Genomic DNA, 56743 nt, shown 5'->3' on the forward strand with positions numbered 1-56743 from the left:
GGCGGCATCGACTTCCGGCAGATAGGTGGACAGCGCGATCAGGCCGGCCAGCGGCTCGCGGCGGGTCAGGCCGGTGGCCAGGGTGATGGCGCCACCCTGCGAGAACCCGGCCAGCAGGATGCGCGTGAGCGGAATGCCTCGCGCCTGCTCGCGCGCGATCAGCTCCTCGACCTGCGCCACCGATTCGGCCACGCCGGCGGCATCGGCACGACTGCGGAAATCCATGCTGACGATGTCGTACCAGGCACGCATCGGCATGCCGCCGTTGATGCTGACCGGGCGCTTGGGCGCATGCGGGAACACGAAGCGGATCGCCGGCCAGTGCGGGCGCACCAGTTCCGGCACGATCGGCGCGAAGTCATGGCCGTCGGCGCCGAGGCCGTGCAGCCAGATCACCGACCATTCCGGCACCGCGCCGGTTTGCTGCTCCACCGTTTCCAGCATTTCCACCACTCCCAAAGACAGGCCGCCATTATGCCTGCCCGGGCAATGCGGCTCAGTCCGGCAACGGCTCGCGCATGGCCGCGGCCCTCAGCTCGGCCGCACGCAGCAGCACCGGCGGCGGTGCGCTCTCTTCGGGAATGGACAGCAGCCGGTGCCGGCGCAACCAGTCTCCCCAGCCACGCGAGGAGGTCAACGCCACCACCGGCACCGCCAACGCCATGCCGATCACCACCGGTGCCATCCATGCGGCCAGCGGTGGCGAGACCGCATAGGCCATCGCCCCGACCAGCAGCCCGAATACGCTCAGGCCACCATAACGGCGCAGCAGTTCGGCCCATGACACGCTGCCGTCATCGCGCTGCTGCGCATCCCAGCCGGAGTCCTTGCCGGCCAGCACCTCGGCCACGCCACGCGACTGCACATACATCACCACCGGCGCCATCAACGCCGCCAACAGGGTTTCCAGCAGCACCGAGAGCAGCGCGCGCAACGCACCACCGCAGCCCACGCGCTCGCCGCGCACGGTCAGCATCGCCACATAACCCATCGCCTTGGGCGCCAGCAGCACCGCCATGGTGACCACGAACACCCAGATCACCCCGTCCTGGTCCAGCCCGCGCCAGTAATGGCCGGGCGACAGCTGCAGGTGCAGTTCCTGGGCCAGATCGATGCCACCGCGCACCAGCGGAATCGCCACGCCGATCAGCATCAGCATCGCCCACATCGGTGCGGTGAAGTAGTGGCCGATGCCGATCAGCATGTGCACGCGGCTGATCCAGTGCAGGCCACGTGCGCCCACCACCTTGGAATGCTGCAGGTTGCCCTGGCACCAGCGGCGGTCGCGGATCAGCAGGTCGGTCAGCGTCGGCGGGCCTTCCTCGTAGCTGCCCTGCAGGTACGGCACCATGTGACAGGCCCAACCGCCGCGGCGGATCAGAGCGGCTTCGACAAAATCGTGGCTGAGCACATGGCCGCCGAACGGCTTGCGGCCGGGCAGCTCGGGCAGGCCGGCTTCCTCGGCGAAGGCGCGGGTGCGGATCACCGCGTTGTGGCCCCAGTAATTGCTCTCGGCGCCATGCCACCAGGCCACGCCATAGGCCATCACCGGGCCATAGACGCGGCCGCCGAACTGCTGCATGCGGGCGAACGCGGTGCGGCCGTTGACCACCGCCGGCAGCGACTGGATCAGGCCGACGGTGGGATGGCTCTCCATCGCCGATACCAGCCGCACGATCACCTCGCCGGTCATCAGGCTGTCGGCATCGAGGATCAGCATCTGCGGGTAATCACCACCGAAACGGCGCACCCAGTCGGCGATGTTGCCGGCCTTGCGGCCGACGTTGCTGGCACGGCGGCGATAGAACAGCCGTCCGGCGCCGCCGGTTGCCTCGATCAGGCGCGCGAACACCTGCTCCTCGGCGCGGCCGGTCGCCTCGCGGGTGGTGTCGCTGAGCACGAAGAAATCGAAATGGTCCAGCTGCCCGGTGGCCGCGACCGATTCATAGATCGCCTGCAGCCCGGCCATCATCCGCCGCGGGTCCTCGTTGTAGGTCGGCATCAGCAGCGCGGTGCGGGTGCCCAGCACCGGCAACGGCGCGGCCGGATCGATACCGAGCTTGCGCCGGCCGCGCAGCAGCGCCTGCAGGCCGGCCAGGCTGCCGACGAAGGACAGTGCGATCCACGCAAACAGCAGCACGAACAACACCAGCAGGCAGGCCTCCAGCACGTTGATGCCACCGTTGGCCAGCACCCGCGCCATCATCCAGGTCGCCGCCGCCGTCATCAGCGCGGTGGCGCCGAACACATACAGCCGCCGCAGCAGGATATTGCGCGGCGCGGTGCCCTGCCGCGGCACCTGCAGGCGACCGGTGCGCAGGGACTGCTCGGGCATCGGCAACGGATGTTCGTCCGGCAGGATGGCGATGCCGGCATCGCGGCACGGCGTGGCATCAGCCACCGGCGTCACCGACAACGCTCCACCGCCGCGACGGCGGGACAACAGCGGGCCGGGCGACAACCCCGGTCCGGACAGGCATGAGCGCTATTTCCGTGATGCACCGGCTTACCTCTGTGTGACGACGTGGGAGTACGGAAGCTAGAGGGCGCACCATAAACAGGGCGCGAACAGACCATCCGCAGCGCGACAAGGCCACTGCTGGGCACCGCACAGATCCCGTGTTGGACGGGGAGTGACGGCGTGTCATGGCCCTCTGGCCGCCGCCTTGGGGCGTTGCGGCGGCGGGGAATTATCCTGCAAACAAAACAGCCTGGAAGTATTTCCCGCAGGTTGTCCCGTCCGCGGCCCGCACTGCCAGAAAGCAGTCCGGCACCGGTCAGAGATGGTCACGCCAGGACATTACCGCATGCGCCACCACGCCGGGCCGCGACGCAGCGCGCCTGCATCCATTGCGGGAATGCGCCCGGCTTTTCCTACCAAAACCCTCACCGCCACCGGCCAGTCATACCGGCCATATCCAGCGGCTGCAGTGGAAGCACCGGCGTTTTCAACTGGCCCGGTACTTTGCGCCGCTCAGGCCGGACGATCGGACAGCAGGCCGATACGGCGGAACCACATTTCCACCGGCACGGTCACCAGCGGCGGCATCGCCGCCAGCAGCGCCACCAGCACCGCCCACAGCGGCCACTTCAACTTGCCCCATGCATACAGGCTCACCGCCACGTAGAACAGGAACGCCAGCCCATGCAGGCGACCGAACAGCCACACCCCCAGATCGGTGGTCTGCGTGCCGTATTTCAGCAGCATGCCGATCAACAGCCCCGCCCAGGTCACAGCTTCGACAAAGGCGGCGATGGCGAACAGCCGTCCGGCGGGAGACAGGGATTTCACGGGCATGGGGATGCGGTTCCAGCAATTTGAAGAGCGGCGATTGTAGGCGAGCCGCTGCCGCAGCGACGCTTGCAGGCGTCCGCACTCCTAACGCCTATCAACCCGGCCCATGGCCCGGGCATCGACCTGCGACTGGAAGCCTTCCGGCCGCTACCGCCCGCTCAACCGAAGAAATGCAGGAATCCCAGCGGGTCGTGCATGCGTGCAATTGCATACACCATCGCGAACACCAGCAGTGCCGCCGCATAGAACCCGGCCTTCACCGCCCGCGTCCGGCCGCGCCGCAGCGCGAACACCCCCAGCACGATATAGATCACCAGCAGCACCAGCTTCACCGTCAGCCAGCCATTGGCGAACATCGCGCCCGGCAATATCGTCAGCAGCATCAGCGCCGCGGTCAGCAGCGCGGTGTCGATGCTGTAGCTGAACCAGCGCACCACCAGCCAATGCGGCCAACGCATACCGGCCAGCACACCGGCACCACGCAGCGCGAAAATCAGGCCGCTGCACAGGGCCATCGCGATATGGACGGCTTTGATCTGCGGGTAGAACTCGATCATCGATAGACCTCGAAGGACGTCACTGGCGATGGCGGCCACCACTGCCGTGGCCGGTGCCGCCTGATGGCCACATTCTGGCCGAAGCGGTACGACACCATCTTGACCTGCATCAGCCGGCCGGCCTGTGAGCCGTTGCCGCCGGCACTGGTGATGCCATGCCCGCAACGACAAAGGGCGGCCGAAGCCGCCCCTTGCCTTTCACACCATCACGCGGGGATCAGCGCGTGTTGTTGCCGGACTGCGTGACCTTGCCGGGGCTCAGCCACAGCGCCGCCACGAACAGTCCCACCAGCAGTGCACCGACCGCGAAGATCGTGTCGCCCGGTACACGCAGCCACACCAGCAGGTCGATGATCGAGCGGTTCATGAACTCCGCCGAACGTGCATACCAGTAGCCGTGCTCCAGGTTGGCTTCCAGCTGCAGCACGCCCATCGGCAGCAGTGTCAGGATGGCCATCAGCGCCAGGCCGATGTTCATCGCCCAGAAGCCGCCGCGCAGCAGACCGGTCTTCCACACCGCATCCGGGCGCAGGCCACGCAGGCAGTACAGCATCAGGCCGATGCCGAGCATGCCGTACACACCGAACAGCGCCGTGTGGCCGTGGGCCGCGGTCAGGTTGGTACCCTGCATGTAGAACAGCGCCAGCGGGGTGTTGATCAGGAAGCCCAGCAGGCCGGCGCCCACCAGATTCCAGAAGCTCACCGCCAGGAAGAACATGATCGGCCAGCGGTAGCGCTCCATCCACGGCGTGGCGCGGCTGTTGCTCCAGGTCTCATAGGCTTCCAGCCCGATCAGCGCCAGCGGTACCACCTCCAGCGCGGATATACCCGCACCGACCGCGATCACCCCGGTGGTGACACCGGCGAAGTACAGGTGGTGGAACATGCCCAGCACACCGCCGGCCATGAACACGATGGTGGCGAACAGCACGTTGATCGTCGCCGAGCGGCCACGCACCAGCCCCAGCTTGACGAAGATGAAGCTGATCACCGCGACCGCGAACACCTCGAAGAAGCCTTCCACCCACAGGTGCACGATCCAGAAGCGCCAGTAGGTGATGATCGAGATGTGGGTGTGTTCCTTCCACATCAGGCCGGCGGCATACAGCAGGCCGATCGCCACCGTGGACAGGAACAGCAGTCCGGCGATATGGCGGGCTTCATGGGTCTTGCTGCGCAGGGCCGGCCACAGCGCGCGGCCCACCAGCACCAGCCACAGCATCAGGCCGATGAACAGGTACACCTGCCAGAAGCGGCCGATGTCGGTGTATTCCCAGCCCTGGTGGCCGAACCAGAAGTTCTTGTCCAGACCCAGCTTCTGCATCACCGCCAGCCACTGCCCGGCGAACGAGCCGACCACGATGACGATCAGGCTGATGAACAGGAAGTTCACCCCCAGCCGCTGGTACTTGGGTTCATGACCGGAAATCGCCGGCCCCAGGTACAGGCCGGTGGCCAGCCACGCGGTGGCGATCCACAGGATGGCCAGCTGCGTGTGCCAGCTGCGCGTCACCGCGTAGGGCAGGTAGTTGGCCAGCTGGAAACCGTAGGCCTCCTGGCCTTCGATCTGGTAGTGCGCGGTGGTTGCACCCAGCAGGATCTGCACCAGGAACAGCGCCATCACCACCCAGAAATACTTGGCGGTGGCACGCATCGACGGCGTCACCGTGATGCTCAGCGACGGATCGGTGGACGGCGGCACCAGCGGCTTTTCCTTGCCGTGGTAGACCGCGTAATGCCAGGCCAGCAAGGCGATGCCGGCAATCATGAAAAGAATGGAGAACATCGACCACATGAAGCTGCTGGAGGTGGGCGTATTGCCGACCAGCGGTTCGTGCGGGAAGTTGTTGGTGTACGACTTCACATCACCCGGGCGATTGGTCACCGTCGCCCACGACGCCCAGAAGAAGAAGGCGTTCATCTTGGCGCGATGCTCGGCGTCGGGCACCGGGTTCTCGCGCAGGGCATAGGCCTCGCGCAATTCGGCGGTAGCCGCATCGTCGGAGAACACGCTGGAGTAATGCGTGCCCACCTGCGCGATGGCCTGCGCACGTTCGTCGGAAATGACGATCGTTCCGGTGGCCGGATCGTAGGTATTGCGACGGATTTCAGGCTTGATCTCGGCCTGCAGCTTGGCCTGCTCGCTCGAATCCAGCGCCTCGTACGCTTTCCCGAACTCGGCCTGCGCGCGCAGGTCCAGCATCGCCAGCACCTCGCGGTGCAGCCATTCGGCCGACCAGTCAGGTGCGATCAACGCACCATGGCCCCAGATCGAACCGTTCTGGTGACCACCGATGCTCTGCCATACCTGCCGCCCGACCTGGATGTCGTCACGGGTGTAGACCACCTGCCCGCTCTCGGTGACGACCTTCTCCGGCATCGGCGGCGCGGTCTGGTAAAGATCCTTGCCCAGCCAAAGCATGATGCCGAAGCTGATGATCAGCAGGGCGCCTAAACCCACCCATAGCTGTCTGGTTATTTTTACGCTCTTTGGTTCCACAGCTTGCCCCTTCTATCCGGAAGACAGCGCCATATTCCCCAGTTACGCACAACCGTATGTTGACTTTGGTCAAGTGCAGCCCCATGAAGCCCGCCACGCGGGCCGCAGGGATCACTTGCCACACTGCACTTTCCCACCGCTGTGCGACCACCCCGCACCCCTGCGACCGGTTTGCCCCGCCTCCAGGCCCATGACTGCAACAAAGCCCAGGCAGCATGCAAACCGTTTGGACAGGCGGCTGGAACTCCCAGGCCACCTGCCCTGCCCCAAGCGTGCCGGGCCATCTTCCGCCTATGTGGCGGGATTTACCATTGCGAGGCCGCAGCGGATCACGCCACCCGCGAACCTGCGGAAACTGTTGCAATCGAAACCATGCGCTGATGACCTGCCCATCTGTCACCGGCCCCGCGCAGATTGGAATGGCAGAGGCAGCCCCGGAATCGCACCGCCCTGCCGCCGGCCCGGTGTTCTTGTGGCCTTTCCGATTTCAGGCGGCCTTATTCGCCGCCTTCGTCCATGCCCGCAGGCCCATCACCGCCAGGGCGATGAACAGCACATACAGCCCGGCGGTCAGGTTGAGCGACTTGACCGCGTACATGCCCACGTACACCACGTCGACCACGATCCACAGCCACCATGCGGCGACATGACGGCGGGCCTGCCACCATTGCGCGACCAGGCTGAGCGCGGCCAGCATCGCATCCAGCCACGGCAGCGCGGCATCGGTAAAGTGGTGCATGGCCGCGCCGAGGGCGAGGCCGAACAGCACGCCCAACCCCAGATCACGCCACAGATGCGCCCCCGGCAGCGCGGCGATGGTCACGCGTCCGTCGCCTTGCACCCGCCGCCGCCAGTTGAACCAGCCGTACAGCAGGAACGCGGCGAACGCGCCCTGCAGCAGCATGTCCGAATACAGCCGGGCGTCGGCGAACACCAGCGCGTACAGGCCGACCGACACCAGCCCGACCGGCCATGCCAGCATCCGCCGCTGCGCCATCAGCCAGACGCCGAGGATGCTGAAGCCGACCGCCGACCATTCCAGCAATACCGGGTTCACAGCGCGATGCTGACCGACAGGCGCGCCTGGCGCGGCGCACCGGGGAACAGGTAGTAGTCACCCGAGCTGCTGCCGGTATCGCGCCAGTAGAAGCGGTTGAACACGTTGTCCACCGACAGGTTCCAGTTCAGCGCATGTCCGTGCAGCCGGTGCTGGAAGCACAGGCCGGCATCGGCGACGTTGTAGCCGGGCGCACGCACGCGGCCATCGGCGGTGGCCACATTCGAGGACGCATAGCGCCAGCCGCCGGTGACGCTCAGGCCCGGCACGAACGGCAGCTGGTAGTCCACGTGCAGGGTGGCACGCGTGCGCGGCACGTTGATCAGCTGATGGCCTTCATACGCCGGCGTGCCGGTGTCGCGTGCACGGGCCTGCAGCACGCTGGCGCTGGCGGTCAGCTGCAGACGCTCGCTGATACGACCCTGCGCACTCAGCTCCAGCCCGGTATGGGCCTGCTGGCCTTGCTGCACGAAGGTATGACCATAGGCGCTGTCGTCAGGCATGGCGTACTGGAACGGCCGGGTGGTGCGGAACAGCGCCGCGCCCAGCGTCAGCGCATCGGCGTGGGTGTACTTGGCGCCCACTTCGATCTGGCGCGAGCGTACGGCGGGCAGGTAGGTGCCTTCGTTCGTCGTCCAGAACGGCGCTTCCTGGCCGAGCGAGATGCCCTGCGCATAGCTGGCGTAGAGATTGAGGGCGTCATTCGCATTCCAGATCAGTGCGGTCTGCGGCAGGAAGCGCGACAGCCGGCTGGCGCGTTCGGGATTGCCGCGCTTGTCCCACGCGCGCTCATCCAGATGCACGAAACGGCCACCGGCCAGCCACTGCCAATCCCCGGCGATGCGGATACGATCGAGCACGAACAGCGCCTTCTGCGCGCTGTCCAGCCGCCGTACATGGGCGCCGGGCTGCAGCGGCGAAGGGCTGAACTGCGGCACCTCCGGATCGTGGATATTGCCGGTGCCGACGTAGTCGTTGACGTTGCGGCGCCGGTCCACGGTGCGGTCGAAGTAGTCGGCGCCCAGCGTCAGCTGGTGCTCGATGTCGCCGGTCGTGAAGCGGCCACGCAGTTCGGCGCGCAGCTGCCGGTTGCGGCGGGTGTCGTCCGGGCTGCGGTAGTCGTAGATGTCGTAGTCGCCATTGGGCGCGAAAAAGTTGCCCGGCACGCTGCCGTCGGCACATTCGGTGGCGTAGTAGCAGCCATAGGCGAAGGCGACGTTGTCATCGATGATCGAGCGGCTGTAGCTGGCCACCACCCGCGACTGCCAGGCCGGGCTGAAATCGTAGGTGTGCAGTGCGCTGAGGTTGGTGCTGTCGATGCCCACCGGCTGCTGCCAGGCCTGGTAGCCGAGCATGTGTTTGGGATCCACCTCATCGGGCAGTGCCACCGCGCCGAGCAGCTGGTAGCCGGAGGCCGAACGCTGCGCGCTGGTCTGGTAGTTGGCATCCAGCTGCAGCTTGCCGCGCTCACCGATCAGCCAGTCGGTGGCCAGCGCGTAGAAATTGCGACGGCCATCACCATGCTCGATGTAGGAGCCGCTGTCATCCCATGCCGCGTTGAAGCGCACGCCGATACGCGGGGTGATCCAGTGGCCTACGTCCATGGCGGCATAGCGGGTGCCTTCGGCATCGGTGGCGAGGGTGATGCTGCGCACCTCGGCCGGGCGCTTGCCCACATAGTTGATGACGCCACCGGGCGCGATAACGCCCGCCGCCAGCCCGGCCTCGCCCTTGAGAATTTCCACCTGCTGCACGTTCTCCAGCGCCAGCCGCTGTTCACCGGCAACACTCAGGCCGTTGAAGCGGTAGCCGGTGGCGGTATCCAGCGCGAAGCCGCGGATGGCGATGTTCTGGTAGTAGCCCACCGGCGCGTAGCTGTCGCCGAGCGAGGCATCGTTGTGGGCCAGTTCGGAGAGGCTGCGGACGTGGCGGCTGTCGAGCAGCTCACGGTCCAGCACGTTGATCGAGGCCGGGGTGTTCTTCCAGTCGCCGGGGCCGAAGCTGTTGGACTGCGTGTCCTTCGCACCGGGTTGCTCGGCCTGCACGCGCACGGTCGCCAGTTCGGTGGCGGTGCGTTCCTGCGCCTCGGCTTCAAGGGGGCTGGCGTGCAGCGGCAGTGCCGCGCCCAGCGCAGCGCTCAACAACGTGATTCGGTAGCAGCGGTTCATTCGTTCGTCATCAGCCGGATGGGGGAGACGAAGCGAAGGCGCGCAGGCCATCCAACCCTGAAGGTGGTGTGCCTGCTGCTCAAAGCTCCCTACGCCGGTGCAAGCCGGATCAGGTTCCAAGGGACTCTCTCAGCCTGCGATAACCAGGCACCCCCGCTTCAGTCGCGTATTGGACCACAAACGGTACGGTTTTTCCTGTGCTGGTGTTCAGGCAGCCGCGCGCAACGCGTCCAGCAGCGCCTGTCCGTCGCGCGTGCCGAACCAGCGTGCATGGCCGAGCAGGAAGTCATGCCAGGCCACATCGGCATTGGCGGTGGAGCCGGTGGCACCGTGGAAGTACTCCACCTCCGACAGGGCGAAGTCGAAATGCACCACCGGCAACAGGTCGGCCAGCAGCTGCACCTGTCGCGCGGACAGCGGCCGCTGCTGCCGGTAGCCCTCCAGCAGCGCCAGCGCGGTGGCCACATGCACCGCCTCCATGCCGCGCTCCAGCTGCAGCCACGCCACCGCGTTGCGCTCGATCGCCGTGGCCAGATCGAACAGCGCACTGGTCGGCGAGGCCAGGCCGAAATCGAACACGCTCGCCACCACCGTGGCATCGCCCTCGCGTTTCCACAGCAGGTTGGAGACATGCCAGTCGTTGTGCGCCCACAGCCGCGGCTCGGCCTGCAGACGTGCAGCCAGACCCGCGTGCCACGGCAGCACCCCCTGTTCGAGCGACTGCCGCCAGGGCTTGTGTGACAGGTAGTCGGCCAGTGCCGGGCGCTGGCGGAAGTCGCGTTCCAGCATCGCGATCGGATCGTCGCTGCGCAGCAGGTCATCGCGCGCGACCAGCATGTGCGTGCTGCGCTGTGGCGCGTGGTACCCGGCCGACGCCTGATGCAAGCGGGCAAGCATCCGGCCGGCTTCATGCGCCTGGTCCAGAACGGTCAGCGGCGTCCACGAAGGTGCATCGCGATACAGGTCCTCGCCCTCGGCGACAGCATGCACCTCGTAGGTCCAGTCGCCCTGCTCGAGCGCGGTGACACCGTCGCGATCCTGCAGCACCTTCACCACCGGCACGCCGGCAGCGCCCAGATGCGCGATGAAGCGATGCTCCTCGCCCAGCGTCACCGCCGTGCGGACATGGCGGTGATGACGCTTGATGAAGTAGCGGCCGGACGTGCCACCGACGATGGCCGCCGCCGACATCGGCCGCGGACTGTGCCACTGCACCGTGCCGGCACCTTGCAGCTGCGCAAAGCGCTCGCGCAGCCAAGCCACCTCGGCTTCGCTGATCGCAGGCCAGTCGGCAGGCACCTCGTCGTTGTTGAGGCCCTGGACGCGGTGGTCGATGGTGTTCATGCAAGAAAAAACCGGGGTCAGAGTCGAATTCTGCCTGTTTTCCCGCTGCCGGGTTGGTGAGGCCAGGCCGGCGTCGCCTCCAATCCTGTCTGCTGCGGTCACTTGCCTGTCCCCGCACGGCTTGCTGCAATGCGCTCCACCTTGAGGGAGCGGCACATGCAGGAAATCGGGGAATGGCTGCTGGTGAACCCGGCGCGGATCATGGTGCTGGTGTCACTGGTTTTCAGCACCTTCATCCTGTGGGGCGAATATGGCGGGCGCCGCAGCGGCGGCAGTGGTTGGCTGACGCTGGCACGTGTCGGCATCGGCTCGATTTTCAGCGTGGTCACCGCCATCGTCGCCGCATTCTTCGGCGGCGTGGGCGCGTTCTTCGGCTATCTGCTGGTGCAGATCCTGGTCTGCGTGGTGCTGCCGCTGGTACTGGTCGACAGGATCTGACGCAGGGACGCGACAACCGGGAAAAACGGCAAAAATGGGGGCAAATCCCGGGACATCCCACTCCATCCGCTGTTTTCCCAAGCCAGGTGATGCTCTCTATTCAAGCCGCGGGCCATCCTGATCGATGACCACTTCGCCATCTTCCTTGGCGAATGGACGGGTGACCGTCGGCAGAATGTCGAGCACAACCTCGGATGGCCGGCACAAACGCGTGCCCAGCGAAGTGACCACAAATGGCCGATTGATCAGGATCGGATCGGCCAGCATCGCATCGATCAACTGCTCGTCCGTCATCGTCGGATCGTCCAACCCGAGAGCTTCGTACGGCGTGCCTTTCTTCCGCAGGGCATCGCGCACGCCCAGGCCGGCCGCGGCGATCAATTCGACCAGACGATCACGCGTCGGCGGCTCATGCAGATAGTCGATGACGGTCGGCTCGATGCCGGCATGGCGGATCAGCGCCAGCGTGTTGCGCGAAGTGCCGCAGGCGGGGTTGTGATAGATCGTGGCGTCCATGGTGGCGTCCTTAGGTGCTGGCCGATGAAGTCCCGCAGCATTCGCTGCGTGCGGGCCGGGAGACTTCTGCATTGGCGACATCGGCAGAAGCTGCAGGAACGATCGCGGTGAGCGGCGGCAACGTCACCGCGCCGGAGGCGGCGGCCAGCTTCGCTGCGGCCAAATCGCCTTTGCGTTCGCTGTAGCGGTCGGTGAGATAGTCGCTGCGGTCGCGAACCAGCAGGGTGAATTTGACCAGCTCCTCCATTACATCCACCACGCGGTCGTAGTACGGGGACGGCTTCATCCGCCCGTCGTCGTTGAACTCCTGCCAGGCCTTCGGCACCGAGGACTGGTTGGGGATGGTGACCATGCGCATCCAGCGGCCCAGCTGGCGCAGGGCGTTGACGACATTGAACGACTGCGAGCCGCCGCACACCTGCATTACCGCCAGGGTCCGACCCTGGGCCGGGCGCACACCGCCGTCTTCCAGCGGCAGCCAGTCGATCTGGTTCTTGAACACCGCCGTCAGGGTGCCATGTCGTTCCGGGCTCACCCAGACCTGGCCTTCCGACCACTGTGACCATTCGCGCAGCTGCCGGACCTTGGGATGGTCCGGGCTCACGCTGTCCAGCATCGGCAGCTCACTTGGATCAAACACCCGGGTTTCAGCGCCGAAGTGGCGCAACAGCCGTTCGGCTTCCAGCGCGAGCTTGCGACTGAAGGACTGCGGGCGCAGCGAGCCGTACAGGATCAGGATTCGCGGGGGATGTGCCGAGCCCGATACGCCCAGCTTGTCCTGCGTGGGGATGTCCAGCACCTCCGGTGCCAGATTGGCCATCTCGGGAATCGTCATGTCGATTGCACGCCATCTTTAATTTCCATTATTCTAGAATTATGAAACTTGACGAAGCAACCATCGCCCTTGCGGCGCTCGGACAGGCGACCCGGCTCTCGGTCTTCCGCCTGCTGGTCGAGGCCGGTCCGTGCGGCCGGATGCCCGGCGAGATTGCCGAGGCCTTGTCGCTGCCCGGCGCGACCTTATCCTTCCACCTCAAGGAGCTTGCCGCCGCGGGGCTGGTCCATAAAGAGCCGCGTGGCCGCAACATCTGCTACCGGGCCGACTTCGACGCCATGAATGCTCTGATCGGGTTCCTTACCGACAACTGCTGCGGCGACAGAGCCCGGTGTCTTCCGGCCTCCGGCACCTCCCGCAAGGGCACACAGGAAGCGGACAAGGACTGATCCATGCTGACTGCACTGCTGATATTCATCGCCACTATTGCCCTGGTCATCTGGCAGCCCAAAGGCCTAGGGGTGGGATGGAGCGCCATGCTGGGCGCTGTATTGGCCTTGTTGACCGGGGTGGTGGCGCTGGCGGACATCACGACGGTCTGGGGTTTTGTCTGGAACGCCACCTTCACTTTTGTCGCGGTGATCATCATCAGCCTGCTGCTGGATGAAGCCGGGTTCTTCGAGTGGGCGGCGCTGCATGTGGCGCGCTGGGGCAAGGGCAGCGGACGCCGGCTGTTCACCTTCCTCGTATTGCTCGGTGCGGCCGTGGCGGCGTTGTTCGCCAATGATGGCGCTGCACTGATCCTGACGCCGATTGTGATCGCCATGCTTCTGGCGTTGAGGTTCAGCCCGGCGGCCACGCTGGCGTTCGTGATGGCCGCTGGATTCATCGCAGACACGGCCAGCCTGCCGCTGGTCGTTTCCAACCTGGTCAACATCGTCTCGGCGGATTACTTCGATATCGGCTTCGCCGAATATGCCTCGGTGATGATCCCGGTCAACCTCGTCTCGGTCGCGGCGACGCTTGGCATGCTGCTGTGGTTTTTCCGCCGCGACATTCCCGCCAGCTATGACGTGGCCCAGCTGAAGGATCCGCGTTCGGCCATCATCGATCGCACCACCTTCAAGGCAGGCTGGGCAGTGCTGGCGTTGTTGCTGGTCGGCTTTTTCGGGCTGGAGCGGATCGGCGTGCCGATCAGCGCGGTGGCAGGCGCCGGTGCACTCGTCCTGCTGGGCGTGGCGGCAAAGGGCCACGTGATATCGACCCGCAAAGTCATTCGGGAAGCGCCGTGGCAGATCGTGGTTTTCTCGCTCGGCATGTACCTGGTGGTCTACGGCCTGCGCAACCAGGGTCTGACGGGCCATCTGGCCAGACTGCTGGATCTTTTCGCCAGTTACGGCTTGTGGGCGGCGACGATCGGGACCGGCCTGCTGATCGCCTTCCTGTCGTCGATCATGAACAACATGCCCACCGTGCTGGTCGGCGCACTGTCCATTGACGCCAGCCAGGCCGCAGGAACCGTGCGCGAGGCGATGATCTACGCCAACGTCATCGGCAGCGACCTGGGGCCGAAATTCACCCCGATCGGCAGCCTGGCCACGTTGCTCTGGCTGCATGTGCTGGCACGCAAGAAAATCAGGATCACCTGGAGCTACTACTTCAAGATCGGCCTCGTGCTGACGCTTCCGGTATTGCTTGTGACTCTGGTGGCGCTGGTGCTGCGGCTGAGCCTTGTGTAGCCGGCTTGGGAAACCGGGGTCAGAGTGGAATTCCGGCATTTCACGAGGCAACTTCCGATACGCGAGCTTGCCACCACCCCGTAGCGTGGGCTGCTCCAACAACGGAGCAAGCCCATGGCAAGGAAGCCGAGGATCGATCTGGCCGGCGTCGCCCAACATGTCATCCAGCGTGGCAACGACCGCCAACCCTGCTTCTTCCGCGCTATCGACTACCAGCGCTACGTACAGGATCTGCGGGAAATCACACTGGCCCGCGACTGCAACGTGCACGCCTATGTATTGATGACCAACCACGTGCACCTGCTGATGACGCCAACGCGCGTGGGCGCCATCAGCAGCGTGATGCAGGCACTGGGGCGGCGTTATGTGCGCTACATCAACGACACCTATGGCCGCACCGGCACCTTGTGGGAGAGACGTTACAAATCCCACCTGGTCGCCAATGACGAGCACCTGCTGCGCTGCTACCGCTATATCGAACTCAACCCGCGCGCGCATGGTCGCCACCGCGGACCAGTACCGCTGGTCCAGCCATGCAGGTAACGCAAAGGGCCTGCCCGACCCGCTGCTGCATCCCCATGACTGCTATCTGCACCTGGGAACCACGCCATCGGACCGGCAACAGGCCTACCGTGAACTGGTGCAACAGGCCGTCGCCGAGGATGCCGCACGTTTCGCCCACCACCTGCATCACCAGCAACCTATGGGCAACGACCGCTTCCGCGCCGCCATCGAAGCCCAGCTGGGGCGCAGCGTTACCCCACGAAAAGTGGGGAGGCCCAGAAAGCAGACCCAAGAAACATCAGTACCAGACAGCCCCAGCCAGAAGCAGATTTAATTCACTCTGACCCCTGTTTTGTTCCTGTTTTTCTCCTTAAAACCGCTCCATCCCGCGCCCCCAGTCGATCGAGGAAATCTCGCCACGGGGACTAAAGGACAAGACAATTAAAAGCTCACTCCACATCTTGCTCTTGGCCTATCTGCAAATAAACCAGTATCGCCAGAAAAATGAAACCAACGCCATAGAGCGGCATTAATGCCATGGAAGCGAAAGCCATCAACACACGCTGCCCACTACTCGTGGACTGATACCATTCACTGAGAGATTTCCTCCGACCACCATTATTGATACTAGCCTTTATACTTATATCAGCCCGACTTACAGGGGTCGCCGGATAAGCACTTTCCTCACGACTTAAGCGGTAATCCCCCCGCTTTTAGCGGTCTCCAAAAGTGGAGCTAAGCGGCAAGTGCCAGTTTCTGCATGGGCGTGATGCCGCCGAGCGCCATGTTCGGGCGCTCGTGGTTGTAAGTCCAGAGCCAACGGGTGGCTTTGTCCTGTACCTGCTCGATCGAGTCGAACAGGGTTCGGGCCAGCCAGGCGTAACGTACGGTTCGGTTGTAGCGTTCGACATAGGCGTTCTGCTGTGGTTTGCCGGGCTGGATGTGCTCGATGCGGATACCTTGTTGCTCGGCCCATGCCAGCAGCACGCCACTGATGTATTCAGGGCCGTTGTCGCAACGGATCACCCGCGGCCTGCCCCGCCATTCGATGATCTGCTCCAGTGCACGGATGACTCGGGCCGACGGCAGTGACAGATCCACCTCGATGCCCAGCCCTTCGCGATTGAAGTCGTCCAGCACGTTGAACAGGCGGAAGCTGCGTCCGTCGCTGAGCTGGTCGTGCATGAAGTCCATTGACCAGACCTGGTTGATCGCCTCCGGCACCGCCAGTGGCTCCGGGCGTTCGCGTACCAGGCGCTTCTTCGGCTTGATCCGCAGGTTCAACTCCAGCTCCCGGTAGATGCGATAGACCCGCTTGTGGTTCCAGCCAAAGCCTTTGACGTTGCGCAGATGCAGGAAGCACAGGCCGAAACCCCAGTCGCGATAGGCAGTCGTCAATCGCACCAGCCAGTCGGCGATCCGAGCATTCTCCTCGCTCGCCTTGGCCTGGTAGCGGTAGCAGGTCTGGCTCACCGCGAAAGTCTGGCAGGCGTGCCGGATGCTCGATCGCCCACTGTCCACCGCCCATCGGGCCATCTCCCGGCGTTGAGATGGCCTCACCATTTTTTTGACATCGCTTCCTTCAGCAGGTCGGCGCTGAGCTGGGCCTCGGCATACATCTTCTTCAGGCGCCGGTTCTCGTCCTGCAGCTCCTTGAGCTGGGACATCAGCGATGCGTCCATGCCGCCGAACTTGCTGCGCCACTTGTAGAAGGTGGCGCAGCTGATGCCGTGCTCGCGGCACAACTCCGGAACGGGCGTGCCGGCCTCGGCCTGCTTGAGCACGGCGATGATCTGGCTATCGGTGAAGCGGGACTTCTTCATGGAACCTCCTCGGGAAAGCGTACGAGAAAATTCCACTTCTGGCGTCAGCTAACCTGCGGGGGGATTACCAAGCGGTTCCCGCAACTTTCACAAAATTTGGCAAAATCTGATGTTTTACAACCACATTGCTCGCAGTACATATTAACCCCCATCCAGCCGTTGAGCGTCGCATTCCAAAAAAACCACTCTCACCAAGGCTATCACAGAAAAGCGTAATGGTAACGCACATGAAAGCCAACAGGACGGCACCAATAAAAACCACAGTCCGGAGCCGATGCATCTACCGTACTCATACTGCCTCCATGTAATTATCAAACCCTGCCGGGATACGAGCAATTTCGGAGAGCCATTGGAGCACGGCACGGAAGCAAGTCGGCACACAGCAAATACGCCTCCGCCACCAGTCGGAGCACATAATTAATAATGTCGATCGAATCTTCCATACAGGTCATAAGTAGAGAACCTACGCGGTAGCCACATTCCGAATAATCAGCAACCCCTTCGATTACTGCGTATAGATTCCAATCCACGCTAGGGAATGTTGGCGATTAAATATCGCTGCACCCAAAGCCGTAACTACCGCTTACTCAGCATCCGTACGAATGATCTGGCAAGCCAGTGAACCTGAGAGAACAGCTCATAATGACCCAAGAAGAATTCGATTTACAAACACTAGATTACTAGCTCGACGACAGTGCCGATCTACCCATCGAAGACCTACCATTTCAGGTACTTGAGGTAACCGGATGGAAAAGGATCGAAACACTCTGCTACCTAGGCAAAGCCTTTCTCTCCTCTTTCTTCTGAGTGTGGTCATCGAATCAGGCATTCTGGCTAGGCTTGGCGTATTGACTCCGCTGCCACTATGCGCGCCGCACATAAAAAAGAGCGGCCACCAGACCGCTCTTTTCAATCACACCGCAGGAAGAATCAAACCCCCACAGGGTTCGCCTTCTCCGGATCAATCCCGTACTGCTTGATCGCCCGGGCCACATCCTTCGCGGTCATCTTGCCATCCTTCGCCAATGCTGCAATTGCGGCGTGGGCGATGTAGTAGCGGTCCACTTCGAAGAAACGACGCAGGTTGGCGCGGGTGTCGGAGCGGCCGAAGCCGTCGGTGCCCAGGACCGAGTAGGTGCCCGGCACGAAGGCGCGGATCTGGTCGGCGAAGGCGCGGACGTAGTCGGTGGCGGCGATGACCGGGCCCTGGCGACCTTCCAGCAGCTCGGTGACGTACGGCTTGCGCTGTTCGGCTTCCGGATGCAGGCGGTTCCAGCGTTCGGCGTCGAAACCGTCGCGACGCAGTTCGTTGAAGCTCGGGCAGGACCAGATGTCGGCGGTGACGCCGAAATCCTTGTCCAGCAGCTCGGCCGCGGCGATGGCCTCGCGCAGGATGGTGCCGCTGCCCAGCAGCTGCACGCGCAGCTCGTTCTTCTTCGGCTTGCCGGCATCGGTGAGCAGGTACATGCCCTTGATGATGCCGTCGGCCGCACCTTCCGGCATGGCCGGGTGGGTGTAGTTCTCGTTCATCAGGGTGATGTAGTAGTACTCGTCGATCTGGTCTTCCATCATGGCCTTGGTGCCGTGCTGGACGATGACGGTGACTTCGTAGCCGAAGGTCGGGTCGTAGCTGCGCACGTTGGGAATGCCGCCGGCGACGATGTGGCTGAAGCCGTCTTCGTGCTGCAGGCCTTCACCGTTGAGCGTGGTGCGGCCGGCGGTGCCGCCGAGCAGGAAGCCGCGGGTGCGCATGTCCGCCGCCATCCACGCCAGGTCGCCCACGCGCTGGAAGCCGAACATCGAGTAGTAGATGTAGAACGGCAGCATCGGCACGTTGGACACCGAGTAGCTGGTGCCGGCGGCCATCCACGAGGCGATGGCGCCCGGCTCGCTGATGCCCTGCTGCAGCACCTGGCCGGACTGGTCCTCGCGGTAGTACATCAGCTGGTCGGCATCGACCGGCTTGTACTTCTGCCCGTACGGGGCGTAGATGCCGATCTGGCGGAACAGGCCTTCCATGCCGAAGGTGCGCGCCTCGTCGGCGACGATCGGCACCAGGTGCGGGCCCAGCTCCTTGTCGCGCAGGCTGATGTTGAGCGTCTGCACGAAGGCCATGGTGGTGGAGTAGCTGCGCTCGCCCGAATCCTTGAGCAGGCGCTCGTAGGTTTCCAGCTTCGGCGCGGTGAAGGACTTGCTGGCCTTCTGCCGGCGCTGCGGCAGGTGGCCGCCGAGTGCGGCGCGACACTCCTGCAGGTACTTCACTTCCGGCGAATCCGGACCCGGGTGGTAGAACGGCACCTGGCCGTCGGCCAGCTGCGCGTCGGTGACCGGGATGTTGAAGCGGTCGCGGAAATGCTTGACCGAATCGTCGTCCAGCTTCTTGGTCTGGTGGGTCGGGTTGAGCGACTCCCCGGCGCTGCCCATGCCATAGCCCTTCACCGTCTTGGCCAGGATCACGGTCGGCATGCCGGTGGTGTTCACCGCCTGGTGGTAGGCGGCGTAGACCTTGTGCGGATCGTGGCCGCCACGGTTCAGGCGCCAGATGTCGTCGTCGGACAGGCCGGCGACCATCGCCGCGGTTTCCGGATACTTGCCGAAGAAATGCTCACGCGTGTACGCGCCGCCGAAGGCCTTGCAGTTCTGGTATTCGCCGTCGACGGTTTCCATCATCAGCTTCTTCAGGACGCCGTTGGTGTCCTTGGCCAGCAGGGCATCCCAGTAACCGCCCCACAGCAGCTTGATGACGTTCCAGCCGCCGCCACGGAACACGCCTTCCAGTTCCTGGATGATCTTGCCGTTGCCACGCACCGGGCCGTCCAGACGCTGCAGGTTGCAGTTGACCACGAAGATCAGGTTGTCCAGGCCTTCGCGGCCGGCCAGAGCGATGGCGCCCAGGGTTTCCGGCTCGTCCGACTCGCCGTCGCCGATGAAGCACCACACCTTGCGGTCGGACTTCTCTATCAGGCCACGGTTCTCCAGGTACTTCATGAACTGCGCCTGGTAGATCGCCGCCAGCGGGCCCAGGCCCATCGACACGGTCGGGGTCTGCCAGAAGTCCGGCATCAGCCACGGGTGCGGGTAAGAGGACAGGCCGCCGCCGTCCACTTCCATGCGGAACTTGTCCAGCTGCTGCTCGCTGATGCGGCCTTCAAGAAAGGCGCGGGCGTAGATGCCCGGCGAGCTGTGGCCCTGGATGAACAGCAGGTCGCCCGGGTGGTTCTCGCTCGGGGCGCGCCAGAAGTGGTTGAAGCCCACGTCGTACAGCGTGGCACCGGAGGCGAAGGAGGCGATGTGGCCGCCCAGGTCGCCCGGCTTGCGGTTGGTGCGGACCACGGTGGCCATCGCGTTCCAGCGGATGATGGAGCGGATGCGCCATTCCAGGTCGGCATCACCGGGGCTCTTGGCCTCCAGCTGCGGGGCGATGGTGTTGACGTACTCGGTGGTGGGAGAGAACGGCAGGTAGGCGCCCGAACGGCGGCTCAGTTCTACCATTCCTTCCAGCAGCTGATGCGCGCGCGCGGGGCCCTCGACATCGATAACGGCCTTCAACGACTCGATCCACTCCTGTGTTTCCAGGGGGTTCGGATCGTTGTTCAGCACTTCATTCAACCAGTTCATTGGCGCTCCCAGTTACTGCGCGCTTGCGTGCGCTCGTTTTTAATTTTGAGCTCGGAAGTGTAGCGCAACCGTTGCCCTTCAAAGGGGGCTACGCCCGCGTATGGCAAGGGAAAAGCCGCTGTCCGGCAGACAAATGACGACAACGCGATGACCGGCAACTGGACACGACAGGACAGCCATCTGCGGCTCCCGCATCACCATGCCGGCAACCGTGGCGACCTGCGGACTGGCCGATGACGGGACGCTGGCGACAATGCTGCCCTGCAACATCGATTGCCACCGTGCCAATGGGCAGTGACCTGGGTGCCGGCAACACAGCGTTGCAGCGGGTAATTTGCCGCCCGGAGGTTTCCGATATATCGTTTTGTGCATTCCGATATATCGAAAACATTCGGATGACCGTCTCCCGATCCCGCTCCCAAAGTGCGTCCCGTCCACTGGGCCGTGGCGACCTGCGCCTGCTGCTGCTGTCGCTGCTCGGCCAGGCGCCGCGGCACGGTTATGAGCTGATCCAGCAGGTCGGCGAGATGTTCCTGCGTGTGTATACGCCCAGCCCCGGCTCGGTGTATCCGCTGCTGGCCGATTTCGAGAACCTGCGCTGGGTGCGCGCCGAGGAGGACGGCGGACGCAAGCGCTACCACCTCACCGCCCTCGGCCGTGCGCAGCTGAAGCTGCAGCAGGCACAGATCGACGACGCGCTGCTGCGCACGCGCCACAGCGCGCGCACGATCACCAAGGCCAACCTGCCGCCAGCGGTCCGCGAGGCGATGCAGCAGCTGACCCGGGCGATGATGCTGCGCCACGGCCGCTGGCAGGACGCCGATATCGAACGCCTCACCACGTTGCTGGATGCGGCCACCGCGCTGGTGCAAGAGGCGCATCCCGAATGAACCGCCCTTTCCCCGTACCGACCCAGCCAGAGCGATCCAGCCAGGTCACCCCGGCCACCGCCGCCATTGACCCCAGGTAACGCCATGACATCGCATGCCTCCACGCAGATCCGCCTCGTCCCCCACTTCCGTTCGCTGCAGGTGCTGCGCAGCCAGCGCCTGACCCCGAACATGCAACGCATCGTCGTCGGCGGCGAGGCGCTGCAGGGCTTCGACAGCCGCGCCGCGGACGACCACGTCAAGCTGTTCTTCCCCAACAGCGAGGGCACCTTCGTGCTGCCGGAGCTGACCGAACACGGCCCGCGCTATCCGCAAGGCCAGCCACCCTCCCCGGCCCGCGACTACACACCGCGCCACTACGACGCGCAGGCCGGCGAGCTGGTGCTGGATTTCGTGCTGCACGGCGACGGTGCCGCCAGCCGCTGGGCGACCAAGGCGCAGCCCGGCGATGAACTGGTGGTGGCCGGCCCGCGCGGCTCGCACCTGATTGCTGATGATTTCGACTGCTATGTGCTGATCGGCGATGAAACCGCCTTGCCGGCGATCGCACGCCGGCTGGAGGAACTGCCGGACGACGCAGTGGCCGAGGTGTTCATCGAGATTCCCGAAGAGGGTGATCGCCAGCCGCTGCACAGCGATGCGCAGGTGACGGTGTCATGGTTCGAGCGCAACGGCTTCGATGCGTCCAGCAGCACCCTGCTGGAGGACGCGCTGGTGGATTTCGAGCAGCCCGACGGCGACACGCACTACTGGATCGCCACCGAGTCCAGCCGCGCGCGGATGATGCGCAAATTCATCGAGGGCCACCTGCAGGTGCCGAAGGAATGGATCCGCGCCACCGGCTACTGGAAGGCCGATCAGGACGCGGCCGGATGACCTTTTTCCGCCTACCGGCGGCTGCATCGGCGCTGCTATGCTCGGCCCCTCCCGCCGCGCCCGGAACATGCCCATGATCCCCTCACGCCCCCGCTTCCCCGCCATCGGCACCGCGCTGGCGGCCGCCCTGCTGGCCACCGCCCTGGGCGCCTGCCAGAGCACGCCGCCGCCCGCCGCTTCGACAGCGGCGCCGGCACCGCTGCCGGGCCTGTGCAACGACACCTCGCTGCAATGGGCGATCGGCAAGGTCAACGATGAAGCCACCGTGCGCCGGCTCAAGCAGGAAAGTGGCGCCGGCCTGGTCAATCCGATCGGCCCGGCCACCATCACCACCCGCGACATCCGCCGCGACCGCCTGCGCGTGTACGTGGATGCCGGCAATGTGATCACCGCCGCACGCTGCGAATAACGCGGCCGGTCGCACTCCGGCCAAATGCAAAGGCCCGCCAGTGATGGCGGGCCTTTGTTGTTGCAGCCGCTGAGCGCTGCGACCAGCGCGGGCCGGTTACTCGGCCTTGGCTTCCTCGGCCTTCGGAATCGAGGCTTCGGTGGTGATGCGGATCTTGACCTCGTCACCGACGTTCGGCGCATAGGCACCGACGCCGAAGTCGCTGCGCTTGATCGTGGTGCTGGCATCGAAGCCGACCGACGGCACCTTCAGCATCGGGTGCTCGCCGCCACCGTTGACGGTGACATCCAGCACCACCGGCTTGGTGATGTCCTTGATGGTCAGGTCGCCGGTCACGGTGAGCTTGTTGGTGCCGGCCACTTCCACCTTGGTGCTCTTGAAGGTGGCGACCGGGAACTTGGCGGCGTCGAAGAAATCGGCGCTGCGCAGGTGCTCGTCGAACTTGGCGGTGAAGCTGTTCAGGCCGGACAGCGGCAGGGTCACTTCCACGCTCGACTTGCCGATATCGGCGGCGTCGTACACCAGCGTGCCCTCGGCTTTGCCGAAGTGCGCGCTCGGGTTGGAGAAGCCGAAGTGGCTCCACTGCGCCAGCACGTCGGTGTGGGTCGGGTCGAGGGTGTAGGTGCCGGACGCCACTTCGATCGCGGCCACTTCCGGGGCGGCTTCGGCCGGCGCGGTAGCGGTTGCAGCAGGAGCGGCTTCCGGCGCGGTGGTCTCGGCCGGCTTGGAGCAGGCGGTGACGGCGGCGGCCAGGGCCAGCGGGAGCAGCAGCTTGGAAACAGTGTTCATGGGATTCTCCGGAAAGGACGGGAAAGGGTTGTGTTCGGTTGCAGGCACCGGCAGCGGACAGCGGCCGCCGGCAGTGGAGTTATTCGATGCGTGCCGCTTCATCGAACGACAGCCGCGGCAGGCGCGGGAACACCCCGGCCGGATCGCCATAGCCGAGGTTGACGAGGAAGTTGGACTTGATCGCGGTGCCGGCAAAGAACGCCGCATCGACCTTGGCGTTGTCGAAGCCCGACATCGGGCCGGCATCCAGTCCCAGCGCACGCGCGGCCAGGATCAGGTAGGCGCCCTGCAAGGTGCCGTTGCGGAACGCGGCCTCGTGGCGGCCTTCGCGCGGGCCGTCGAACCAGGCCTTGGCATCGGTGTGCGGGAACAGATACGGAAGCTTCTCGTGGAAATCCTGGTCGAAACCGACGATCACCGTGACCGGTGCGGCCATCGTCTTGGCCAGGTTGCCCTCCGACAGCGCCGGCGCCAGCTTCTGCTTGGCGTCGGCCGATTTGACGAACACGAAGCGCGCCGGGCTGTTGTTGGCCGAGGTCGGTCCCCACTTCAGCAGGTCGTACAGCGCGCGCAGCTGGCTGTCTTCCACCGGGCGGTCCTGGAAGGCGTTCTGGGTGCGGGCGGTGCGGAACAGCTGGTCGAGCGCGGCATCGGTGAAGACGTCGGACATGGAAACTCCGTGGTGAATTGGCTACGGTCGTGGTCTTGTGCCGGAAAGCGCCGGACAATGGCACGACGACGAGTGGCAACAGTGTAGGGCGCCACGACTGTTGCAACACCCAGCCACGATGAAACGAATTAATGCCACACGCGAAACGATCGATGCTTCCCTGGACGATCACCGACGGCCGCGCCGGAAATGTCCGCCAGGCCGTCGCGTTGGCATCGGCATTGCAGCTGGGCGGCCAGCACCGGCTGCGGTTGCAGCCCAAGGCGCCGTGGCGCTGGTTCGCCCCGCGGCTGCTGCCCGGGGCGATGCAGGGGTTCGGCGACGACTTCCTGCGCATGGCCGGCGCCTCCCCGGGGCTGGCCATCGGCTGTGGCCGGCAGGCGGCCGGTGCGCTGCGGCTGCTGCGCCGGCAGGGCACGCGCACGGTGCAGATTCTTGATCCGCGCATCAACCCCCGCCACTGGGACCTGGTGGTGGCCCCGGCCCACGACCGCCTGCACGGCGGCAACGTGCTCACCCTGCTGGGCAGCCTGAACCCGGTATCGGACGAGTGGCTGGCCTGTGGCCGCGCCGCGTTTTCCAGTTTCGAACAGTTGCCCGGGCCGCGTACCGCCGTGCTGGTCGGCGGCCCCACCGACCACGCCCCGTGGCAGCTGGAGGAGATCGTGCCGCTGTTCCGGCAGCTGGCCGCGCAGGTCCGCGGCGAAGGCGGCAGCATCCTGGCGACCACCTCGCGACGCACCCCGCGCGCGGTAACGCAGGCACTGCTGCAGGCCTTCGACGATGTACCCGGGGTGATCTGGAGCGATGGCGGCGACGGCTCCAATCCCTACGCCGGCCTGCTCGGCTGGGCCCACCGCATTGTCTGCACGCCCGATTCGGTGAACCTGCTTTCCGAAGCCTGCGCCACCCGGGTGCCGGTCAGCGTGATGCTCGGCCACCGCGCACAGGCACGGCTGCGTCATTTCCAGAGCGCGCTGATCGAACGCGGCCGCCTGCTGGAAGCGCTCGCGGCCCTGGACGCCGATCCGTCACAGCCGGTCGAACCGCTGCGCGAGACCCCGCGCATCGCCGCCGAGGTGAAGGCCCGGCTGGGGCTGTAAGTACGGCGCGACGGGCCCGGCACGCGCGACATCCAGCGCATCCCGGTGAAGCGCCATACAGCGCGGCTGCTTACAATGGCCGCCCCCCTTTCCCGAACTGCCGCGCCGTCCCCGGCGTTGCTGCCTGCTGTCGCCATGTCGTTGAACGCCTCCATCCGCTTCGCCCCGCTCACCCTGCCTGCGCTGCTGCTGGCGGTGCTGGCGATGGGTGCGGTGGTGCTGGGCTCGAACGTGCTGGTGCAGTACCCGATCAACGACTGGCTGACCTGGGGGGCGTTCAGCTATCCGGTCGCGTTCCTGGTCAGCAACCTGATCAACCGCCGCTTCGGCCCACGCGCGGCCCGGCAGGTGGCGTGGGTGGGCTTCGCCATCGCCGTGCTGCTGTCGATCTGGATCGCCACCCCACGTATCGCCGTGGCCTCCTGCACCGCCTTCATCGTCGCCCAGCTGCTGGACATCACCGTGTTCGACCGCCTGCGCACCGGCAGCTGGTGGCGTGCACCGATGGTCGCCACCACCTGCAGCGCCACCGTGGACACGGCGATCTTCTGGTCGATCGCCTTTGCCGGTTCGACGCTGCCATGGGTCACCTGGGCGCTGGGCGATCTGGCGGTGAAGCTGGCCATCGGCGTGTGCCTGCTGGCGCCGTTCCGCGCCCTGCTGTGGAAGATGGCGCCGGCGCGTTCGTAAGCCGGCGCGTGAGGATTCCTTCTCCTGTGCGGGAAGGTGGCGCGAAGCGCCGGAGAGGCCAGGAACGAAGCCGCATGCTGGCGGTTATCGCCGGGCTTCGCCCGTACCCTGCCCCCTCTCCCGGCTCTCAGGCTCCCGGTTCGAACGGCAGTCCCTGCGCGACGGCGGCGGCGGTGATCACCGCGCAGGCGGCCTCGATCTCCTCCGTCGGCGTGGTGATGCGCGGACGCCGGTCCAGCGTGCAATGCAGGCCGGCATCCAGCAGCGTGGCGTGGGCGGCATGCAGGGCGTGCGCGGTATCGGCCGGCAGCCACGCCGTCGCCCGCAGCGCATCGATCAGCGCCGGGGTTTCGCGCGGCACGCACAGCGCCACATCACCCGCGGCCCCGGCCAGCACCCCGGCCTGCAGCACGAATTCCAGATCGACCAGTCCGCCGGCACCCTGTTTCAGGTCCAGCCGTGCCGCATCGCTGCGGTCCAGCTCTGCGCGCATGCGTGCGCGCATCTTCAGCACGTCATCGAACAGGCTGGCCGCCTCACGCGGGCGGCACAGCGTGGCCGTGCGCACCTGTTCGAAATCGGCCAGCAGCGAAGGCTCGCCGGCAATCGCACGGGCGCGCACCAGCGCCTGGTGTTCCCAGGTCCAGGCACGCTCGCGCTGGTACTCGGCATAGCTGGCCAGCGAGGACACCAGCGCGCCCTTGCCGCCATCGGGCCGCAGCCGCACATCGATGTCGTACAGGCGCCCGGCAGCGGTGACCGCGGCCAGCAGCGCCATCACCTTCTGCGCCAGCCGTGCAAACCAGCGGCTGCTCTCCAGCGGACGTGGACCGTCGCTTTCCCCGGCGCCGGCCGGGTGGTCGTACAGGAACACCAGGTCCAGATCCGAGCCGAAACCCAGTTCCAGCCCGCCCAGGCTGCCGTAGCCGATGATCGCAAAGCGCCCGCCGGGTACCTCGCCGTGGGCGCTGCGCATGTCGCGCGTGGCCATTTCCAGCACCGTCACCACCACCGCATCGGCCAGCTGCGCCAGCTGCCGGGTGCACTCCACCGCTCCCTGCCGCCCGTCGTGGAAGGCCAGCGCCATGCGGAAGCTCAGCGCCAGCCGCACTTCGTTGAGCAGGCGCAATGCCGCCTCCGGGTCATCGATATCCAGCGCCGTGGCACAGCCCTCATGCATATCCGCCACCTCCGGCAGCGGCCCGCCGACGCGGGTGTCCAGCAGCTCATCCAGCAGCAGCGGAAACCCCACCAGCCGCTCGGACAACAGCGCGCTGCGCGCCAGCACGTTGACCAGCCGGGTCAGCGCACTGGGCTGCTCGTCCAGCAGCGCCAGATAGCTGGTGCGGCGCAGGATCGCCTGCAGCAGGCCGAGCACGCGCCGCAGCGCGGCATCGGGCTGCGGTGAACAGGCCGCCGCATGCAGCAGCGCCGGCAACACCCGGTCCAGCCGCGCGCGGGCGACATCCGACAGCGACTTCACCCCCAGCGACTGCGCGAATTCGCGCAACGACTGGTCGGCACCGCCGGCATCGGCGAAACCGGCCTCGGCCAGTACCTCGGCACTGCCCCCCCCGGGCAGCACCCGCCAGTAGCTGGACAGCACATCCGGCGCCGCCTGTCCCCTGCGTGGCGCCAGCAGCGCATCGAACTCGCGGCTGACCCGCTGCCGCTGCTGCTCCAGCGCCGCCAGCAGGGCATCGCTGCTGGCATAGCCCATCGTCAGCGCGATGCGCTCGCGCTCCAGCGGGTCACCCGGCAGCAGGTGGGTCTGCGCGTCACGCAGCATCTGCAGGCGGTTTTCCAGCCGTCGCAGGAAACGGTAGGCGGCGATCAGGTCCTCGCCATCACTGGCGGCCATCTGCCCGGCCTCGACCAGCGCGCGCAGCGCCGGCAGCAGCCGCCGCTCGCGCAGCGCCGGCTCACGGCCGCCGCGGATCAGCTGCAGCGCCTGCGCCAGGAATTCGATCTCGCGGATGCCGCCGGGGCCGCGCTTGATGTCGTCCAGCCGGTCCTTGCGTGCGACTTCGGCGGTGATCGCCGCCTTCATCTCACGCAGGCCGTCGAGCGCGGTGAAATCCAGATAGCGGCGGTAGACGAACGGCCGCAGGGTTTCCAGCCATGCCTGCCCGGCGGCGATATCGCCGGCCACCGCGCGCGCCTTGATCCATGCATAGCGTTCCCAGTCGCGGCCCTCGCGCTGGAAGTACTGGTCCATCGCCGCGAACGACAGTGCCAGACGCCCGGCACTGCCGAACGGGCGCAGGCGCAGGTCGACGCGGTGGCAGAAGCCATCGGCGGTGGTTTCATCCAGCAGCCGCGCCAGCTGCTGGCCGAGCCGGGCGAAATATTCCTCCGCCGCCAGCGGCCGCGCGCCATCGGACTCGCCCGCATGCGGGTAGGCATAGACCAGATCGATATCCGAGGAGAAATTCAGCTCGCCGCCGCCCAGCTTGCCCAGCCCGAACACCACCAGCCGCTGCACGCTGCCATCGGCCGCGCGCACCACGCCATGGCGACTGGCGAACTCCTGCTCCAGCGCCGCCAGCGCCAGCTGCAGGCAGTCCTCGGCCAACGTGGTGGCGCCGGCCAGCGTGGCGTCGACGTCATCGAGCCCGTGCAGGTCGCGCCACACCAGCCGGGTCGAGGCCGCGGCACGGTAGCGGCGCAGCTGGCCGGCCCAGGCGCTGGGCTGCAGCGGATCGAGCATCGGCAAGGGCAGCGGCGGCGGATCGGCCTGGTCCAGCAACGTCAACAGCTCCGGCTGCCGGCACAGGGTGTCGATGGCGAAGTCGCTGGCCACGGCCAGTTGCCGCAGGCCGGCCTCCAGGCGCGCCGATGGCGGCCATTGCGCCGGGTCGGCGGCAGCCAGTTTCAGGCGGGCCAGCGCCCGTTCGATGACCGGCTGCAGGGATTCGGGAAACTCGGGGACGGACGGATTCATCCGTGGATTCTGGCATCGACACCGGCAACCGTCGCGATGTTCAGCGAAAAGTCATAAAAAAAGCCCGCTGACAGCGAACTGTCAGCGGGCTTTGCTCCCTCCCCCACGTCGGGATGCAGGGCGATCGTGCGGGCTGCGCGCGCAAGTTGCACGCTGCAGTGCAAAACAATACTGCACAGTACAAGAGCGGGCCGGCGGAAAAACCATCCCACCAAGGTCGGACAACATCCGCGTGCCCGATCGCCGATAATCGCCGGTCCCCACAAGAATTCGCTGCTGTCATGTCTGTCGAACGCATCCTGAACGCGCATCTGCGCGAACGCATCGTTTCCGCCGAGCAAGCCGCGGCCCTCATCCAGCCGGGCGAGACCGTCGCCATGAGCGGTTTCACCGGTTCTGGCTATCCCAAGGCGGTGCCGATGGCGCTGGCCCAGCGCATCGAACAGGTGCAGGCCGAAGGCCGCCCGTTCCAGATCCAGCTGCTGACCGGTGCCTCCACCGCGCCGGAACTGGACGGCGCACTGGCCAAGGCCAACGGTATCGCCATGCGCATGCCGTTCCAGAGTGATCCGGATGCGCGCAACCGCATCAACAACGGCACCCTGGACTACATCGACATCCACCTGTCGCACGTCGCCCAGCACGTCTGGTTCGGCTTCTACGGCGAGATCGACACCGCGGTGATCGAGGTGTCGGCGATCCGCGAGGACGGCGCGCTGGTGCCCTCCACCTCGATCGGCAACAACAAGACCTGGCTGGACCTGGCCAGGAAAGTCATCATCGAGGTCAACGAGTGGCAGCCCGACGGCATCGAGGGCATGCACGACATCTATTACGGCACCGCGCTGCCGCCGCACCGCAAGCCGATCCCGCTGGTCAGCGCCAACGACCGCATCGGCCAGACCACGCTCAAGGTCGATCCGGACAAGATCGTGGCGGTGGTGCGCACCAATGGCCCGGACCGCAACAGCCCGTTCAAGCCGATCGACGAGGACAGCAAGCTCATCGCCGGCCACCTGATCGAGTTCTTCAAGCATGAAGTGGCCAAGGGCCGCCTGCCGGCCAACCTGCTGCCGCTGCAGTCGGGTGTGGGCAACATCCCCAACGCGGTGCTGGCCGGCCTGGCCGAAAGCGGCCTGCGTGGCCTGACCGCCTTCACCGAGGTGATCCAGGACGGCATGCTCGACCTGCTCAAGTCCGGCGTGCTGGACTACGCCTCGTGCACCGGCTTCGCGCTGAGCCCGGAGGCGAACGAGGAGTTCAAGCGCAATATCGCCTTCTATCGCGAGCGCATCATCATGCGCACGCAGGAGATGTCCAACCATCCGGAGCTGGTACGGCGGCTGGGCTGCATCGGCATGAACGGCATGATCGAGGTGGACCTGTACGGCAACGTCAACTCCACCCACGTGATGGGCAGCCGCATCATGAACGGCATCGGCGGCTCGGGCGACTTCACCCGCAACGGCTTCCTGTCCACCTTCCTGAGCCCGTCCACGGTCAAGGGCGGCAGCATCTCCTCGATCGTGCCGATGGTCAGCCACGTCGACCACACCGAGCATGACGTGTCGATCATCGTCACCGAGCAGGGCCTGGCCGACCTGCGCGGCCTGCCGCCGCGTGCCCGTGCCCGCAAGGTGATCGACAACTGTGCCCATCCGCACTACCGCGACCAGCTCAACGACTATTTCGATCGCGCCTGCCGTGACAGCTATGGCAAGCACACCCCGCACCTGCTGCCCGAAGCGCTGTCCTGGCACCAGCGCTATATCGACACCGGCAGCATGAAGGGCTGAGCCCTGCATCCACCGCAACAGAAAAGCTCGGCAATGCCGGGCTTTTCTGTCTGGGCCACTCTCTGGATCGCGCTCAGGCCGCCGTCTTGTCCTTGACCGTGGTGCTGGAGCCATTGGCCTTGACGCTGGTGATGCCCGCCTCGCGCGCCGCCTGCGAGGCATACAGCTGGCTGCTGCCGATCACCTGGTGGTTGGCGGCCTTGAGATTGAAGTGGTGACGCCCGTCACTGGCCGTCTTGCGCTCGTATCGCGCCTCCTCGCCGCTGTTTTTCTGCACCGAGGCGATGCCGTTCTCGGCCGCCGCGCGTGTGGTGTAGCGCTCGCTGGTGAGGATCACCTCGGCGTTGCCCGCCTTGAGCACGAAATAGAACTGGCCATCACTGCTGTGGTCCAACTCGTACCAACCTGCCATCGCAATTCCCCCAGGTTTCAGGATGATGCCGGCACACCACCGCCCTGCCGCTGCGGCCGCATGCCCGGCCATGGGCCCGGACAACCGGACGCGGCGGCGATCAGACACCGCCACCGCATGACCGACTCTACCTCAATCGGCCGCCTGCTCCAGCCAGGCCAGCTTGCGATCGCGCGGCAGCTGCTTGATCTGCCATTCCGCGCGTGATGCCGCCGAACGGTCGGCATAGGCACGCCAGCCGAGAATCCGCAGGGGCGGGTGCGCGCGGGTATAACGCGCGCCCTTGCCGGCGACGTGCGCCTGGAAGCGCGCCTGCACATCGGTGCTGATGCCGGCGTAGTAACTGCCATCACGGCATTCCAGCAGATACAGGAACCAGCGGTGCACGCCCGCGCTCACCCCGCTGCCCGGCTCACAGGCTGGCGGCATCGGCGATCTTGCACATGCCCGCGCCGACGGCCTTGTTGGACGTCATCTGCCCGCCCTTGATGCTGAAACGCACTTCCACGCGGATGCTGCCGTCGTCCTGGCGGCGCACCGTGGTACGCAACGGCACGGTGGCGCCACCACCGCCGGTCACCGGATTTTCCGCGGCGATATAGCCGGTGCGCTCGTTCGGATAGATGCCGACCATGCCTTCGGCCTCGATCGCGGCCACGGTCTTGCGGAAAGCCTCGGCGTAACTGATGTCTTCATGGTCGGTCGAGGCCAGGAACTGCTTGCCGGACGTGAAGCCGCCACTCACCGACAGGTTCTGCAGGCAGCCACTGCCCGAGTCCACCACTTCCTTCTTGGCCAGCGCCACGCCCGGCACCAGCAGCATGACCAGCACCATGCCGCACATACGGTTACGCATCATTTTCTCCTTGGTAATGATTCAACAGGCTTCCTGCCACGTGGCACCCTGGCCCCCGTGACCACAGCAAACGGGAGGCTTGCGCCTCCCGTCGCCCAAATTAACCGGGCGTCATGGCCACTGCCAGTGCAGCGGTCACGCTTGGCTCAGGCCGCCGCTTCCAGCTGCACGCGGCGGCGCACGCGCACCGCCTCGGCCAGCTGCTCCAGCACCTGCACCGTGCTGTCCCAGCCGATGCAGCCATCGGTGATGCTCTGCCCGTAGGTCAACGGCTGGCCCTCGACCAGATCCTGGCGACCGGCCACCAGATGGCTTTCGATCATCACCCCGACGATGCGCTGCTCGCCGGCCTGCAGCTGGGTGGCGATATCGGCGATCACCTGCGGCTGGTTCTCCGGCTTCTTGCTGCTGTTGGCATGGCTGGCATCGATCATCAGCCGCGCCGGCAGCTGCGCCTTTTCCAGCACCTCGCTGGCCGCCTGCACGTTGCTGGCGTCGTAATTGGGCGTCTTGCCGCCGCGCAGGATCACGTGGCAATCCGGATTGCCGGCGGTGGAGACGATGGCGGTGCCACCCTCCTTGGTCACCGACAGGAAATGGTGCGGGTGCGAGGCCGCGCCGACCGCATCGGCGGCGATCTTCACATCACCCCCGGTGCCGTTCTTGAAGCCGACCGGGCACGACAGCCCGGAGGCCAGCTCACGATGCACCTGGCTTTCGGTGGTGCGCGCACCGATCGCGCCCCACGCCACCAGGTCGGCGATGTACTGCGGCGAGATCACATCAAGGAATTCCACGCCGGCCGGCAGGCCCAGCTTGTTGATGTCACGCAGCAGGCCACGGGCCACGCTCAGGCCCTTGTTGATGTTGAAGCTGCCGTCCAGGTCCGGATCGTTGATCAGGCCCTTCCAGCCCACCGTGGTGCGCGGCTTCTCGAAGTACACGCGCATCACGATTTCCAGTTCGCCGTCCAGCGCCTCGCGCAACGGCTGCAGGCGCCGGGCATAGTCCATCGCCGCGACCGGGTCGTGGATCGAGCATGGCCCCACCACAACGGCAAGACGGTCATCCTCACCATGCAGGATGCGATGCAGCGCCGCGCGCGAATCGGCCACGGTCTGCGAGGCGTCATCGTCGCAGGGCAGCAATGCGAGCAACTGCGCCGGCGAGGTCAGCGGCTCGAGCTTGCGGATACGAAGGTCATCGGTGTGCGGGGGCATTGCGGGGACTCCAGTCAGAACGTGAATGGTTTGCCCCAGCGCTGGCGGCATGAAAAAAGCCGCCAGGTTCGCTGGCGGCTTTCGGGAATGCGTCTGAAAGTTTCTTCAGGATGAGCGCAGTCCTTCCTCCGCCAGCGGCTTCGGAAAGTAGTACCAGAAATAAAAGCTGGCGCGGGCTGCGTTCATGGGTTGCATTGATAACACGGTTTTTTGTGCAGTGCGACAGTTTCAGCTGCAACGTGGAACCGGCACGTCATGGAACAGCCACCTCTGCGAGATTGCCCGTGGCCAGCGGGGTTGCTACCGTCGCCGCGAAAGCTCAGGGAGGGGAACCGTGGCCGATACCGACATCACCACACTGCTGGCGCGGGCCCGCGACGGTGCCCCCGGGCAACTGGGCGCGGTGTTCGAGGCGCTGTATCCGGAGCTGCTGCGCCTGGCCAATTCGCGCATGTATGGCAACGAAGCCACGTTCACCCCGACCGTGCTGGTGCATGAGCTGTACCTGCGCATCAGCCAGGGTGCGCCGCTGCCGCTGGCCGACCGCAACCATTTCTTCGCCGCTTCGGCCAAGGCGATGCGCTGGATCCTGATCGAACGCGCGCGCCGGCGGGCCGCCGGGAAACACGGCGGTGGCCAGGTGATGGTCCATCTGGATGACCGTATCCCGGACAACGCCGTGGTCGCGATGACCACCGCGCTGGCGCTGGACAAGGGGCTGGAGGCGCTGGAGGCGATCAGCCCGCAACGGCGCAAGATCGTCGAGCTGCGCTATTTCGGCGGCATGGAGTTCGGCGAGATCGCGCGCCTGCTGGAGGTATCCGAGCGCACCGTGTACCGGGAATGGGAGCGTGCCCGCGCGTTCCTGCAGGCCATGCTGGACGAGGGCGGCGATGGACGCTGAGAACATCGCCCACTGGCAGGCGGCCGATGCCGCCTTCGACCAGTGGCTGGATCTGCCCGAGGAGCGACGTGCGGCATGGCTGGCGGCGCTGGCGCTGCCCGATCCGGTGCGCACGCGGCTGCAACAGCTGATCGCCGCGCACCAGCGCCCGCACGCCGCGCTGGACCCGGCAGGCGGCAATTTGCGTGGCAGCCGGCTCGGTGACTGGACCCTCGAGGAGGAACTGGGGCGTGGCGGCATGGCGGTGGTCTATCGCGGCTGGCGCGAGCAGGGCATGGCGCGGCAGCAGGCGGCGATCAAGATCCTGACCCTGGGCGCGCTGGGCGCGGGCGGACCGGACCGCTTCCGCCGCGAGGCGGCGATCCTGGCGCGCCTGAACCATCCCAATGTCACCGCCCTGGTCGATTCGGATGTGGCCGACGACGGCACCTGCTGGCTGGCGATGCCGCTGGTGGAGGGTGAGCGCATCGACCGCTGGTGCGAGACGCAGGCGCCCGACGCCCGCGCGGTGGTGCGGCTGTACCTGCAGGTCTGCGACGCGGTCGCCTACGCGCACCGCAACCTGGTGATCCACCGTGACCTCAAGCCCTCCAACGTGCTGGTCGATGGCAGCGGCCAGGTGCGCCTGCTCGATTTCGGCATCGGCCAGTTCGCCGACAGCCAGGACGAGCGCACGCAGACGCTGTGGCGCGCACTCACCCCCGGCTACGCCGCGCCCGAGCAGCTGCAGGGCGCCCCGCCGAGCACCGCGGTCGACGTCTACGGGCTGGGCGCGCTGCTGCACCGGCTGCTGACCGGGCGCACCCCGCAGGCGGTGACCGCAGGCAGCGAGACCACCCGCCCCTCGCTGCTGGTGCGCGACGCCGGCGACGCCTACCACCGCCATTACGTGCCGCTGCGCAACGACCTGGACCGGGTGCTGCTCAAAGCCCTGGCCGAGGAGCCGGGGCAGCGCTACCCCACCGCCGAAGCGCTGGCCGACGACCTGCGCCGCTGGCTCGACGGCCGCCCGGTGCTCGCGCAGAAACCGCGGCTGGGCTACCGGCTGCGCAAGTTCATCGCACGCAACAAACTGGGCGTGGCGGCGGCAGCCCTGCTGCTGCTGACCATGGCCGGCGGCATCGGCGCCACCCTGTGGCAGGCCGGCGAAGCCCGGCGCGAGGCCGCCAACGCGCGCGCGCAGGCGCAGCGGGCGGTGCTGGTGCGTGACTTCCTGCAGCGCGTGTTCGCCTCCACCGAACCGGCGTCCGGCGGCGTGCCGACCGCGCTGGAGTTGCTGGACGAAGGCGCCCGCCGCGCACGCAGCGACGTGTCGGCCAGCGATCCACTGGCCGCCGCCGACATCCTGATGCTGACCGGCAACGCCCGCTCCAGCCTCAGCGAATACGCCGCCGCACAGGCCGATCTGCAGGCCGCCTTGGCCCTGCTGCAACGCCATGCGCCGGACGCGTCGCGCGACCGCATGCAAGTGCACATGAGCCTGTCGGCGCTGTCCGCGGCCACCGGTGATGCCGCTGCCGCGCTCGAACAGGCGCGTACCGCCATCGCCCAGGGGGAACGCTTCGATGCCGCACCCGAGGATCGGCTGCGCGCGCGCAAGGCCTTCGCCGAGGCCTTGGCGTTCACCGCGCCGGAGAAGGCCGAGGCGGAACTGCGCGCCATCCTCGACGAGATTCCGGCTGTCGGCCTGGCACAGACCCGCCTGCACGCCGAGGTCCTGGGCGTACTCAGCGGTGCGATGCTCCAGGCCAACCGCGACCGCGACGAGGTGCTGCAACTGCTCGAACAGGAGCTGCAGCTGTGGCGCGGCATCCTGGGCGAAGACAGCGGCACCTACGCGCACATGCTGGCCAGCAATGGCGGGGTCTTCCTCGCGTCCGGCCAGACGGACCGTGCCGGCGAGATGATCCAGCAGGCCGCCGCCATCGCCGACCGTATCTACGAAAAGCCCCACCACGCGAGTGCGGTGATCCACTGCCATCTCGGCGCCTGGTTCCATGCCGGCGGCAGGCTGGACGAGACGACGCGCAGTTACGGCCGCGCACTGGATATCGATGCCGCCACCGGCCGCCAGAACGTGCAGTCGTCCGAATGCAGCCGCTACCGCGCCATCGCCCATGCCAGTCTGGGGCGCTACGACGAGGCCCTGCGCGACCTCGACCGCAGCCAGTCGCTGCGCCAGCTCAACCAGGTGCTGGACAGCCGCACTACCCGCGGCATCTGCGGCCTGCGCGCCTCCGTCCACCTGCGGCAGCGCGACGTCGCCGCCGCGACGCGGGCACTCGATGGCTGCCCCGTGAGCGCACAAACCGGCACCTCGTTCTGGTATTCGATGGCGCAGGTGGAACTGGAACTGGCCCGCGGCAATCGCGGCCGGGCAGTTGAACTGGTGACGCCGATCCGCGAGCAGCCACAGAACGCCCCGGGCGGCGCCGACCGCAGCTGGATGCGGCCATGGATGCTGTCACTGCTGCTGGCACACGAAACGGGCGATGCCACGGCAAGGGCGGCGCTGGTCGCCGGACTCGGGGAGTTCGCACAGCAGCAGCCGCTGGCGCAGTGCCTTGCCACACCTGACCGGACAAACTGCCTCACACTTCTGTAGCCGAGCCACCGCAGGCCGGCCACGGCGAGCCTGCGATCACGGCCGCTGTCAGTCCAGGCCGCCGGATTGCGTGGATGGGATATGCGGGTCTGCCGACACAGCACGACCCGTCCCATTTCCACGCCGCCGAGGCTCCGATCCCATGAAACCGCTCACCACGCCACACTCGCCTGACCGCCATCCCGCCATTCGCGCCGCAGCGCGCCTGCCCGTCACGGTTCTGTTGACGCTGCTCGTCGCCTGCGACGGGCACGCCCCCGTGGCTCCATCATCGCAATCGCAACTGGCCGAACCGCTGGAGACGGCCTACCGGCAACTCAGTGATCCGCCCGCCATCGCGCAGGAACAATCCTGCGACAGTGCGCCCGCCCTCGGCCAAGCGCTGGAAGGCTGGATCGCGGCGGTGGATGCGACCGGACTGCACTCCCGTTTCGCTGCCGAAACCGCTGATGCCAGGCGTCGCATGGCAACCATCCATGCCCGCTGTGCCGCCAGTCCTGCCGAGCCCATGCCCCTCTCCCGGAATCGTCTCGCCACGTCCAGCCACACACCCGACGAGGAAACCCGACCCGCCATCACCGTCGCCACGCTGGACGCCTACGTCCGCGGCCAGGAGGCAGAGATCGCCCTGATGCGCGCCAACGGCACCCACTTCGTATCCCTTTCCAAATATGGCGATGAAGGTCGACGGGTGGCGGCCAAGGCCGGATTGCCACTGCCGGCGTATCGGGTACTGCGCACCGACATGCACAGGATGCTCCACGAAGTGATGATGCATGAGCGCTATGCCGGCCCCGCGGGCCAAGCGCGGCTGGCCGGGCTGGAACCGCACAAACGCGCATACGCCGTGGAGGTTTTGGCCCGCGATCCCTACGCCTCGTTGTCGGCCGTCGAACGCGACCAAGTGCAGGCGCAGTTGCCCCTGCTGCGCCCGCAGTACGACGCCTACGTGGATCTGGCCGCCATCGCCGACTGAAGCCCGCGCGGCATTGAATCGCGCAGCTGTCAGTTTTCGCCACCGGATCGCGTGGATGGAATACCCGGACCACCGTCCGGCCTTTCTTTGCGCAAGGGCACGCTCATGCAGATTCGCTTCATTCCCTACACATCCGCCGCATGGCCCGGGCCGGCCGCCATGAAGACCCTGCTGAAGAGGCTTTCCCAAGCAGCGGGAGTCATCGCCACAACAACGTTGATCGCAGTCCTGCTGGGGGCTTGCACCCCCGGAGGTGACACCAGCGCCGGCGGCGCGGCCCCGGTCGAACTCGGCAACTACGAGAATGCGATCAAGGTCTCACCAACACTCGACGAGGGACGCGCCGCCACCCAGGTCATCGGATTCGATGGCGGCACGATCAGTGCCACCGCCGCCGACGGCACCGTGTTCACGCTCACCGTTCCGCCCGATTCGGTGCGCCAGCGCACGTCGATCACCCTGACCCCGGTGAGCAAGCTCGAAGGCCTGCCCTTCGGCAACGGCACCGACGTCACCGTCGACCTGCAGCCGTCCGGGCTGGTGTTCGACGTGCCGGCCACGCTGCGCATCGAACCGGCCACGCCCATTCCGGCCGGCGAGCAGATCCTGTACGGCTATTCGGACAACCGGCTGCTGCTGGCCGAACCGGTGCTCAAGGCCCAGGGCATCGCGATCGTGGTGCCGCACTTCAGCGGCTACGGCGTGGCCAAGGGACTGATGGGCGACGTCGAGGAGGCGCGAAAGCGCATCGGCGGCTCCGCGGAGGAGCGGATCGCCAGTCAGATGCGGGCGGTCATGCAGGAGTGGTCACAGCAGGTCGGGCCAAACGAACTCGGGCAGGACATCACCCAACGGCTCGAACCGTACTTCGAACAACTCGACCGCGAAGTGATCCAGCCGCGCCTGGCAGCCGCCGGCCAGAGCTGCGCGGCCGGGCGTTCGGCCATCCTGACCGTGCTCGGCTACGCACGCCAGCGCGAACTGCTCGGATACGAGGACCCGCCAGGCACCCTCGACGAAGTCGCCGACCTGATGGAGAACACCGTCGGGCCCAGGTGCATGGACGAGGAATACCAGATGTGCGTGAACGAGCACATCGTCCATCGCATCGCGGTGGCCTATCTGGGGTTCAAGAGACAACTTGCCTTGTTGGGCATCGAGAACTCACCGGTATTCGAGAAGATGAAGAGCCAGGTCGAGGGCTGCCTGCACTTCGACCTGGACTTCAAGGTCGACACGCGGTTCGAACTGGATACGCGATCCCTCAACGGCAGCTATCTGTCGTTCGCCGAAAGCAGCGAATTGTCCACGGAAGTCGCGTTCAGCCTCGACGGTACGTTGAGCAGCAACACGTCGTACTTCGAACCGTCCAGCGGGCCGATGGAGTCGCTCAAACAGGTGTACACGCAGAAAGCCCCCGGATGCATCCCTGGCACCGTGTCGAGTTGGAGCGACACCGGGCATTTCCTGGCGATGGATCTCGATTTTGACCCGGTCGATCTCTACAACGGCGGCGGTGGCGTCAAATCGATCGAAGTCGAGCTCGGCCTGCCCTCGCCTCAGGTGCTGATTTCCGGCATGACCTGCGGTGGGGTCACCTCACCCCCGATGGCCGATCTGGCCGGCGCACCGGCGCTCTATCTGGTCAACCATGGCGACGGCTTTATCCGCGACTGGAAGATCCAGGGCAAACAAACACCGGCAGGCCAGTCATTCGTCACCGCCACCTCCGAGTGGTCAGTCATGAACGGGATCTCGGCGATGGCATCAATGGAGGACAGAGGCATCGCCACGCTGCGCCATACGCCACGCTGACCCGTCCGGCCGCCGGCGTCCCGTTGTTATGGCATCAGGACGCTGGGGCTACCTCCCGCGGACGTCGTGATCCACTTTCCGCTGTCTGCTGTCAGTTCCCGAGCGGTCCTCTCGTTGATGAGGTACCCGGTATAGCCGGGTCCGGCCCGGCCGCCGTTCGGCCTGTCTCTCCGCAAGGGCACGATCATGCATGTTTCTTTCATTCCCGCCGCCTCGGCATTGGCACTCGCCCTGTCCGCCCTCCTCTCCGCCGATGCGCGGGCGGCACAGGCCGAGCTCTACCTCGACGTAGCCACCCACAGCATGCCCGGCGCCCCCGGCATGGGCGCAATCGGCCGCCTGGCGGGCGCCATGGGCGGTGACCGCGCCAGCTACGGCATGGCCCGTCATCCCGGCATGCCGGGCAAATACCTGGATGTGGCCCTGCACAACCGCCGCCAGCCCGGCGCACCGGCTGACCAGGCCGTGCCCAAGGGGCTGGGGCTCGGCGAGCAGATCCGTTTGCAAGCACCCGAAAGCAGCTCCTCCAGCGGTGGCAGCACAAGCGAGCACGATGCCTCGGGCCCGCAGCAGGATGGCAGCTACAAGATCCGCTACTACTGGGGCTGCGGTGAGCAGGTCGGTGCCGGGCAACCGCTCGAGTTCTCCATGACCGTGCGCAATGGCAAACCGGTGACCAGCGGCCGCCAGATGCAGCCACGCAATGTGCCGGCGAACACCATCGATGCCGGCCCGCAGTATGTGCTGTGGCCCAATCCGGCCGCGCGCAAGGCCGTCGGCAATCAGGCGTCGCTGATCGGCGCCCACCATGTCACCGGCAACGCGGTGCCCGAATCGATGCGTTTTGAACTCGGCAGCGAGCACGACTTCCTGCCCGAGCTCAAGCTCCGGCGCGAAGGTGATGCCGGCAAGGGCATCGCCCTGGCCTGGGATCAGGTGCCTGGCGCGCGCGCCTACTTCGCACAGGCCACCGCCATGGATGGCGACACCATCGTGATGTGGAGCAGTTCCGAAGACGGTTATGCCGGCCAGGAGATGATCACCTTCCTGCCCGAATCACTGGTCACACAATGGATCGGCAAGCGCACCCTGATGGGTGGCGACGCACGCCAGTGCCGCATCCCGCCGGGTGTCTTCGGCGACGCCGCGCAGAACACCGCGATGGTGCAGATGATCGCCTACGGCAACGAGCGCCACCTCGCCGAGCCGCGCCCGGCCAATGCACCGCGCGACTGGCAACCGGCATGGAACGTGCGCGTGCGCAACAAGTCCACCGCGATGCTGATGCCGGGCGTCGCCGCCATCAGTGGTGAAGCCGCCAAACCGGCCGCGCGCGAAGCGGTGAAGGATGCGGCCAAGGGCATGCTGCGCGGCCTGTTCGGACGCTGACCGCCTATACGGCGCACCACTCCTCGACAGCGGACAACGGGAAGCCCGGATGAACGGGCTTCCCTGTTCCTACACAAGAATGTGCTGAGCGGTGACGACATTCCCTGCATTCTCTGCTCTCCTGTCCGCCGCCCTGATCGCCCTGGCCCTGTGCGCCTGCGACACGCGCGCCACCAACGACGCAACCGCAGCTGCATGCCGGCAATCGCGATGATGTGCGCGCGTCCTGCACCGGTCCGGCGTTGATGCAGGCACCGCCCGAAACACGGAAAGCGGAGCCGGCCGCTGCGGCCGTGTGCGCCCCACACCGGGCATGCACGATGAGAAGTTCACCGCGGCGGCGGCATACTGCAACACCGCTGACTGCTTTCCCGACCGTTGCGATGAACAATGAGACCGCCGAACTGCTGCAGATCGCCTGCCCGCATTGCCATGCCATCAACCGCGTACCAACCGCGCGACTGGAACAGGCGCCGGCCTGCGGGCGCTGCCATCAGCCGCTGTTCACCGCCACGCCACTGGAATTGAACGCCGCCGCGTTCGAGGCCCACGCCAGCCGCTCGCAGATTCCACTGCTGGTGGATTTCTGGGCGGCATGGTGCGGACCCTGCCGGCAGATGGCGCCGGAGTTCGCCAAGGCCGCCGCCGCGCTGGAGCCGCACATGCGCCTGGGCAAGCTCGATACCGAGGCCGAACCCGCCATCGCCACCCGCTTCGGCATCCGCAGCATCCCGACGATGGTGCTGATCCTGGGTGGGCGCGAGATCGCCCGCCAATCCGGTGCAATGCCGGCCAGCCGCATCGTGCAATGGGCCAGCGCCCAGCTGCGCGGCTGACGCGCCGGCAACATCGCCTTCCGGCGTACAGACAAAACAAAACCCCGCCTCGCGGCGGGGTTTTGCGTACATCAGCAGCGGGAAAGCTGCGGCGGACTTAGAAGTCCATGCCGCCCATGCCACCCATACCGCCCATGCCACCGGCGCCGCCCATGGCCGGCTCGTCCTTCTTCGGAGCCTCGGCCACCATCGCTTCGGTGGTGATCATCAGGCCGGCGATCGAGGCGGCGTTCTGCAGCGCCGAACGGGTCACCTTGGTCGGGTCCAGGATGCCGAAGTCCAGCATGTCGCCGAACTCGCCGGTCGCGGCGTTGTAGCCGAAGCTGCCGGTGCCTTCCTTGACCTTGTTCAGGATCACCGACGGCTCTTCGCCGGCGTTGGCGACGATCTCGCGCAGCGGCGCTTCCATCGCGCGCAGGGCGATCTGGATGCCGTGGTTCTGGTCTTCGTTGATGCCCTTCAGGCCAGCCAGCGCAGTCACCGCACGGATCAGGGCAACGCCGCCGCCCGGAACAACGCCTTCTTCAACCGCTGCACGGGTAGCGTGCAGGGCGTCGTCGACGCGGTCCTTCTTTTCCTTCATTTCGATCTCGGTCGAGGCACCGACCTTGATCACGGCAACGCCACCGGCCAGCTTGGCCACGCGCTCCTGCAGCTTCTCACGATCGTAGTCCGAGGTGGTCTCTTCGATCTGGGTCTTGATCTGCTTGACGCGCGACTCGATGCCAGCGGCTTCGCCGGCGCCGTCGATGATGGTGGTGTTCTCCTTGGAGACCTGCACCTTCTTGGCGCGGCCCAGGTCCTTGATGGTGGCCTTTTCCAGCGACAGGCCCACTTCCTCGGAGATCACGGTGCCGCCGGTCAGCACGGCCATGTCTTCCAGCATCGCCTTGCGACGGTCGCCGAAGCCAGGTGCCTTGACGGCCACGACCTTGACGATGCCACGGATGGTGTTGACCACCAGGGTGGCCAGCGCCTCACCTTCGATGTCTTCGGCGATGATCAGCAGCGGCTTGCCGGCCTTGGCGACGCCTTCCAGCACCGGCAGCAGGTCACGCACGTTGGAGATCTTCTTGTCGTGCAGCAGGATGAACGGGTCATCCAGGTCGGCGGTCTGCGACTGCTGGTTGTTGATGAAGTACGGCGACAGGTAGCCGCGGTCGAACTGCATGCCCTCGACCACGTCCAGCTCGTTTTCCAGGCCCGAACCTTCCTCGACGGTGATCACGCCTTCCTTGCCGACCTTCTTCATCGCTTCGGCAATGATGTTGCCGATCGACTCGTCCGAGTTGGCCGAGATGGTGCCGACCTGGGCGATGGCCTTGTCGTCGGCGGTGGGCTTGGAGATGTTCTTCAGCTCGGCGACGGCGGCGATCACAGCCTTGTCGATACCGCGTTTGAGGTCCATCGGGTTCATGCCGGCGGCAACAGCCTTGGCGCCTTCGCGGATCAGCGCCTGGGCCAGCACGGTGGCGGTGGTGGTGCCGTCACCGGCGTTGTCGTTGGTCTTGGAAGCGACTTCCTTGACCATCTGCGCGCCCATGTTCTCGAACTTGTCGGCCAGTTCGATTTCCTTGGCGACAGACACGCCGTCCTTGGTGATGGTCGGAGCGCCGAAGCTCTTCTCGAGCACGACGTTGCGGCCCTTCGGGCCCAGCGTCGCCTTCACGGCATTGGCGAGAACGTTGACACCACGCACCATCTTGGTACGGGCGTCTTCACCGAAACGAATATCCTTGGCAGCCATTGCAATTACCTCTGGTAGAGCCGGGCCAGGCCCGGCCGCTTTTATCGGGAAAGGGGAGTGACAGGAGCAGGTGACGCGTCAGCTCAGCCGATAACGGCGAGTACGTCGTCCTCGCGCAGCACCTTGTACTCGACGCCGTCGGCCTTGTAGGTGGAGCCGGCGTACTGGCCGTAGATGACCTTGTCACCGACCTTCAGCGCCGGCGCACGCACCGAGCCGTTGTCCAGCGGCTTGCCCGGACCGACGGCCACGACTTCACCCTTGGTGGACTTTTCCTTGGCCGAATCGGGAATGAGGATACCGCCGGCGGAAATCTCGTCGGCTTCGATCGGCTTGACCACAACGCGGTCGTGAAGCGGCTTGATGCTCATGAAAGACCTCTTAAGTTATTGATTGGCCTGAAAACTTCGGCAACACCCGATCCCTTGCAGGCGATACGGACGTTACGCGTAAAAACGCCCGCGAACGGGCATGACAGCGAGATGGGGCCCGTCACGGAGCTTTCAAGGGGCGGGGTCGACATCCCTGAAAAAAAATCCGGATGGGCCGGCCCTCGCCACGGCCTGTCACGGGCGGCCGTTTGATACCTCGACCTGTAGGAATGAAAAAGGCATGCCCCTTGTCGAGGCATGCCCGGTGTTCCCCTGCAGAGTTCGCCCGAAAACACGGGTCCCAAGCGAACTCGCAGATGCCAAAGAAGGCCGAAATCTCTACTGGCTGATGGCCCGGGATTCGGGGGTGGGTCAGGCACCTGCCGTCACCGGTGCCACGGTACGGACGGTATAGGTGCTGCCTTCATGCACCGCATCGATGGCGACTTCAGGCGGCATGATCCCGGAAAAACTCGATGCCCCCAGCGTCACCGACTGCGACACTCCTGCACCGCATCCGGATGCGCCAAGCTTCAGGGTGACGCCCTCCTTCAAACCCTCCGGCAGGCCATTCAGGTTTTCCAGCGGCGCATCATCACCACACAGGTCCACCCCGTTGATCTGCAGCACATTGCGCATCTCATTGACCAGCACCGCGCCAACGGCCGCATCGTGCTGGCTGTTGAGCACACGGGCGGTGACGCCGGCCAGTCCGGCACCGATGAGGCTGGTGATCAACACACCAACCAGCGCCTCCAGCAGCACATCGCCGCGCTGGTGGCGGGCGGAGTTAGAGCAAGTCGACATACATCGGCTCCTGGGTGCGCACGCCAATGGCGATGCGGGTGTCGGTCGTGCTGATCACACCATTGCAGGCGGCATCCACGCGCTGGCCGCGGTTGTTGAATGCCAGGCAGCTGAATCCGGCGCTGCTGGCCTTCAACGCGGCGGCATCGGCGAAAGGCGTCGCCGAGGTGCGCTTGAGCAGCGGACTGCCGGCCACGGTGGCCTGCCAGATCACGCTGCCATCGTTGTCACTGACTTGCAGCCGGCTACTGCCGTCAAAGTCCAAGCGGGCGGCCAGCACATTGCCGCCGACCACCTTGTCCGGGTTGCGCAACGCGACCGAGCGCGCCTGCGCCACCGCCTCCCACAACTGGTTGCGCACCTGCATCTGCCGGTTGCCGTCCACCCAGTCGCGGGTGAAAGGCATGGCCGCCAGCAACAGCAGCGCCATGATGGCCACGGTGACCATCAGCTCGACCGGACTGAAACCACGCTGCGATGCCATGGCCTCACCACTTCCCGCTGCCGTCAACCGCACCCCAGCAGTTTCCGCTGCTGGAAGCGACGTTGCCGGCAGTCAAACTCAGATTGCAGCCACTAACCGACCCTGCCCCGTTGCGGCAAGGGTGTAACCGCCTGCAGAGGTGATACCGAAGGTGAAATCCACCGACTTGGACGCGGCGCTCCAGCTGCCGGGAATGGCGGCGGGATAGGAGAGGGTCCGTTGCCGCGCGTTTTCCATCGCGGCCGACGCCGCGCGCAGATCCGCCTGGGCGGTGCGCACCTTGCTGCGTTTGACGTAATTGCCATACGCCGGCAGCGCGATAGCCGCGAGGATGGCGATGATCGCCACCACGATCATGAGTTCAATCAGGGTGAAACCCCGGATCTTGCCTTGTTGCACAGAACCGCCCCCCGTTGCGTGCCGCCGGCATCCCGTTGCGCGCAACCCCGGACTGCGGGTCGCTCGACTACGGCGTGAAATTCACGTGATAACTGTGATGAGGCGCAATATACCTGCGGTGACAACGATGTCAACAGATGACAAAAAGCAGTGCCCCGGAGGCTTCTGCGACAATGCCGCGATGGATACCCGACTGGTCTTCTGCACCTTCCCCGACACCACGACTGCGCAAACTCTGGCCCGCCAACTGGTGGAACAGCGATTGGCAGCGTGCGTGAACTTGTTGCCGCCGATGCTGTCTGTGTACCGCTGGCAGGGGCAGGTCGAGCAGGCCCAGGAGGTTCAGGTGCTGATCAAGACCTGCGCCGACCGGCTGGACGCACTGACGACCGCGATCGTGCGGCTGCATCCTTACGAATTACCGGAGATCATCGCGATCTCTCCCAGCGCCGGGCTGCCGGCATACCTGGACTGGATCCGGGCCCAGACCCGCGAGGAAACCTGATTGAAAACGCTGTTCCAACGCTTGGCCGCCCTGTTCCTGCTTTCCGCCAGCGCCCTGCCAGCGCTGGCCCTCAACGAGAAGGACCTGCTCCCGGTTGACCAGGCTTTCGCGCTGCAGGCCGAAGCGCCTACCCGCGACCGCATCGAGCTGCGCTGGGATATCGCCCCCGGCTATTACCTGTACCGCCACCGCACCAGCGTCAAGGCCGTGTCCGGGTTCACCGCTGGCACGTTGCAGATACCGGACGGGAAAAAGCACCACGACCAGTTCTTCGGCGATGTGGAGACCTACCACCGCCAGCTGCGCACGCGCCTGCCCGGCGTCGCCGCGGAAGCCGCCACGCAGGTCACGCTGGAAGTCCAGTACCAGGGCTGTGCCGACGCCGGCGTGTGCTATCCGCCGCAGAAGCGCACGCTGCAGGTGGCACTGCCCGTCGCCGCGGCACCCGCCCTACCCGCAACCTCAGGCAACGGCGGTGCGCCGCTGTTCAATCCACTGGCACGCACCGATGCCGGCAGCCTCAAGCTGCCCGGCACCGCCGCCGTCCAGAACCTGCCGCTGCCCTCGGAGCAGGCCTTCGGCTTTGAGGCCATCGTCGACGATGGCAACCGCCTGCTGCTGCGGTTCACGCCGGCCCCCGGCTATTACCTGTATCGCGACCGCACCTCGCTGGCCCTGGAAGGTGCGCCCGGCATCCGCACCGGCAAGCCGCAGTGGCCGGCCGGCAAGCCCTACCAGGACGAATACTTCGGCAATGTCGTGGTCTATTTCGACCAGGTCGACGTGCCGCTGCCGTTGCGCCGCGAGCAGGTGGAAGCCAGCGATGCCACCCTGGTCGCCACGTTCCAGGGGTGCCAGACCGATGGCATCTGCTATCCGCCGATGACCCGCCGGGTGCGGCTGGAGCTGCCCGCCGGCAAGCTGTCGCACACCACCGAAGCGGCCGTGGCGAGCCTGGTGATCCCGCCATTGCCCAGCGGGAAGAAGAACACCGCATCCGTGACCACCCGTCCGGAACCGGAGCCCGAGCCGGCACCGCAGCCGCTGGTGATCCGCCCCAACAGTGAGCCGGCCGCCAGCACTTCGGCGGTCGATGCCTCGGCCGACAACAGCCAGCGCAGCCAGCCGCCGGGCACGCCCGAACCGGCCTCCCTGCTGTGGATCCTGCTGCTGGCGCTGGCCGGCGGCCTGATCCTGAACCTGATGCCCTGCGTGCTGCCGGTGCTGTCGCTGAAGGTGCTGGGCCTGGCGCAAAGCGGCGTCAGCCGGCGACACGCACGCCTTCATGCGCTCTGGTACACGCTGGGCGTGCTGGTCGCCTTCACCGCGATCGGCGCGCTGGTACTGAGCCTGCGCGCCGCCGGCCAGGCTGCCGGCTGGGGCTTCCAACTGCAGCAGCCGTGGTTCATTGCCGCACTGGCCTACCTGATGTTCGCCGTCGGCCTGAGCCTGTCGGGCGTGTTCACGCTGGGCGGCAACCTTGGCGGCGTCGGCCAGTCTTTGGCCAGTCGCCAGGGAGCGGCCGGCGACTTCTTCACCGGCATGCTGGCCTGCGTGGTCGCCAGCCCGTGCATCGCACCGTTCATGGGTCCGGCACTGGCCTATGCATTCACCGCGCCGCCATTGCAGGCAATGCTGGTATTCCTGATGCTGGGGCTGGGACTGGCACTGCCGTTCCTGCTGATCGGCTTTGTGCCGGCACTGGCCCGCCGCCTGCCCAAGCCGGGCGCCTGGATGGAAACCTTCAAGCAGGTGATGGCCTACCCGATGTACCTCACCGCGATCTGGCTGCTGTGGGTGCTGGGCAAGCAGCGCGGCATCGATGCCGTCGCCCTGCTGCTCGCCGGTGCCGCGGTGCTGGCGCTGGGCCTGTGGTGGTTCGAGCGCAGCCGCTGGCACAGCCGCACGCCCGGCATGACGCTGGGCGTGATCATCATCGTGCTGGCCCTGACGCCCGTCTGGGCGGTGACCCGGCTGGCACCGCCGGCAGCCGGCGTCGCCCACGAGGGCTCGGTGGCCTACTCGCCGGAGATGCTCGATCGCCTGCGCGCCGACAACCGCGTGGTGTTCGTCAACATGACCGCCGACTGGTGCGTCACCTGCAAGGCCAACGAGCGCAACGTGCTCGACCGCGACAGCTTCCGTGACACGCTCAAGCGGGTGGATGCGGTGTACATGCGCGGTGACTGGACCAATGTCGACCCGCAGATCAGCGCCTTCCTCGAACAGCACAAGGCGGTCGGCGTGCCGCTGTACGTGGTGTACGGCCCGGGTTCGCCGCCACGCGTGCTGCCGACGGTGCTGACCCAGGCCATCGCCGAAGACGCCCTGCTGCGGGCGGCCCGCTGATGCGGCGCGCGGCCTGGTGGGCAATTGGCATCGCCGCGGCGGCGGGACTGTCCGCCGGCGCATGGCTGAGCAATCCCGCCACGCCGCTGCCGTCGATGGAAAGTTCCGCCCCGACACGACCGCCACAGGTGCCAGTCGCCGCGGTCGGTGAGCCGCTGCCGGCCTTCACCCTGCCCGGCCTGGATGGACTGCCGGTCGCGTTCCCGGACCGGTTCATCGGCCGGCCGCTGCTGATCAATGTCTGGGCCAGCTGGTGCGGCCCCTGCGTCGAGGAAATGCCCGAACTGGCGCGCTTTGCCGCCCGGCATGCCGACAACGGCCCCCAGGTGGTCGGCCTGGCGCTGGATACGCCGCAGGCGGTGCACGATTTCCTCGGCAACGTGCCGGTGTACTACCCCATCGTCATCGAAACCCCGGGGCCGGCCGATGCCAGCGTCCGGCTCGGCAACACCCGCGGACTGCTGCCCTACAGCGTGCTGGTCGACGCCGAGGGTCGCATCGTCAAACAGAAGCTGGGGCCGTTCGAAGCCGGCGAAATCGAGGACTGGGCGCAGCTGCCTTGAGTTGCACCGGCATTCCCCGGCGATTGTCGGCGAACCGGCAGGCTTCACGCACGCAACGCAGCCCGGCAGCACACGCTGCCACGCGCGCAACCCGCACCGGCTCGGACGCGCCGTACCCCGTGCAAAATTCAAACATTCGATTAAAACGCGGCTAATTTCGTCGAACTGGACAGCATCGCCAGCTTCGCTCACACTGCCGGCCTTTCCTTCCGACCGCTGGCACATGGCGAAACTGCTGGTCCTCCACGGCCCCAACCTCAACCTGCTGGGCACCCGCGAGCCCGAGGTCTACGGCCACACCACGCTGGCCCAGATCGATGCCGCGCTGGCAGCGCAGGCACGGCAGGGCGGACATGTGAGCGAGCACCTGCAGTCCAACGCCGAGCACGTGCTGGTGGACCGGGTGCAGGCCGCACGCACCGATGGCACCGCCTTCATCCTGGTCAACCCGGCCGCCTTCACCCACACATCGGTGGCGCTGCGCGATGCGCTGGCGGCCGTGGCGATCCCGTTCATCGAGATCCACCTGTCCAACCCGCACGCCCGCGAACCGTTCCGCCAGCACAGCTATCTCAGTGACAAGGCGGTGGGGGTGATCTGCGGCTTCGGCGCCGACAGCTACCGTTACGCCATGGATGCCGCGCTGCTGCGGCTGGCGGCTGCGGCGTGAAAGTCCTGCCGCACCTGTCGCTGGGCATGGCACTGGCCGGCCTGCCGCTGGCTGCTGCCCATGCGCAGCACCTGGATCGCGCCGCCGAAGGCATCGACTGCGCCACCGCGGCCAGCACGATGGAACGCGACCTGTGCGCATCCGACCGCGCCAGCGACGCCGATGCGCTGCTGAACACCACTTACAGGCAGCCCCACCGCCAGCTGCGGCAACAGGCCGCCGATGGCAGCTGCACGCACTGCGCCGACGCCGTGCAGCAGCTGATCGTCGCGCAACGCGCCTGGATCACCCTGCGTGACCAGGACTGCGACGCGGTCTACGCCTTCAATGCCGATGGCACCTCGCGCAATGGCGCGAAGATGCATTGCCTCACCACCCACACGCAGGACCGCACCCGGCAACTGCGCGATTTCTACGAACTTTGACCCGGCGCACCGCGCCCCCACCTACCGATACAACAGAACGAAAGAGGCCCTCATGGATCTGCGCAAAATCAAAAAACTGATCGACCTGCTGGAAGAGTCCAACCTGGCCGAGATCGAGATCAAGGAAGGGGAAGAGTCCGTGCGCCTGTCGCGCACCCCGGTCGGCGGTTATGCCGCACCGGCGCCGGCCCCGACCTACGTCGCCGCCCCGCCGGCAGCCGCCATGCCGATGAGCTCGCCGGTGGAAGCCGCCACCGGTGGCACGCCCAAGCCGGGCAACGCCCTGCCCGATGGCCACGTGCAGCGCGCACCGATGGTCGGCACCTTCTACGCCTCCTCGGCGCCGGACAAGCCGGCCTTCGTCAGCGTCGGCCAGCAGGTCAAGGCCGGCGAGACCCTGGCCATCATCGAGGCGATGAAGATGTTCAACCCGATCGAGGCCGAAGTGGCCGGCACCGTGGTTGCCATCCTTGGCGAGAACGGCCAGCCGGTCGAATTCGACCAGCCGCTGTTCGTGATCGCCTGAGGCGCCGGTCATGCTCGACAAGGTCGTTATCGCCAACCGCGGTGAGATCGCGCTGCGCATCCTGCGCGCGTGCCACACCCTCGGCATCCGCACGGTCGCGGTGCACTCCACCGTCGACCGCAACCTCAAACACGTGGCCATGGCCGATGAATCGGTGTGCATCGGTCCGGCGCCCTCATCGGACAGCTACCTCAACATCCCGGCGATCATCGCCGCGGCCGAGGTCACCGATGCCCAGGCCATCCACCCCGGCTACGGCTTCCTCGCCGAAAACGCCGACTTCGCCGAGCGCGTGGAGGAATCGGGCTTCATTTTCATCGGCCCGAAGGCCGACACCATCCGCCTGATGGGTGACAAGGTCGAGGCGATCCGCGCGATGAAGGCCGCCGGCGTGCCGTGCGTTCCCGGCTCGGGCGGCCCGCTGGGCGAGGATGCGGCCACCAACATCAAGATCGCCCGCGAGATCGGCTACCCGGTCATCGTCAAGGCCGCCGGCGGCGGTGGCGGTCGCGGCATGCGCGTGGTCCACACCGAAGGCGCGCTGGTCAACGCCGTGGCCACCACCAAGCAGGAGGCCAAGGCCGCCTTCGGCAACGACATGGTCTACATGGAGAAGTTCCTGGAGAACCCGCGCCACGTGGAGATCCAGGTGCTGGCCGACGGCCAGGGCAATGCCATCCACCTGGGGGAACGCGACTGCTCGATGCAGCGCCGCCACCAGAAAGTGGTGGAAGAAGCCCCGGCACCGGGCATCACCCCGGAACTGCGCGAGGAGATCGGCAAGGTCTGCGTGGAAGCCTGCATCCGCATCGGCTACCGCGGCGCCGGCACCTTCGAATTCCTGTTCGAGAACGGCCGCTTCTACTTCATCGAGATGAACACCCGCATCCAGGTGGAGCACCCGGTGACCGAGCTGATCACCGGCATCGACCTGATCGCCGAACAGCTGAGGATCGCCGCCGGGCACAAGCTGACGATCAAGCAGAGCGACATCAAGATCAACGGCCATGCCATCGAGTGCCGCATCAACGCCGAGGACCCGGAAACCTTCCTGCCCTCGCCGGGCACCATCACCGGCTTCTACCCGCCGGGCGGCCCGGGCGTGCGCGTGGACACCCACATCTACGGCGGCTACCGCGTGCCGGCCAACTACGATTCGATGATCGGCAAGCTGATCGTGCACGGCCCGGACCGCGACACCGCCATCGCCCGCATGCGGGTGGCGCTGAGCGAGATGGTGGTGGACGGCATCAAGACCAACGTCGCCCTGCAGCAGCGCATCATGCGCGACAAGGGCTTCCAGGCCGGTGGACAGAACATCCACTATCTGGAAAAGCGTCTGGCCGAGCGCAAGAACCAGTCGATCGCACTGACCTGATGCCGCACAACCGGTAGCCGGTGAAGAAGGCGGGGAAACCCGCCTTCTTCGTTTTCAGCCACTGCTCATTGCCACGCGTGCGCGCATTCGCCGGCCGCCTCGTCTAGGATGCCCGCTTCCGTTCCGCTGTCGCCGTGCTCCCATGCCTTTCCTCGAACTCACCCTGCGCTGCACCGAAGCCACCCAACCCCGCTACGAGAACGCCCTCGACGATGTCGGCGCGCTGGCGGTGACCCTGCTCGATGCCGACGCCGACACCAGCAACGAGCGCGCCATCCTCGAACCGGGCGTGGGCGAGACGCCGCTGTGGAACGACCTGGTGCTGAGCGCGCTGTTCCCGGCCGAGACCAACGCACTGGCGCTGCTGGCGGCACTGGAAGCCTTCGATGCCGGGCTGGACTGGAGCAACGCCAGCTTCCGCGCGGTGCAGGACGAGGACTGGGAGCGCGCCTGGCTGGACCAGTTCCAGCCCATGCAGTTCGGCCAGCGCACCTGGATCGTCCCGTGGAACCATGAACTGCCCGAAGCCGCGCAGCGCGCCGATGCCGCTGTCGTGCGCCTGGACCCGGGCCTGGCGTTCGGCTCGGGCACCCACCCGACCACCGCGCTGTGCCTGCGCTGGCTGGACCAGCTGGCCGCCGACGGCGAACTGGCCGGCCGCACCGTGCTCGATTTCGGCTGCGGCTCGGGCATCCTCGCACTGGCCGCGCTCAAGCTCGGCGCCGCTGCGGCGGTGGGCGTAGACAACGACCCGCAGGCACTGACCGCCACCGCCGACAACGGCCAGCGCAATGGCGTGCACATTGCCGCCTATCTGCCCGAAGACGAACCGGCAGCGACCTATCCGGTGGTCGTTGCCAACATCCTCGCCTCGGCGCTGGATGCGCTGGCCGAACTGCTGGCCGCCCGCGTCGCCCCGGGTGGCCGCATCGCCCTGTCCGGCATCCTGCACGGCCAGGAAGACGAACTGCTGCAGCGTTACGCGCCGTGGTTCGGGCAGCTGGAAGCGGTGCAGGATGGCGACTGGATGCGCATCACCGGCATCCGCCATGCTTGAATGAACACCGCGCTCCGGCCCTGACACCATGACCGTAGAACCCACGCCTCCCCGCCGGCCCCTGGCCACCTTCCTGCACGGCACGTCTGCCGCACCTGCGGCGGAGGCGGAAGCGCCGCCAGCCGTCCCGCACGACGCGGATGCGACGGAACCCACGCAGGCGGCCGCCGCAGCAGCAGTGACAGTGGACAGCGCGCCTGCAGCCGAAGCGCTGGAAGCCACGGTGGAAGCCGAAGCCGCCGCAGAGCCGGCAGCGACACTCCAGGACGATCCGGTCTGGCCACCCGCAGAAACCATCACCCCCGACCCCGCGCCTGCAACCGGTGCGGCCGAGGCCCCCAGCTTCCTGCGCGCCGCCACTCCCGCCCGCAGCGGACCGACGCCGCGCTGGCAGTGGATCGCACTGGTCACCCTGGCGCTGCTGCTGCTGTTGCAGATCGCCATCGCCGATCGCGCCAACCTGGCCGCCAGCGCCAGCACCCGGCCGCTGATCAGCGGCCTGTGTACGGTCCTCCGCTGCAGCGTCCCGGCCTGGCATGAACCGGCCGCCTTCACCATGCTCAGCCGCGATATCCGCCAGATCCCCGGCCAGGCCGGTGCGCTGCAGGTGCAGGCCAGTTTCCGCAACGATGCACGCTGGGCCCAGGCATGGCCGGCACTGCGGTTGTCGCTGTCCGACGCCGATGGCCGGGTGATCGGCCGCCGCACCCTGCAGCCGACCGACTATCTCGCGCCCGGCAGCGATCCGCAGGCGCGACTGGAACCGGGGCAGAGTGCGCAGGTGTCCTTCCGCCTGCGTGAACCGGCCGCTGCCACCGTCGCCTTCAGCTTCGAATTCCAGTGACCGGTGGGTGCGCCGTGGCAGCCTTCCGGCCCACGCGCTAGACTCCCCACTCTCATGACGGGCCGCGCGCCCGCCTCTGTTGATCCCGGGAACTCCCTTGAACGCTGCCCCTCTCCGTCCTGACACCAGTCGTGGCGCTCCGAAGCCGCCGCTTCGTGAACACGTCGCCCAGTCCGTTCGGCGCTATCTGCGCGATCTGGACGGCAGTGAAGCCGATGATGTCTACGAGATCGTGCTGCGCGAGATGGAGATCCCGCTGTTCGTGGAAATCCTCAACCACTGCGAGGGCAACCAGAGCCGCGCAGCGGCCATGCTCGGCATCCATCGCGCCACCTTGCGCAAGAAGCTCAAGGAATACGGGCTGGCGTGACGCCCGTCCCGGCGCGGCAGCGACCTGCCTGATCCACACAGCAGGCAGCTGGCCGGGCCACGATTACATCCACCTGCAACCAATGGGCGCAGGGCAGGGAGCCGGCGGCGCGGCTACAATAGCGCCCCGCTTCCGCTTCCCTCCCACACCCCATGTCCGCTGATCTGTTGCCCGTCCGCCGGGCCCTGCTGTCCGTCTCCGACAAAACCGGCCTGCTCGAACTGGCCCGCGCGCTGGCCGCCCGCAACGTCGAACTGCTGTCCACCGGCGGTACCGCCAAGGCGATCCGCGAGGCCGGCCTGCCGGTCAAGGACGTATCCGATGTCACCGGCTTCCCGGAAATGATGGACGGCCGGGTCAAGACCCTGCATCCGATGGTGCACGGCGGCCTGCTCGGCCGCGCCGGCACCGATGACGCGGTGATGGCGCAGCACGGCATCGCCGCGATCGACCTGCTGGTACTGAACCTGTACCCGTTCGAATCGGTCACCGCCAAGGCCGACTGCACGCTGGCCGACGCGGTGGAGAACATCGACATCGGCGGCCCGGCGATGCTGCGCAGCGCCGCCAAGAACTTCGCCCGTGTCGCCGTGGCCACCAGCCCGGACCAGTACGACGCGCTGCTGGCCGAACTGGCCGCCAATGACGGCCAGCTGTCGGCGGCCAAGCGTTTCGAACTGTCGGTGGCCGCGTTCAATCGCGTCGCCCAGTACGATGCGGCGATCAGCAATTACCTCTCGGCCGTGACCGATACCAGCGCTGCGGTGCCGGTGCGCAGTGAATACCCGGCGCAGATGAATTCCTCTTTCATCAAGGTCATGGACCTGCGCTACGGCGAGAACCCGCACCAGAGCGGCGTGTTCTACCGCGACCTGTACCCGGTACCGGGCACGCTGGCCACCTTCGTGCAGCTGCAGGGCAAGGAACTGAGCTACAACAACCTGGCCGACGCCGATGCCGCTTGGGAATGCGTGCGCCAGTTCGACGTGCCGGCCTGCGTCATCGTCAAGCACGCCAACCCGTGCGGCGTGGCCGTGGCTGCCAATGTCGGCGCCGCCTACGAGATGGCCTACAACACCGACCCGACCAGCGCCTTCGGCGGCATCCTCGCCTTCAACCGCACGCTGGACGCGGCCACCGCCAAGGCGATCCTCGACCGCCAGTTCGTCGAGGTGCTGATCGCCCCGGACTACGAGCCGGCCGCGCTGGAATATGCGACCAAGAAGGCCAACGTGCGCGTGCTGCGCATTCCGGCCGGTGATGCGCGCAACAACTACGACACCAAGCGCATTGGTTCGGGCCTGCTGATCCAGAGTGCCGACAACCGCGGCATGAGCATCGACGAGCTGAAGACCGTCACCCGGCGCGCGCCGAGCGCCGCCGAGCTGCGCGACCTGCTGTTCGCCTGGCGCGTGGCCAAGTACGTCAAGTCCAACGCGATCGTCTACGCCAAGGACGAGCGCACGATTGGCGTCGGCGCCGGGCAGATGAGCCGCGTGTATTCGGCACGCATCGCCGGCATCAAGGCCGCCGACGCCGGCCTGGTCGTACCGGGTTCGGTGATGGCCTCCGATGCGTTCTTCCCGTTCCGTGACGGCTTGGACGCCGCCGCCGAAGCCGGCATCACTGCGGTGATCCAGCCGGGTGGTTCGATGCGCGATGCCGAGGTGATCGCTGCCGCCGATGAGCATGGCATCGCCATGGTGTTCACCGGCGTGCGCCACTTCCGTCACTGACATACACGATGACGGCAGGGGCGTGGTCATCGCCCGCCCCTGACCACCGCGCCGCTGCGGACAACACCACCGCAGCGGTGCGATCGCGCAGCGGTGGTGCCGCTCCTGCATCATCTGCCGGCGACATCCGCACGATCACCGCTCCACCGCACCATCCCTTCCCACCAGACCCAGGGCTGCAGTTGATGCGCAACACGCTGATTCTCCTGTTTGCCGGCACCAGTGCGGCGCTGCTTGCCGGCTGCGGCAACGGCACGCTCGTCGAAGCCCAGCGCGAGGCCATCGCCACGCTCGGCCAACAGCTGCCGGCGCCCTATCGCGACGGGCTGATTACCGATTCGGTGCATCGCCATGGCGACGATCTGGTGATGGTGATCCGTTTTCCCGATGCCACCGTGGCCATGGCCAAAGCCAAGCCGGACATATTTTCCGCGCTGCGCCAGGACGAACAGGAGGCGATCCGCGACGTATGCGCCGAGCCGCTCCTGGCACCGGTCTACGCCGCGGGTGGCGGTGTGCGCCGGCGCTTTGTCGATGCCAACGGCGCGGTGTTTTTCGAGGTCGCACTGAGTGCCTCCGACTGCCCTTCCCCTTGAATGCCCCCACAGGAACCGACTCCATGAAAATCCTCGTCATCGGCGCTGGCGGCCGCGAACATGCACTGGCCTGGAAGCTGGCGCAGTCCGCACGCGTGAGTGAAGTGATCGTCGCCCCTGGCAACGCCGGCACCGCCACCGAGAACAAGTGCCGCAATGTCGCGATCAAGGTCACCGACATCGCCGGCCTGCTGCAGCTGGCGCAGGACGAGGCCATCGGCCTGACCGTGGTCGGCCCGGAAGTGCCGCTGGTGGCCGGGGTGGTGGATGCCTTCCGTGCGGCCGGCCTGCGCATCTTCGGACCGACCGCCGCCGCCGCGCAGCTGGAAGGCAGCAAGGCGTTTGCCAAGGATTTCCTCGCCCGCCACGGCATTCCCACCGCGTTCTACGCCGTGCATACCG

At 66.4% G+C, this 56743-nt stretch carries 54 protein-coding genes and 1 riboswitch (2 of these 55 running past the window's edge); of the genes, 30 read left to right on the top strand and 24 right to left on the bottom strand.

Annotated elements, in window-relative coordinates; genetic code table 11:
• The 8 genes from ACSBPQ_RS12465 to ACSBPQ_RS12500 all read right to left on the bottom strand — a co-directional run.
• Positions 1-444, bottom strand: the 5' portion of a protein-coding gene (locus ACSBPQ_RS12465) for an alpha/beta hydrolase (protein ID WP_442682451.1). The gene continues 219 nt to the left of window position 1, outside the view; 444 of the gene's 663 nt are visible here — the first part of the coding sequence; its start codon is at positions 442-444; the stop codon falls past the left edge of the window.
• 52 nt (positions 445-496) lie between these two features.
• Entirely contained in the window at positions 497-2416 is a 1920-nt protein-coding gene (gene mdoH, locus ACSBPQ_RS12470) for a glucans biosynthesis glucosyltransferase MdoH (RefSeq protein ID WP_442684584.1), read from the bottom strand.
• A gap of 558 nt (positions 2417-2974) precedes the next feature.
• Positions 2975-3298 (bottom strand): DUF3817 domain-containing protein, encoded by a 324-nt coding sequence (locus tag ACSBPQ_RS12475; RefSeq protein WP_442682452.1) that lies wholly within the window; start codon positions 3296-3298, stop codon positions 2975-2977.
• A 155-nt stretch (positions 3299-3453) separates the two neighbouring features.
• A complete protein-coding gene (locus ACSBPQ_RS12480) occupies positions 3454-3852 on the bottom strand; it encodes a SirB2 family protein (RefSeq protein ID WP_442682453.1) in 399 nt (132 codons plus the stop codon).
• A 217-nt stretch (positions 3853-4069) separates the two neighbouring features.
• A complete protein-coding gene (locus tag ACSBPQ_RS12485) occupies positions 4070-6274 on the bottom strand; it encodes a nitric-oxide reductase large subunit (RefSeq protein ID WP_442684585.1) in 2205 nt (734 codons plus the stop codon).
• 565 nt (positions 6275-6839) lie between these two features.
• Positions 6840-7397, bottom strand: coding sequence for a nicotinamide riboside transporter PnuC (pnuC, locus tag ACSBPQ_RS12490; protein WP_442684586.1), 558 nt, complete (start codon positions 7395-7397; stop codon positions 6840-6842).
• 8 nt (positions 7398-7405) lie between these two features.
• Entirely contained in the window at positions 7406-9577 is a 2172-nt protein-coding gene (locus ACSBPQ_RS12495) for a TonB-dependent siderophore receptor (RefSeq protein ID WP_442682454.1), read from the bottom strand.
• Between the two features lie 69 nt (positions 9578-9646).
• A riboswitch (TPP riboswitch) is annotated at positions 9647-9742 on the bottom strand.
• 42 nt (positions 9743-9784) lie between these two features.
• The gene (locus tag ACSBPQ_RS12500) at positions 9785-10921 is read right to left on the bottom strand and encodes a phosphotransferase enzyme family protein (RefSeq protein ID WP_442682455.1); all 1137 of its coding nucleotides are present in this window, start codon (positions 10919-10921) and stop codon (positions 9785-9787) included.
• Positions 10922-11077: 156 nt separating this feature from the next.
• Here ACSBPQ_RS12500 and ACSBPQ_RS12505 point away from each other — a divergent pair, with 156 nt between their 5' ends.
• Positions 11078-11359: a hypothetical protein gene (locus ACSBPQ_RS12505; protein ID WP_442682456.1), complete on the top strand. Its 282-nt coding sequence runs from the start codon at positions 11078-11080 to the stop codon at positions 11357-11359.
• 96 nt (positions 11360-11455) lie between these two features.
• Here ACSBPQ_RS12505 and arsC read toward each other — a convergent pair whose 3' ends face one another.
• Together arsC and arsH are read right to left on the bottom strand one after the other, a co-directional pair.
• Entirely contained in the window at positions 11456-11875 is a 420-nt protein-coding gene (gene arsC / locus ACSBPQ_RS12510) for an arsenate reductase (glutaredoxin) (protein ID WP_442682457.1), read from the bottom strand.
• Positions 11876-11885: 10 nt separating this feature from the next.
• Entirely contained in the window at positions 11886-12710 is an 825-nt protein-coding gene (gene arsH, locus ACSBPQ_RS12515; RefSeq protein WP_442682458.1) for an arsenical resistance protein ArsH, read from the bottom strand.
• Positions 12711-12751: 41 nt separating this feature from the next.
• Between arsH and ACSBPQ_RS12520 the strand changes: the two genes are divergently transcribed.
• From ACSBPQ_RS12520 to ACSBPQ_RS12535, 4 genes are all read left to right on the top strand, one after another.
• Complete coding sequence (locus tag ACSBPQ_RS12520; protein WP_442682459.1) at positions 12752-13099, top strand: ArsR/SmtB family transcription factor; 348 nt, start codon at positions 12752-12754, stop codon at positions 13097-13099.
• A 3-nt stretch (positions 13100-13102) separates the two neighbouring features.
• Positions 13103-14389, top strand: a complete 1287-nt coding sequence (locus ACSBPQ_RS12525) for an arsenic transporter (protein WP_442682460.1) — start codon at positions 13103-13105, stop codon at positions 14387-14389.
• A gap of 114 nt (positions 14390-14503) precedes the next feature.
• The gene (locus tag ACSBPQ_RS12530) at positions 14504-14932 is read left to right on the top strand and encodes a transposase (RefSeq protein ID WP_442682461.1); all 429 of its coding nucleotides are present in this window, start codon (positions 14504-14506) and stop codon (positions 14930-14932) included.
• Positions 14886-15227, top strand: a complete 342-nt coding sequence (locus ACSBPQ_RS12535; RefSeq protein ID WP_442682462.1) for a hypothetical protein — start codon at positions 14886-14888, stop codon at positions 15225-15227. The genes ACSBPQ_RS12530 and ACSBPQ_RS12535 overlap by 47 nt, the downstream gene beginning before the upstream one ends.
• 401 nt (positions 15228-15628) lie before the next feature.
• On the opposite strand, the gene ACSBPQ_RS12540 is transcribed toward ACSBPQ_RS12535, so the two are convergent.
• Both ACSBPQ_RS12540 and aceE read right to left on the bottom strand, forming a co-directional pair.
• Positions 15629-16716, bottom strand: a protein-coding gene (locus ACSBPQ_RS12540; protein ID WP_442682463.1) for an IS3 family transposase whose coding sequence is annotated in 2 segments (ribosomal slippage) — positions 15629-16464 and positions 16464-16716 — 1089 coding nt in all. Because the reading frame shifts where the segments join, the coding sequence is not laid out codon by codon here.
• Between the two features lie 930 nt (positions 16717-17646).
• A complete protein-coding gene (gene aceE / locus ACSBPQ_RS12545; protein WP_442682464.1) occupies positions 17647-20334 on the bottom strand; it encodes a pyruvate dehydrogenase (acetyl-transferring), homodimeric type in 2688 nt (895 codons plus the stop codon).
• Between the two features lie 395 nt (positions 20335-20729).
• Here aceE and ACSBPQ_RS12550 point away from each other — a divergent pair, with 395 nt between their 5' ends.
• The 3 genes from ACSBPQ_RS12550 (at position 20730) to ACSBPQ_RS12560 (ending at position 22509) form a co-directional block, all read left to right on the top strand.
• Positions 20730-21224: a PadR family transcriptional regulator gene (locus ACSBPQ_RS12550; RefSeq protein ID WP_442682465.1), complete on the top strand. Its 495-nt coding sequence runs from the start codon at positions 20730-20732 to the stop codon at positions 21222-21224.
• An 84-nt stretch (positions 21225-21308) separates the two neighbouring features.
• Positions 21309-22100 carry a siderophore-interacting protein gene (locus tag ACSBPQ_RS12555; RefSeq protein ID WP_442682466.1) on the top strand — a complete coding sequence of 264 codons (792 nt, stop codon included), beginning with the start codon at positions 21309-21311 and terminating at the stop codon, positions 22098-22100.
• A gap of 73 nt (positions 22101-22173) precedes the next feature.
• A complete protein-coding gene (locus ACSBPQ_RS12560; protein ID WP_442682467.1) occupies positions 22174-22509 on the top strand; it encodes a hypothetical protein in 336 nt (111 codons plus the stop codon).
• A 96-nt stretch (positions 22510-22605) separates the two neighbouring features.
• Here the strand turns inward: ACSBPQ_RS12560 and ACSBPQ_RS12565 are convergent, their stop codons facing one another.
• Both ACSBPQ_RS12565 and ACSBPQ_RS12570 read right to left on the bottom strand, forming a co-directional pair.
• The gene (locus ACSBPQ_RS12565) at positions 22606-23298 is read right to left on the bottom strand and encodes a YceI family protein (protein WP_442682468.1); all 693 of its coding nucleotides are present in this window, start codon (positions 23296-23298) and stop codon (positions 22606-22608) included.
• A 79-nt stretch (positions 23299-23377) separates the two neighbouring features.
• Positions 23378-23968 carry a malonic semialdehyde reductase gene (locus ACSBPQ_RS12570; protein WP_442682469.1) on the bottom strand — a complete coding sequence of 197 codons (591 nt, stop codon included), beginning with the start codon at positions 23966-23968 and terminating at the stop codon, positions 23378-23380.
• 131 nt (positions 23969-24099) lie between these two features.
• Here ACSBPQ_RS12570 and ACSBPQ_RS12575 point away from each other — a divergent pair, with 131 nt between their 5' ends.
• Together ACSBPQ_RS12575 and ACSBPQ_RS12580 are read left to right on the top strand one after the other, a co-directional pair.
• Positions 24100-25071 carry a mitochondrial fission ELM1 family protein gene (locus ACSBPQ_RS12575; protein ID WP_442682470.1) on the top strand — a complete coding sequence of 324 codons (972 nt, stop codon included), beginning with the start codon at positions 24100-24102 and terminating at the stop codon, positions 25069-25071.
• A gap of 135 nt (positions 25072-25206) precedes the next feature.
• Positions 25207-25761, top strand: coding sequence for a queuosine precursor transporter (locus ACSBPQ_RS12580; protein ID WP_442682471.1), 555 nt, complete (start codon positions 25207-25209; stop codon positions 25759-25761).
• A 127-nt stretch (positions 25762-25888) separates the two neighbouring features.
• Here ACSBPQ_RS12580 and glnE read toward each other — a convergent pair whose 3' ends face one another.
• Positions 25889-28705 carry a bifunctional [glutamate--ammonia ligase]-adenylyl-L-tyrosine phosphorylase/[glutamate--ammonia-ligase] adenylyltransferase gene (gene glnE / locus ACSBPQ_RS12585; RefSeq protein ID WP_442682472.1) on the bottom strand — a complete coding sequence of 939 codons (2817 nt, stop codon included), beginning with the start codon at positions 28703-28705 and terminating at the stop codon, positions 25889-25891.
• A gap of 281 nt (positions 28706-28986) precedes the next feature.
• Here glnE and ACSBPQ_RS12590 point away from each other — a divergent pair, with 281 nt between their 5' ends.
• The gene (locus tag ACSBPQ_RS12590) at positions 28987-30501 is read left to right on the top strand and encodes an acetyl-CoA hydrolase/transferase family protein (RefSeq protein ID WP_442682473.1); all 1515 of its coding nucleotides are present in this window, start codon (positions 28987-28989) and stop codon (positions 30499-30501) included.
• A gap of 73 nt (positions 30502-30574) precedes the next feature.
• Here ACSBPQ_RS12590 and ACSBPQ_RS12595 read toward each other — a convergent pair whose 3' ends face one another.
• The 4 genes from ACSBPQ_RS12595 to ACSBPQ_RS12610 all read right to left on the bottom strand — a co-directional run bounded on the left by ACSBPQ_RS12595 (position 30575) and on the right by ACSBPQ_RS12610 (position 32989).
• On the bottom strand, positions 30575-30913 hold the full coding sequence (locus tag ACSBPQ_RS12595) for a YegP family protein (RefSeq protein ID WP_442682474.1): 339 nt from the start codon (positions 30911-30913) through the stop codon (positions 30575-30577).
• A 132-nt stretch (positions 30914-31045) separates the two neighbouring features.
• Positions 31046-31342 (bottom strand): GIY-YIG nuclease family protein, encoded by a 297-nt coding sequence (locus ACSBPQ_RS12600; protein ID WP_442682475.1) that lies wholly within the window; start codon positions 31340-31342, stop codon positions 31046-31048.
• On the bottom strand, positions 31326-31769 hold the full coding sequence (locus ACSBPQ_RS12605; RefSeq protein WP_442682476.1) for a hypothetical protein: 444 nt from the start codon (positions 31767-31769) through the stop codon (positions 31326-31328). The genes ACSBPQ_RS12600 and ACSBPQ_RS12605 overlap by 17 nt, the downstream gene beginning before the upstream one ends.
• A 146-nt stretch (positions 31770-31915) precedes the next feature.
• Positions 31916-32989: a 3-deoxy-7-phosphoheptulonate synthase gene (locus ACSBPQ_RS12610; RefSeq protein WP_442682477.1), complete on the bottom strand. Its 1074-nt coding sequence runs from the start codon at positions 32987-32989 to the stop codon at positions 31916-31918.
• A gap of 334 nt (positions 32990-33323) precedes the next feature.
• On the opposite strand from ACSBPQ_RS12610, the gene ACSBPQ_RS12615 reads away from it, so the two are divergent.
• From ACSBPQ_RS12615 to trxC, 6 genes are all read left to right on the top strand, one after another.
• Positions 33324-33893, top strand: a complete 570-nt coding sequence (locus ACSBPQ_RS12615; protein WP_442682478.1) for an ECF-type sigma factor — start codon at positions 33324-33326, stop codon at positions 33891-33893.
• Entirely contained in the window at positions 33883-36498 is a 2616-nt protein-coding gene (locus ACSBPQ_RS12620; protein ID WP_442682479.1) for a protein kinase domain-containing protein, read from the top strand. The genes ACSBPQ_RS12615 and ACSBPQ_RS12620 overlap by 11 nt, the downstream gene beginning before the upstream one ends.
• Before the next feature lie 142 nt (positions 36499-36640).
• The gene (locus ACSBPQ_RS12625; protein WP_442682480.1) at positions 36641-37474 is read left to right on the top strand and encodes a hypothetical protein; all 834 of its coding nucleotides are present in this window, start codon (positions 36641-36643) and stop codon (positions 37472-37474) included.
• Between the two features lie 105 nt (positions 37475-37579).
• Positions 37580-39289, top strand: a complete 1710-nt coding sequence (locus ACSBPQ_RS12630; protein ID WP_442682481.1) for a hypothetical protein — start codon at positions 37580-37582, stop codon at positions 39287-39289.
• 186 nt (positions 39290-39475) lie between these two features.
• Positions 39476-40678, top strand: a complete 1203-nt coding sequence (locus tag ACSBPQ_RS12635; RefSeq protein WP_442682482.1) for a hypothetical protein — start codon at positions 39476-39478, stop codon at positions 40676-40678.
• A gap of 383 nt (positions 40679-41061) precedes the next feature.
• Positions 41062-41514, top strand: coding sequence for a thioredoxin TrxC (gene trxC / locus ACSBPQ_RS12640; protein ID WP_442682483.1), 453 nt, complete (start codon positions 41062-41064; stop codon positions 41512-41514).
• Between the two features lie 97 nt (positions 41515-41611).
• On the opposite strand, the gene groL is transcribed toward trxC, so the two are convergent.
• The 5 genes from groL to ACSBPQ_RS12665 form a co-directional block, all read right to left on the bottom strand.
• The gene (gene groL, locus ACSBPQ_RS12645; protein ID WP_442682484.1) at positions 41612-43261 is read right to left on the bottom strand and encodes a chaperonin GroEL; all 1650 of its coding nucleotides are present in this window, start codon (positions 43259-43261) and stop codon (positions 41612-41614) included.
• Between the two features lie 83 nt (positions 43262-43344).
• Complete coding sequence (locus tag ACSBPQ_RS12650) at positions 43345-43632, bottom strand: co-chaperone GroES (protein WP_442682485.1); 288 nt, start codon at positions 43630-43632, stop codon at positions 43345-43347.
• 372 nt (positions 43633-44004) lie between these two features.
• Positions 44005-44439, bottom strand: coding sequence for a PulJ/GspJ family protein (locus ACSBPQ_RS12655; protein ID WP_442682486.1), 435 nt, complete (start codon positions 44437-44439; stop codon positions 44005-44007).
• A complete protein-coding gene (locus ACSBPQ_RS12660) occupies positions 44423-44923 on the bottom strand; it encodes a pilus assembly FimT family protein (RefSeq protein ID WP_442682487.1) in 501 nt (166 codons plus the stop codon). Before ACSBPQ_RS12660 ends, ACSBPQ_RS12655 begins: the two co-directional genes overlap by 17 nt.
• 78 nt (positions 44924-45001) lie before the next feature.
• Positions 45002-45280 (bottom strand): type IV pilin protein, encoded by a 279-nt coding sequence (locus ACSBPQ_RS12665; RefSeq protein ID WP_442684587.1) that lies wholly within the window; start codon positions 45278-45280, stop codon positions 45002-45004.
• Between the two features lie 223 nt (positions 45281-45503).
• On the opposite strand from ACSBPQ_RS12665, the gene cutA reads away from it, so the two are divergent.
• The 13 genes from cutA to purD all read left to right on the top strand — a co-directional run.
• Positions 45504-45827, top strand: coding sequence for a divalent-cation tolerance protein CutA (gene cutA, locus ACSBPQ_RS12670; protein WP_442684588.1), 324 nt, complete (start codon positions 45504-45506; stop codon positions 45825-45827).
• Positions 45828-48176 carry a protein-disulfide reductase DsbD family protein gene (locus ACSBPQ_RS12675; RefSeq protein WP_442682488.1) on the top strand — a complete coding sequence of 783 codons (2349 nt, stop codon included), beginning with the start codon at positions 45828-45830 and terminating at the stop codon, positions 48174-48176.
• Entirely contained in the window at positions 48176-48739 is a 564-nt protein-coding gene (locus ACSBPQ_RS12680; protein WP_442682489.1) for a TlpA family protein disulfide reductase, read from the top strand. The genes ACSBPQ_RS12675 and ACSBPQ_RS12680 overlap by 1 nt, the downstream gene beginning before the upstream one ends.
• A 223-nt stretch (positions 48740-48962) precedes the next feature.
• Positions 48963-49409, top strand: a complete 447-nt coding sequence (gene aroQ / locus ACSBPQ_RS12685; RefSeq protein WP_442682490.1) for a type II 3-dehydroquinate dehydratase — start codon at positions 48963-48965, stop codon at positions 49407-49409.
• The gene (locus ACSBPQ_RS12690; protein WP_442682491.1) at positions 49406-49834 is read left to right on the top strand and encodes a lysozyme inhibitor LprI family protein; all 429 of its coding nucleotides are present in this window, start codon (positions 49406-49408) and stop codon (positions 49832-49834) included. The genes aroQ and ACSBPQ_RS12690 overlap by 4 nt, the downstream gene beginning before the upstream one ends.
• 52 nt (positions 49835-49886) lie before the next feature.
• Positions 49887-50360 (top strand): acetyl-CoA carboxylase biotin carboxyl carrier protein, encoded by a 474-nt coding sequence (gene accB, locus ACSBPQ_RS12695; RefSeq protein ID WP_442682492.1) that lies wholly within the window; start codon positions 49887-49889, stop codon positions 50358-50360.
• Between the two features lie 10 nt (positions 50361-50370).
• Entirely contained in the window at positions 50371-51738 is a 1368-nt protein-coding gene (accC, locus tag ACSBPQ_RS12700) for an acetyl-CoA carboxylase biotin carboxylase subunit (RefSeq protein ID WP_442682493.1), read from the top strand.
• Positions 51739-51880: 142 nt separating this feature from the next.
• Positions 51881-52795, top strand: coding sequence for a 50S ribosomal protein L11 methyltransferase (gene prmA / locus ACSBPQ_RS12705; protein ID WP_442682494.1), 915 nt, complete (start codon positions 51881-51883; stop codon positions 52793-52795).
• Between the two features lie 28 nt (positions 52796-52823).
• The gene (locus ACSBPQ_RS12710) at positions 52824-53639 is read left to right on the top strand and encodes a DUF3426 domain-containing protein (protein ID WP_442682495.1); all 816 of its coding nucleotides are present in this window, start codon (positions 52824-52826) and stop codon (positions 53637-53639) included.
• A 97-nt stretch (positions 53640-53736) separates the two neighbouring features.
• Positions 53737-54009, top strand: a complete 273-nt coding sequence (gene fis / locus ACSBPQ_RS12715) for a DNA-binding transcriptional regulator Fis (RefSeq protein WP_442682496.1) — start codon at positions 53737-53739, stop codon at positions 54007-54009.
• A gap of 152 nt (positions 54010-54161) precedes the next feature.
• Positions 54162-55745, top strand: a complete 1584-nt coding sequence (gene purH / locus ACSBPQ_RS12720; RefSeq protein WP_442682497.1) for a bifunctional phosphoribosylaminoimidazolecarboxamide formyltransferase/IMP cyclohydrolase — start codon at positions 54162-54164, stop codon at positions 55743-55745.
• A 185-nt stretch (positions 55746-55930) separates the two neighbouring features.
• Positions 55931-56341 carry a hypothetical protein gene (locus ACSBPQ_RS12725; RefSeq protein WP_442682498.1) on the top strand — a complete coding sequence of 137 codons (411 nt, stop codon included), beginning with the start codon at positions 55931-55933 and terminating at the stop codon, positions 56339-56341.
• A 23-nt stretch (positions 56342-56364) separates the two neighbouring features.
• Positions 56365-56743: the beginning of a phosphoribosylamine--glycine ligase gene (gene purD, locus ACSBPQ_RS12730; protein WP_442682499.1), read on the top strand. It continues 908 nt past the right edge of the window; the window shows 379 of its 1287 coding nt (coding positions 1-379); the start codon lies at positions 56365-56367; the stop codon falls past the right edge of the window.

Origin of the sequence: Stenotrophomonas sp. JC08 (assembly GCF_052180205.1) — a bacterium.
Lineage (GTDB): Bacteria > Pseudomonadota > Gammaproteobacteria > Xanthomonadales > Xanthomonadaceae > Stenotrophomonas.

Bases quoted from the DNA above. Each gene is read 5' to 3' on its own strand.
- ACSBPQ_RS12475 (WP_442682452.1), bottom strand. From the start codon at position 3,298: ATGCCCGTGAAATCCCTGTCTCCCGCCGGACGGCTGTTCGCCATCGCC.
- ACSBPQ_RS12480 (WP_442682453.1), bottom strand. From the start codon at position 3,852: ATGATCGAGTTCTACCCGCAGATCAAAGCCGTCCATATCGCGATGGCC.
- ACSBPQ_RS12485 (WP_442684585.1), bottom strand. From the start codon at position 6,274: ATGCTTTGGCTGGGCAAGGATCTTTACCAGACCGCGCCGCCGATGCCG.
- ACSBPQ_RS12495 (WP_442682454.1), bottom strand. From the start codon at position 9,577: ATGAACCGCTGCTACCGAATCACGTTGTTGAGCGCTGCGCTGGGCGCG.
- ACSBPQ_RS12500 (WP_442682455.1), bottom strand. From the start codon at position 10,921: ATGAACACCATCGACCACCGCGTCCAGGGCCTCAACAACGACGAGGTG.
- ACSBPQ_RS12505 (WP_442682456.1), top strand. From the start codon at position 11,078: ATGCAGGAAATCGGGGAATGGCTGCTGGTGAACCCGGCGCGGATCATG.
- arsC (WP_442682457.1), bottom strand. From the start codon at position 11,875: ATGGACGCCACGATCTATCACAACCCCGCCTGCGGCACTTCGCGCAAC.
- arsH (WP_442682458.1), bottom strand. From the start codon at position 12,710: ATGACGATTCCCGAGATGGCCAATCTGGCACCGGAGGTGCTGGACATC.
- ACSBPQ_RS12520 (WP_442682459.1), top strand. From the start codon at position 12,752: ATGAAACTTGACGAAGCAACCATCGCCCTTGCGGCGCTCGGACAGGCG.
- ACSBPQ_RS12525 (WP_442682460.1), top strand. From the start codon at position 13,103: ATGCTGACTGCACTGCTGATATTCATCGCCACTATTGCCCTGGTCATC.
- ACSBPQ_RS12530 (WP_442682461.1), top strand. From the start codon at position 14,504: ATGGCAAGGAAGCCGAGGATCGATCTGGCCGGCGTCGCCCAACATGTC.
- ACSBPQ_RS12535 (WP_442682462.1), top strand. From the start codon at position 14,886: ATGGTCGCCACCGCGGACCAGTACCGCTGGTCCAGCCATGCAGGTAAC.
- aceE (WP_442682464.1), bottom strand. From the start codon at position 20,334: ATGAACTGGTTGAATGAAGTGCTGAACAACGATCCGAACCCCCTGGAA.
- ACSBPQ_RS12550 (WP_442682465.1), top strand. From the start codon at position 20,730: ATGACCGTCTCCCGATCCCGCTCCCAAAGTGCGTCCCGTCCACTGGGC.
- ACSBPQ_RS12555 (WP_442682466.1), top strand. From the start codon at position 21,309: ATGACATCGCATGCCTCCACGCAGATCCGCCTCGTCCCCCACTTCCGT.
- ACSBPQ_RS12560 (WP_442682467.1), top strand. From the start codon at position 22,174: ATGATCCCCTCACGCCCCCGCTTCCCCGCCATCGGCACCGCGCTGGCG.
- ACSBPQ_RS12565 (WP_442682468.1), bottom strand. From the start codon at position 23,298: ATGAACACTGTTTCCAAGCTGCTGCTCCCGCTGGCCCTGGCCGCCGCC.
- ACSBPQ_RS12570 (WP_442682469.1), bottom strand. From the start codon at position 23,968: ATGTCCGACGTCTTCACCGATGCCGCGCTCGACCAGCTGTTCCGCACC.
- ACSBPQ_RS12575 (WP_442682470.1), top strand. From the start codon at position 24,100: ATGCCACACGCGAAACGATCGATGCTTCCCTGGACGATCACCGACGGC.
- ACSBPQ_RS12580 (WP_442682471.1), top strand. From the start codon at position 25,207: ATGTCGTTGAACGCCTCCATCCGCTTCGCCCCGCTCACCCTGCCTGCG.
- glnE (WP_442682472.1), bottom strand. From the start codon at position 28,705: ATGAATCCGTCCGTCCCCGAGTTTCCCGAATCCCTGCAGCCGGTCATC.
- ACSBPQ_RS12590 (WP_442682473.1), top strand. From the start codon at position 28,987: ATGTCTGTCGAACGCATCCTGAACGCGCATCTGCGCGAACGCATCGTT.
- ACSBPQ_RS12595 (WP_442682474.1), bottom strand. From the start codon at position 30,913: ATGGCAGGTTGGTACGAGTTGGACCACAGCAGTGATGGCCAGTTCTAT.
- ACSBPQ_RS12600 (WP_442682475.1), bottom strand. From the start codon at position 31,342: ATGCCGCCAGCCTGTGAGCCGGGCAGCGGGGTGAGCGCGGGCGTGCAC.
- ACSBPQ_RS12605 (WP_442682476.1), bottom strand. From the start codon at position 31,769: ATGCGTAACCGTATGTGCGGCATGGTGCTGGTCATGCTGCTGGTGCCG.
- ACSBPQ_RS12610 (WP_442682477.1), bottom strand. From the start codon at position 32,989: ATGCCCCCGCACACCGATGACCTTCGTATCCGCAAGCTCGAGCCGCTG.
- ACSBPQ_RS12620 (WP_442682479.1), top strand. From the start codon at position 33,883: ATGGACGCTGAGAACATCGCCCACTGGCAGGCGGCCGATGCCGCCTTC.
- ACSBPQ_RS12625 (WP_442682480.1), top strand. From the start codon at position 36,641: ATGAAACCGCTCACCACGCCACACTCGCCTGACCGCCATCCCGCCATT.
- ACSBPQ_RS12630 (WP_442682481.1), top strand. From the start codon at position 37,580: ATGCAGATTCGCTTCATTCCCTACACATCCGCCGCATGGCCCGGGCCG.
- ACSBPQ_RS12635 (WP_442682482.1), top strand. From the start codon at position 39,476: ATGCATGTTTCTTTCATTCCCGCCGCCTCGGCATTGGCACTCGCCCTG.
- trxC (WP_442682483.1), top strand. From the start codon at position 41,062: ATGAACAATGAGACCGCCGAACTGCTGCAGATCGCCTGCCCGCATTGC.
- groL (WP_442682484.1), bottom strand. From the start codon at position 43,261: ATGGCTGCCAAGGATATTCGTTTCGGTGAAGACGCCCGTACCAAGATG.
- ACSBPQ_RS12650 (WP_442682485.1), bottom strand. From the start codon at position 43,632: ATGAGCATCAAGCCGCTTCACGACCGCGTTGTGGTCAAGCCGATCGAA.
- ACSBPQ_RS12655 (WP_442682486.1), bottom strand. From the start codon at position 44,439: ATGTCGACTTGCTCTAACTCCGCCCGCCACCAGCGCGGCGATGTGCTG.
- ACSBPQ_RS12660 (WP_442682487.1), bottom strand. From the start codon at position 44,923: ATGGCATCGCAGCGTGGTTTCAGTCCGGTCGAGCTGATGGTCACCGTG.
- ACSBPQ_RS12665 (WP_442684587.1), bottom strand. From the start codon at position 45,280: ATGATCGTGGTGGCGATCATCGCCATCCTCGCGGCTATCGCGCTGCCG.
- cutA (WP_442684588.1), top strand. From the start codon at position 45,504: ATGGATACCCGACTGGTCTTCTGCACCTTCCCCGACACCACGACTGCG.
- ACSBPQ_RS12680 (WP_442682489.1), top strand. From the start codon at position 48,176: ATGCGGCGCGCGGCCTGGTGGGCAATTGGCATCGCCGCGGCGGCGGGA.
- aroQ (WP_442682490.1), top strand. From the start codon at position 48,963: ATGGCGAAACTGCTGGTCCTCCACGGCCCCAACCTCAACCTGCTGGGC.
- accB (WP_442682492.1), top strand. From the start codon at position 49,887: ATGGATCTGCGCAAAATCAAAAAACTGATCGACCTGCTGGAAGAGTCC.
- accC (WP_442682493.1), top strand. From the start codon at position 50,371: ATGCTCGACAAGGTCGTTATCGCCAACCGCGGTGAGATCGCGCTGCGC.
- prmA (WP_442682494.1), top strand. From the start codon at position 51,881: ATGCCTTTCCTCGAACTCACCCTGCGCTGCACCGAAGCCACCCAACCC.
- ACSBPQ_RS12710 (WP_442682495.1), top strand. From the start codon at position 52,824: ATGACCGTAGAACCCACGCCTCCCCGCCGGCCCCTGGCCACCTTCCTG.
- purH (WP_442682497.1), top strand. From the start codon at position 54,162: ATGTCCGCTGATCTGTTGCCCGTCCGCCGGGCCCTGCTGTCCGTCTCC.
- ACSBPQ_RS12725 (WP_442682498.1), top strand. From the start codon at position 55,931: ATGCGCAACACGCTGATTCTCCTGTTTGCCGGCACCAGTGCGGCGCTG.